The sequence below is a fragment of the Rheinheimera sp. 4Y26 genome (assembly GCF_025245835.1).
GTDB lineage: Bacteria > Pseudomonadota > Gammaproteobacteria > Enterobacterales > Alteromonadaceae > Pararheinheimera.
Map to the genome: position 1 here is coordinate 230,685 of NZ_JAOBWS010000002.1, position 57,671 is coordinate 288,355.

46 protein-coding genes and 1 riboswitch (1 of these 47 only partly in view) are annotated in these 57,671 nt (G+C 49.7%); of the genes, 26 read left to right on the plus strand and 20 right to left on the minus strand.

The genetic code is table 11. From position 1 onward, the window contains the following. A protein-coding gene (locus N3Z11_RS04905) for an ATP-binding protein (RefSeq protein WP_260656040.1) crosses the window boundary here: on the minus strand, positions 1-1,104 show its 5' portion. 642 nt of this gene lie to the left of the window's left edge; 1,104 of the gene's 1,746 nt are visible here — the first part of the coding sequence; it begins with the start codon at positions 1,102-1,104; its stop codon lies off the left edge, out of view. Between the two features lie 328 nt (positions 1,105-1,432). On the opposite strand from N3Z11_RS04905, the gene N3Z11_RS04910 reads away from it, so the two are divergent. The 7 genes from N3Z11_RS04910 (at position 1,433) to ung (ending at position 9,014) form a co-directional block, all read left to right on the plus strand. Then, positions 1,433-1,798 (plus strand): response regulator, encoded by a 366-nt coding sequence (locus tag N3Z11_RS04910; protein WP_260656041.1) that lies wholly within the window; start codon positions 1,433-1,435, stop codon positions 1,796-1,798. Beyond that, complete coding sequence (locus tag N3Z11_RS04915) at positions 1,795-2,409, plus strand: chemotaxis protein (RefSeq protein ID WP_260656042.1); 615 nt, start codon at positions 1,795-1,797, stop codon at positions 2,407-2,409. The genes N3Z11_RS04910 and N3Z11_RS04915 overlap by 4 nt, the downstream gene beginning before the upstream one ends. Beyond that, positions 2,409-3,380, plus strand: coding sequence for a sensor domain-containing diguanylate cyclase (locus tag N3Z11_RS04920; RefSeq protein ID WP_260656043.1), 972 nt, complete (start codon positions 2,409-2,411; stop codon positions 3,378-3,380). The genes N3Z11_RS04915 and N3Z11_RS04920 overlap by 1 nt, the downstream gene beginning before the upstream one ends. Before the next feature lie 233 nt (positions 3,381-3,613). Further along, positions 3,614-6,073, plus strand: a complete 2,460-nt coding sequence (thrA, locus tag N3Z11_RS04925) for a bifunctional aspartate kinase/homoserine dehydrogenase I (RefSeq protein WP_260656044.1) — start codon at positions 3,614-3,616, stop codon at positions 6,071-6,073. 3 nt (positions 6,074-6,076) lie between these two features. Next, a complete protein-coding gene (gene thrB / locus N3Z11_RS04930) occupies positions 6,077-7,030 on the plus strand; it encodes a homoserine kinase (RefSeq protein ID WP_260656045.1) in 954 nt (317 codons plus the stop codon). A gap of 4 nt (positions 7,031-7,034) precedes the next feature. Further along, complete coding sequence (gene thrC, locus N3Z11_RS04935; protein ID WP_260656046.1) at positions 7,035-8,324, plus strand: threonine synthase; 1,290 nt, start codon at positions 7,035-7,037, stop codon at positions 8,322-8,324. 24 nt (positions 8,325-8,348) lie between these two features. Next, entirely contained in the window at positions 8,349-9,014 is a 666-nt protein-coding gene (gene ung, locus N3Z11_RS04940; RefSeq protein WP_260656047.1) for a uracil-DNA glycosylase, read from the plus strand. 135 nt (positions 9,015-9,149) lie between these two features. Here the strand turns inward: ung and N3Z11_RS04945 are convergent, their stop codons facing one another. The 4 genes from N3Z11_RS04945 to N3Z11_RS04960 all read right to left on the minus strand — a co-directional run bounded on the left by N3Z11_RS04945 (position 9,150) and on the right by N3Z11_RS04960 (position 12,744). After that, positions 9,150-9,326 carry a DUF3545 family protein gene (locus tag N3Z11_RS04945; RefSeq protein ID WP_260656048.1) on the minus strand — a complete coding sequence of 59 codons (177 nt, stop codon included), beginning with the start codon at positions 9,324-9,326 and terminating at the stop codon, positions 9,150-9,152. A 210-nt stretch (positions 9,327-9,536) separates the two neighbouring features. Continuing rightward, positions 9,537-11,150 carry a glucose-6-phosphate isomerase gene (gene pgi, locus N3Z11_RS04950; protein ID WP_260656049.1) on the minus strand — a complete coding sequence of 538 codons (1,614 nt, stop codon included), beginning with the start codon at positions 11,148-11,150 and terminating at the stop codon, positions 9,537-9,539. A 42-nt stretch (positions 11,151-11,192) separates the two neighbouring features. Next, positions 11,193-12,146: a transaldolase gene (gene tal / locus N3Z11_RS04955; protein ID WP_260656050.1), complete on the minus strand. Its 954-nt coding sequence runs from the start codon at positions 12,144-12,146 to the stop codon at positions 11,193-11,195. 337 nt (positions 12,147-12,483) lie between these two features. Further along, positions 12,484-12,744, minus strand: a complete 261-nt coding sequence (locus N3Z11_RS04960) for a hypothetical protein (RefSeq protein WP_260656051.1) — start codon at positions 12,742-12,744, stop codon at positions 12,484-12,486. A gap of 24 nt (positions 12,745-12,768) precedes the next feature. Between N3Z11_RS04960 and yaaA the strand changes: the two genes are divergently transcribed. From yaaA to N3Z11_RS04975, 3 genes are all read left to right on the plus strand, one after another. Next, a complete protein-coding gene (gene yaaA, locus N3Z11_RS04965) occupies positions 12,769-13,548 on the plus strand; it encodes a peroxide stress protein YaaA (RefSeq protein WP_260656052.1) in 780 nt (259 codons plus the stop codon). Between the two features lie 252 nt (positions 13,549-13,800). Further along, a complete protein-coding gene (locus N3Z11_RS04970; protein ID WP_260656053.1) occupies positions 13,801-15,099 on the plus strand; it encodes an inosine/guanosine kinase in 1,299 nt (432 codons plus the stop codon). Between the two features lie 160 nt (positions 15,100-15,259). Beyond that, positions 15,260-17,527 (plus strand): carbohydrate binding family 9 domain-containing protein, encoded by a 2,268-nt coding sequence (locus N3Z11_RS04975; protein WP_260656054.1) that lies wholly within the window; start codon positions 15,260-15,262, stop codon positions 17,525-17,527. 15 nt (positions 17,528-17,542) lie between these two features. Here the strand turns inward: N3Z11_RS04975 and N3Z11_RS04980 are convergent, their stop codons facing one another. The 9 genes from N3Z11_RS04980 to N3Z11_RS05020 all read right to left on the minus strand — a co-directional run bounded on the left by N3Z11_RS04980 (position 17,543) and on the right by N3Z11_RS05020 (position 28,412). Beyond that, complete coding sequence (locus N3Z11_RS04980; protein ID WP_260656055.1) at positions 17,543-18,793, minus strand: sensor histidine kinase; 1,251 nt, start codon at positions 18,791-18,793, stop codon at positions 17,543-17,545. Continuing rightward, a complete protein-coding gene (locus N3Z11_RS04985) occupies positions 18,771-19,472 on the minus strand; it encodes a response regulator transcription factor (RefSeq protein ID WP_260656056.1) in 702 nt (233 codons plus the stop codon). The genes N3Z11_RS04980 and N3Z11_RS04985 overlap by 23 nt, the downstream gene beginning before the upstream one ends. Continuing rightward, on the minus strand, positions 19,472-19,891 hold the full coding sequence (locus N3Z11_RS04990; RefSeq protein WP_260656124.1) for a DUF3019 domain-containing protein: 420 nt from the start codon (positions 19,889-19,891) through the stop codon (positions 19,472-19,474). The genes N3Z11_RS04985 and N3Z11_RS04990 overlap by 1 nt, the downstream gene beginning before the upstream one ends. Then, entirely contained in the window at positions 19,885-20,763 is an 879-nt protein-coding gene (locus tag N3Z11_RS04995; RefSeq protein WP_260656057.1) for a MipA/OmpV family protein, read from the minus strand. Before N3Z11_RS04995 ends, N3Z11_RS04990 begins: the two co-directional genes overlap by 7 nt. Before the next feature lie 116 nt (positions 20,764-20,879). After that, the gene (locus N3Z11_RS05000) at positions 20,880-21,020 is read right to left on the minus strand and encodes a hypothetical protein (protein ID WP_260656058.1); all 141 of its coding nucleotides are present in this window, start codon (positions 21,018-21,020) and stop codon (positions 20,880-20,882) included. Beyond that, entirely contained in the window at positions 21,010-22,632 is a 1,623-nt protein-coding gene (locus N3Z11_RS05005; RefSeq protein ID WP_260656059.1) for a sensor domain-containing diguanylate cyclase, read from the minus strand. Before N3Z11_RS05005 ends, N3Z11_RS05000 begins: the two co-directional genes overlap by 11 nt. A 188-nt stretch (positions 22,633-22,820) precedes the next feature. Next, the gene (locus N3Z11_RS05010) at positions 22,821-24,482 is read right to left on the minus strand and encodes a methyl-accepting chemotaxis protein (protein ID WP_260656060.1); all 1,662 of its coding nucleotides are present in this window, start codon (positions 24,480-24,482) and stop codon (positions 22,821-22,823) included. A 93-nt stretch (positions 24,483-24,575) separates the two neighbouring features. Beyond that, the gene (locus N3Z11_RS05015; RefSeq protein ID WP_260656061.1) at positions 24,576-25,358 is read right to left on the minus strand and encodes a substrate-binding periplasmic protein; all 783 of its coding nucleotides are present in this window, start codon (positions 25,356-25,358) and stop codon (positions 24,576-24,578) included. 129 nt (positions 25,359-25,487) lie between these two features. Then, positions 25,488-28,412, minus strand: coding sequence for an EAL domain-containing protein (locus N3Z11_RS05020; RefSeq protein WP_260656062.1), 2,925 nt, complete (start codon positions 28,410-28,412; stop codon positions 25,488-25,490). Between N3Z11_RS05020 and N3Z11_RS05025 the strand changes: the two genes are divergently transcribed. Then, positions 28,374-28,661, plus strand: a complete 288-nt coding sequence (locus tag N3Z11_RS05025) for a hypothetical protein (protein WP_260656063.1) — start codon at positions 28,374-28,376, stop codon at positions 28,659-28,661. The genes N3Z11_RS05020 and N3Z11_RS05025 overlap by 39 nt on opposite strands. Before the next feature lie 552 nt (positions 28,662-29,213). On the opposite strand, the gene srmB is transcribed toward N3Z11_RS05025, so the two are convergent. Then, on the minus strand, positions 29,214-30,473 hold the full coding sequence (srmB, locus tag N3Z11_RS05030) for an ATP-dependent RNA helicase SrmB (RefSeq protein WP_260656064.1): 1,260 nt from the start codon (positions 30,471-30,473) through the stop codon (positions 29,214-29,216). Positions 30,474-30,637: 164 nt separating this feature from the next. Between srmB and N3Z11_RS05035 the strand changes: the two genes are divergently transcribed. Both N3Z11_RS05035 and N3Z11_RS05040 read left to right on the plus strand, forming a co-directional pair. Further along, the gene (locus tag N3Z11_RS05035; RefSeq protein ID WP_260656065.1) at positions 30,638-31,381 is read left to right on the plus strand and encodes a tRNA1(Val) (adenine(37)-N6)-methyltransferase; all 744 of its coding nucleotides are present in this window, start codon (positions 30,638-30,640) and stop codon (positions 31,379-31,381) included. 35 nt (positions 31,382-31,416) lie between these two features. After that, positions 31,417-32,619, plus strand: a complete 1,203-nt coding sequence (locus N3Z11_RS05040) for a winged helix-turn-helix domain-containing protein (protein ID WP_260656066.1) — start codon at positions 31,417-31,419, stop codon at positions 32,617-32,619. 51 nt (positions 32,620-32,670) lie between these two features. Here N3Z11_RS05040 and N3Z11_RS05045 read toward each other — a convergent pair whose 3' ends face one another. Then, positions 32,671-33,039: a DUF3718 domain-containing protein gene (locus N3Z11_RS05045; protein ID WP_260656067.1), complete on the minus strand. Its 369-nt coding sequence runs from the start codon at positions 33,037-33,039 to the stop codon at positions 32,671-32,673. 119 nt (positions 33,040-33,158) lie between these two features. Continuing rightward, positions 33,159-33,253, minus strand: a riboswitch (cyclic di-GMP riboswitch). Between the two features lie 98 nt (positions 33,254-33,351). Then, the gene (fldB, locus tag N3Z11_RS05050) at positions 33,352-33,906 is read right to left on the minus strand and encodes a flavodoxin FldB (RefSeq protein ID WP_260656068.1); all 555 of its coding nucleotides are present in this window, start codon (positions 33,904-33,906) and stop codon (positions 33,352-33,354) included. A 136-nt stretch (positions 33,907-34,042) separates the two neighbouring features. Here fldB and xerD point away from each other — a divergent pair, with 136 nt between their 5' ends. From xerD to N3Z11_RS05070, 4 genes are all read left to right on the plus strand, one after another. Continuing rightward, the gene (xerD, locus tag N3Z11_RS05055) at positions 34,043-34,936 is read left to right on the plus strand and encodes a site-specific tyrosine recombinase XerD (protein ID WP_409566852.1); all 894 of its coding nucleotides are present in this window, start codon (positions 34,043-34,045) and stop codon (positions 34,934-34,936) included. Positions 34,937-34,966: 30 nt separating this feature from the next. Next, the gene (gene dsbC, locus N3Z11_RS05060) at positions 34,967-35,683 is read left to right on the plus strand and encodes a bifunctional protein-disulfide isomerase/oxidoreductase DsbC (RefSeq protein WP_260656070.1); all 717 of its coding nucleotides are present in this window, start codon (positions 34,967-34,969) and stop codon (positions 35,681-35,683) included. Between the two features lie 9 nt (positions 35,684-35,692). Further along, a complete protein-coding gene (recJ, locus tag N3Z11_RS05065) occupies positions 35,693-37,420 on the plus strand; it encodes a single-stranded-DNA-specific exonuclease RecJ (protein WP_260656071.1) in 1,728 nt (575 codons plus the stop codon). A gap of 123 nt (positions 37,421-37,543) precedes the next feature. Continuing rightward, positions 37,544-39,535: a PAS domain-containing protein gene (locus N3Z11_RS05070; protein ID WP_260656072.1), complete on the plus strand. Its 1,992-nt coding sequence runs from the start codon at positions 37,544-37,546 to the stop codon at positions 39,533-39,535. A gap of 65 nt (positions 39,536-39,600) precedes the next feature. Here the strand turns inward: N3Z11_RS05070 and N3Z11_RS05075 are convergent, their stop codons facing one another. Further along, positions 39,601-40,971, minus strand: a complete 1,371-nt coding sequence (locus tag N3Z11_RS05075) for a S8 family peptidase (protein ID WP_313771332.1) — start codon at positions 40,969-40,971, stop codon at positions 39,601-39,603. A 394-nt stretch (positions 40,972-41,365) separates the two neighbouring features. Here N3Z11_RS05075 and prfB point away from each other — a divergent pair. The 9 genes from prfB (at position 41,366) to N3Z11_RS05120 (ending at position 55,963) form a co-directional block, all read left to right on the plus strand. Beyond that, positions 41,366-42,464, plus strand: a protein-coding gene (prfB, locus tag N3Z11_RS05080) for a peptide chain release factor 2 (protein ID WP_260656073.1) whose coding sequence is annotated in 2 segments (ribosomal slippage) — positions 41,366-41,440 and positions 41,442-42,464 — 1,098 coding nt in all. Because the reading frame shifts where the segments join, the coding sequence is not laid out codon by codon here. A gap of 25 nt (positions 42,465-42,489) precedes the next feature. Continuing rightward, the gene (lysS, locus tag N3Z11_RS05085) at positions 42,490-44,016 is read left to right on the plus strand and encodes a lysine--tRNA ligase (RefSeq protein WP_260656074.1); all 1,527 of its coding nucleotides are present in this window, start codon (positions 42,490-42,492) and stop codon (positions 44,014-44,016) included. 342 nt (positions 44,017-44,358) lie between these two features. Next, positions 44,359-45,048, plus strand: a complete 690-nt coding sequence (locus N3Z11_RS05090; RefSeq protein WP_260656075.1) for a TorF family putative porin — start codon at positions 44,359-44,361, stop codon at positions 45,046-45,048. A 38-nt stretch (positions 45,049-45,086) separates the two neighbouring features. After that, positions 45,087-47,201 (plus strand): methyl-accepting chemotaxis protein, encoded by a 2,115-nt coding sequence (locus N3Z11_RS05095; RefSeq protein ID WP_260656076.1) that lies wholly within the window; start codon positions 45,087-45,089, stop codon positions 47,199-47,201. 10 nt (positions 47,202-47,211) lie between these two features. Continuing rightward, positions 47,212-47,955 (plus strand): substrate-binding periplasmic protein, encoded by a 744-nt coding sequence (locus N3Z11_RS05100; RefSeq protein WP_260656077.1) that lies wholly within the window; start codon positions 47,212-47,214, stop codon positions 47,953-47,955. 177 nt (positions 47,956-48,132) lie between these two features. Then, positions 48,133-50,439 carry a catecholate siderophore receptor Fiu gene (locus tag N3Z11_RS05105; RefSeq protein WP_260656078.1) on the plus strand — a complete coding sequence of 769 codons (2,307 nt, stop codon included), beginning with the start codon at positions 48,133-48,135 and terminating at the stop codon, positions 50,437-50,439. Between the two features lie 157 nt (positions 50,440-50,596). Then, positions 50,597-51,277, plus strand: coding sequence for a Fe2+-dependent dioxygenase (locus tag N3Z11_RS05110; RefSeq protein WP_260656079.1), 681 nt, complete (start codon positions 50,597-50,599; stop codon positions 51,275-51,277). 239 nt (positions 51,278-51,516) lie between these two features. After that, positions 51,517-52,395 carry an ABC transporter ATP-binding protein gene (locus N3Z11_RS05115; RefSeq protein ID WP_260656080.1) on the plus strand — a complete coding sequence of 293 codons (879 nt, stop codon included), beginning with the start codon at positions 51,517-51,519 and terminating at the stop codon, positions 52,393-52,395. Between the two features lie 10 nt (positions 52,396-52,405). Beyond that, entirely contained in the window at positions 52,406-55,963 is a 3,558-nt protein-coding gene (locus tag N3Z11_RS05120) for an ABC transporter permease/M1 family aminopeptidase (protein ID WP_260656081.1), read from the plus strand. 107 nt (positions 55,964-56,070) lie between these two features. On the opposite strand, the gene N3Z11_RS05125 is transcribed toward N3Z11_RS05120, so the two are convergent. Both N3Z11_RS05125 and N3Z11_RS05130 read right to left on the minus strand, forming a co-directional pair. Then, positions 56,071-56,562 (minus strand): CreA family protein, encoded by a 492-nt coding sequence (locus tag N3Z11_RS05125; RefSeq protein WP_260656082.1) that lies wholly within the window; start codon positions 56,560-56,562, stop codon positions 56,071-56,073. 47 nt (positions 56,563-56,609) lie between these two features. Next, positions 56,610-57,638 carry a DUF2804 domain-containing protein gene (locus tag N3Z11_RS05130; RefSeq protein WP_260656083.1) on the minus strand — a complete coding sequence of 343 codons (1,029 nt, stop codon included), beginning with the start codon at positions 57,636-57,638 and terminating at the stop codon, positions 56,610-56,612. Positions 57,639-57,671: the final 33 nt, after the last annotated feature.

The following is a 57,671-nucleotide window of genomic DNA, read 5'->3' on the forward strand; positions in this document are numbered from 1 at the left end:
TTCCGCCAGAAAGCTGGTTGCTGTGACGCCAATGCCGACAGGTGTATTGACTTCGTGGGTAATACCAGCCACCAGGCCGCCCAGCGCCGCCATTTTTTCCGATTGCACTAAGCGGTCCTGCGCCTGGCGTAAATCGTTGACCAGTTTTTCCAGTTCAGTTTGTTTACTGCGCAGTGCTTCTTCGGTGTGGCGACGGCGTTCAATTTCTTCACGTAAAGCCTGCTGCTTTACTTCAAGCTCTTGTTTTTGTTGCTGTAAGTCCATCATAGCCTGACTCAGGCCCGAGGTCTTGCGCGCCACCTCCTGTTCCAGAATAAGATTGTGCTGGTCGAGTTTTTCGTTGGACTGCAGCAGTTGTTTTTGCGTGTTTTCCAGCTGGCCTTTGTAATCCTGCACCCTGTCGATCAGGCGGTTAAAGGCATCAGCCATCACACTCAATTCATTGGTATCACCATGCTGAATTTCGACTTTGGCACCATCCAGGTTATCCAGCTCCAGCTCTTCAATCTGTTGTGTGAGTTCGGCCAGGGGCAAGGTCAGTTGTTTTCTGAAGGCAATTAAAAACAGAATAATCAAAAAGGTGGTTTTGAGCAGCGCATTCCCAATCAGGAAATAGATACCCACTTTGATGCGGTCCAGCACTATGGTACGGCTGGAAAACAAGGTTACGTCACCCACCTGGGTGGCGCGGCCGGAAAATTCAAAAATCAGCGGGAAGGTATAACCAAAGAGGCCGGATTGTTGTTCAGTCAGCCGCACCCCTTCTTTCACCAGCTGATTACTGTACCTTTCGCTGATATCAACATATTGGCCGAGCTGCGTGATCACAGCGCCGCTGTCGTCGCGCACTATGATGCCTTCAATCGACGGAATAGCAAGTAAACCGTCGGCAATAATCAGCGCTTGTGTGGTGTTTAACTCCCAGATAGCCCGGGTTAAGCTGCCGGAAATAGTTTGTTGTAAGGTAGACAGCTCGCCGTTGATATGGTTTTTGGTATTAAAGTACTCTGCAACAATCTGACCGACAGTGACGACAAAAGTTAAAATAAAATAAACCGACAAAACTTTGGTCAGCAGTTTTCTGGATAAACTTTTTTGCTGCATCTGACTACCTGTGCGTTCAGCGGGGGTGTATGCCACCTGATGCTGTAAAATTAGCTAAAAAAAACAACAATTAAAATAGCAAAATCAGATTAAGTTCCGCCATTTGCCACTTTATGTCAATTCTGTATTTTTTTGCGTGGTTTGCTGAATTTTTTCCCCGAACTATAGCTGAGATTTCGCTTTGGCGAAAATCAATACACTTATGTTAAAAATGGCGGCAAAGCTGTAGCGAAATGCGGGCAATCTGTTGCATTAGGCGGGTCAACTGGTTATATTTTGCCCGTAACTTCGCATAAATATTAGAATTATAATAATGGAGCTGTAGCGAATGGCGTTGCCGGTACTAATTTGTGATGACTCTATACTGGCGCGAAAGCAAGTACGTAAGAGCCTGCCAGAATCTTTTGATGCCGAATTTCAAACTGCTGCCAATGGTCTGGAAGCGCTGGCTATTTTGCGCAGCCAGGAAATTGGTTTGGTTTTTCTTGATTTAACCATGCCGGAACTGGATGGTATTGGCGTGCTTGAGGCCATCAAAGCGGAAAATATCGATTGTTTTGTCATTGTGATTTCTGCCGATATTCAGCCTGAGATGCAAAAACGAGTGATGGAACTTGGTGCCCTGGCTTTTATTCATAAACCTGTCAATGAAGAAAAGCTGAGCGGCATCTTAAAACAATACGGATTGATATGAATAACCTCGGCTTTAGCGAAGAACAACGCGACTGTTTGCAGGAAATTATCAACGTCGCTATGGGCCTTGCCAGCGATAAACTTGCACGTTTTCTTAATACATTTGTCCATCTGCAAGTGCCTTCGATTGCACTGGTTGGCGCCAGTATGATCCCGGCTGAATTTGAAAGCCGTTACCGTGACACCGAAGCGGCGCTGGTGAGTCAGGGATTTTTTGGCAATGAAGGGGTGCGTGGTGAAGCCATAGTGCTTTACCAGATGGCCAATGCCCATAAAATTTCGGCTTTGCTCGGTTATGACGTGGGTGACGTATCTGAGATAGAGATGCTGACCGATATCAGCTCGATTTTAACCACGACTTTTTTAAATGGTATGGCACAACAACTGGAAAACAGTTTGTCGTACAGTGCGCCACGGGTATTGTCGTCTAATAACGGTGACTTATCCGGTATCTTAAAAAGCACCTCGTTTCATTGGGAACATGCCTTAAAAGTCGATATCAGTTATCAACTGGTCGATCATTCTTTTAACTGCGACATGATTTTATTGATCCCTGCCGAAGCCGTCAGCAATATCAAGACGATCCTCGACCGTATTCTGGAAGATTATTGATGTCTTATGCCTGGTTAAGCAGTCCAATCCTGGCACAATTAAATAGTGGTGTACTTGTCATCGACGATGAATATCAGATCCACTACGCAAATAGTTTTATTGAACGTCATGCCGGCCTGCAACTGGTTGATATCCAAGGAAAGTCTTTATTTTCTGTGTTTGCCGACTTGCCGGAAGCCTGGCTCAAACGCAAGCTGATGAGTGTGCTGGATTTAAAAACGCCGGCTTTTAGCAGCTGGGAACAGCGCCAGTATATTTTTAAGTTTGCCCATCTAAGACCCATGACCAGCAGTAGCCAGTATATGGCGCAAAATTGCACTATGTTGCCGCTGGATACCCCAGAGCTGGAACAGCCGCTGATTTGTATTCTGATTGAAGATGCCACCGATGCTTTTGTTTATCAGCAACATCTGAGTAAAACCCTGACTGAACTGGAAAAAGCCAACCGGCAGGATGGCCTGACCAAGGTGCTGAACCGGCGCTTTTGGGAAGAGCAATTGAAACAGGAAATTCACCGGGCGCAGCGTTATCATCATCCGTTGTCCCTGTTGTTGTTTGATTTAGACAAGTTTAAGGATTTAAACGACAAATACGGCCATTTAGGTGGTGATTTTGTGTTGGTTGAACTGGCTTCTTTTATTGGCAGCCTGTTGCGTGACTCTGATTTATTAGGCCGTTATGGTGGTGAAGAATTTGGCATTATTCTGCCAGACACCCCCTTGTCCGGTGCTGTCGAAGTGGCAGAGCGTATTTGCAATGCGGTCGCTGATCATCTGATGTTATTTAATCAGCAAACCATCAGAGCCAGTTTAAGTATTGGTGTGGCCGAGTTTTCGCCCAAACAACATTTATTGCACGACGATTTGATCCGCAGTGCCGACATTGCGCTTTATAACGCCAAAAGAGCGGGCCGCAACCGGGTCTGTATTTTCCAGCCCGGTGTCAGTGACTATCAGAAAAAAGTGAACTAACGACTTTTGGCTTATTGCCTGAGCCCCGTCTTTGAAAAATTCTAAACATTTAGATTGACAGACGTCTAAAACTTTGAGCATATAGACAGTATGAAATATACACATCTCAATACCACCACCATTATTACAACCACCACCCTTACCGGGTAGGAGGTCGGCGGCGTATTGTCTTAAAAAGGCCCGTGACCTCACCAGTCACGGGCCTTTTGCGTTTCTTGCAAAGGAGAAATCTTATGAGGGTGCTGAAGTTTGGTGGTTCGTCATTAGCGTCGGTTGAACGTTTTTTAGAAGTTGCCGGCATTGTAAAACAACAACTAAGCGCTGAGCCTGTTGGCCTGGTGCTGTCTGCCCCCCAGGGTGTGACCAATTTGTTGGTGGAGCTGACCGACTTAGCATTTTTGGGCACCGACTATTTGCCGCTGCTACAACAATGGCAGCAACGGCTGGAGACTTTGCAGTCAGAGGCCAAAGATAAGCTGTTGGCAGCGGATAACGAAGCTTTGACTCTGGTGCGCGAGCAGCAGTTTGCTCAGTTATCGGCGCAGTTGCAGGGGGTTGCTTTATTACAATATTGTCCTGATCACATTAAAGCCCGCATCCTGGGTTTAGGTGAACAATTTAGTGTGGCTTTAATGACAGGCCTGCTTAAAAAGCTGCAGATAGATACTATTGCGCTCGACTCTGTGGCTTGTGTCAAAAGCCAGGGCGACTATTTAAACGCAGTTGCTGATATTCCGGCATCCGAGGCTGCCCTTGGTGCGGCAATTGCCAAACAACAGGCGCAGGTTTATGTGATGGCTGGTTTTGTCTCCAGCAACAGCAATGGCGAACTTTGCCTGTTAGGCCGTAATGGCTCTGATTATTCTGCCGCTATTGTGGCTGCCAGTATCCGCGCCAGTGTTTGTGAGATCTGGACTGATGTCGATGGTGTGTACAGTGCCGACCCGCGTCAGGTGAAACAGGCGCAGCTGATTGACCATCTGTCTTATGACGAAGCTATGGAGCTGTCGTATTTTGGCGCCAAAGTGCTGCATCCAAAAACCATAGGCCCGCTGGCCCGTTATCAGATCCCTTGTTATATCAAAAACACTTTAAACCCATCGGCACCAGGCACTTGCATCGATGCCAACAATAACGGTGATTCGCTGGTCAAAGGCATTTCCAGCCTGGAGCATCTGGCGCTTATTACCGTATCCGGCCCTGGCCTGAAAGGGGTAGTGGGCATGGCGTCGCGCGTTTTTGCCACTATGGCTCGCGAGCAGGTGTCGGTCAGTTTAATTACCCAGTCATCCAGCGAGTTCAGCATTAGTTTTTGTGTGGCGCAGCTTGATTTAAACGTCGCGAAAAAAGCGCTGGAAACTGAATTTGAACTGGAGCTACAAGGCAAGTTGTTAAGGCCTTTGGCCATTCAGTCGGATATGGCCATTGTTAGTTTAGTGGGTGATGGTATGCGTCAGCACCGCGGTGTGGCGGCCAAGTTTTTTGCCTCTTTATCCCAGGCGCGCGTTAATATTGTCGCCATAGCGCAGGACTCGTCTGAGCGTTCTATTTCAGCTGTGGTAGAGCAAAAATCCTGTCGCAACGCGGTGAAAGTCTGCCATGAAAACTTCTTTAGCCATGTGCCCAGTATTGATGTGTTCCTGGTGGGTTGTGGTGTTGTAGGCAGTGAATTGCTGGCGCAATTTGAACGCCAACAACAGTTTTTGCAGCAGCGTAATGTGCGCCTGACAGTGTACGGTATTGCCAATTCCAAAGCCTTGCTGCAGGATGCGCAGGGCATTAACCTGGCGAGCTGGCAACAACGGATGGACGGGCAAAAACAGCAGTTCAGTCTGGAAGCACTGAGTCAGTTTGTGCAGGACAACCATTTAACCAATCCGGTTCTGATTGATTGCACCAGCGCTGAAGCTGTGGCTATGCAATATGCCGATTTCCTGGCCGCTGGTTTTCATGTGGTGACGCCAAACAAAAAAGCCAATACCGCAAGCCTGGACTATTACCGGCAGCTGCGTTTGGTGGCACAACAGCACCGCCGGCGTTTTTTATATGAAACCACAGTGGGGGCAGGTTTACCGGTGATCGACTTTTTACAGGGCTTACTCAACGCCGGTGATGAGTTAATGGCCTTTGAAGGCATTTTATCCGGTTCTTTGTCTTATATGTTTGGTGAGCTGGAGCAGGGCGTGGCGCTGTCGGAAGTCACCGCCAAAGCCAAAGCTATGGGCTTTACTGAACCCGATCCGCGGGATGATTTATCCGGCATGGACGTGGCGCGTAAGCTTTTAATTTTGGCGCGTGAGTCGGGTTTGCAGCTGGATTTATCGGATGTGACGGTGGAATCAGTGTTACCCAATGATTTTGCGCCAGGTGCTTCTGTTGCCGATTTTATGGCGCAGCTGCCAGAGCTGAATAGCTGGTTCGCCGACAAAGTGGCAGCGGCTAAAAGTGAAGGCAAGGTATTACGTTATATCGGTGAAATTGCCAATGGGCAATGCAAGGTATCGGTCAAAGCACTGGATCTCAACCACCCGCTGGCTAAGGTTAAAGACGGCGAAAATGCGCTCGCTATTCATACCCGTTATTACCAGCCTATTCCTTTTGTATTAAGGGGTTATGGCGCCGGTGCTGCGGTGACAGCGGCCGGTGTGTTTGGTGATGTGATGCGTACCCTTGGCTGGCAGCAGGAGATGTAAATCATGAAGTCGTATTATGCACCAGCTTCAACCGGCAATTTTTCGGTTGGGTTTGACTTACTGGGTGCTGCTTTTGCGCCCGTGAACGGTGAGTTATTGGGGGATGAGCTGGTGATCGAGGGTGAGGCGGCAGAACTAACACTGCGCCTCAGCGGCCGTTATCTGCATCAGTTGCCTGGTGATGTAACGGACAATCTGGTGGTGAGCTGTTTTTACGCTTTTGAAAAAAAGCTGGGGAAAACCTTGCCACGCCTCAGTTTGCACTTAAAAAAGCATCTGCCGGTGGGCAGTGGTTTAGGCTCCAGCGCTTGTTCTATTGTGGTGGCCTGTTATGCCTTTAACGACTATTTTGGCAAACCACTTTCTGATTATGAGCTGCTGCAACTGACCGCCGAATGTGAAGGCGGTGTCAGTGGTGCTGTACATTATGACAACGTGGCGCCGTCTATGGTGGGCGGTTTGCTGCTAATGCTACCGGAAAGCCCATTGTTATACCGGCCTTTGCCCTGGTTTTCACACTGGAAAGTGGTGCTTTGTTATCCGGGCACTGTGTTGTCTACCAAAGCCGCGCGTGAAGTTTTACCCAAAGAGTTGAGCCTGAAACACAGCATTGTTTTTGCCGGTAATCTGGCGCGTTTTGTGTCAGCGCTTTATGCCAAAGACGAAACTGAAGCTTTTGCATCCCTGCATGATTTGGTGGCAGAACCGGCGCGTTTACCGCTTATTCCACAGCTTAGCGCCATTCGTTCAGCCTTAATGGCACAGGGCATTGGCCATGTTGGCATTTCCGGTGCCGGCCCAACCTTGTTTGCGGTTTGCCAAAATGACGAACAAGCGGAATTTGCAGCCGCATATTTTCAGCAACACTATGAAAAAAATCAGGATGCCATGACTCATATCTGCACTTTAGAGCAGCAGGGCGCGCGGGTGTTATCAAATCAGTCAGTACAGGATTAAGCAGATGATGTTACGTAATATCAAAGTTCCGGCACAACAAGTGAGTTTTTTAGAAGCGGTACGTATTGGGTTAGGTGAACAGCAGGGGCTGTTTTTTCCGGACAGCTGGCCAAAGCTCGATGTAGATACTTTGTTGGATATGCCTTTTGCTGAGCGCAGCGCTGTTATTTTACAGGCGCTGATTGGTGATGAATTACCCCAAGCTGAGCTGTCAGCCTTGGTAGCCGAAGCTTTTGCGTTCCCGGCGCCGCTGGCAGCTGTGACAGAGGATGTGGCTTGTTTAGAGTTATTCCACGGGCCAACTTTAGCTTTTAAAGACTTTGGCGGCCGTTTTATGGCGCGCGCTTTAATGGCGTCACAACAGCGCTGCGGCGTGAAAAAAACCACTATTGTTACTGCCACTTCAGGCGACACAGGCGCAGCCGTTGCCCATGCGTTTTATCAGCAACCAGGGGTGGATGTGGTGATCTTGTTCCCTAAAGGCAAAATCAGTGTGTTGCAGGAAAAACTTTTTACCACTTTGGGCAAAAACATTCACACCCTGGCGGTGGACGGTGATTTTGACCAGTGTCAGGCGCTGGTGAAAGAAGTATTTAACGACCGTGCTTTAGTGGAAAAACTCAATATCAACTCGGCAAACTCTATTAATATCAGCCGCTTATTTGCGCAGATTTGTTATTATTTTGAAGCTGTAGCCCAGGTGCCGGCAGCAAAACGCCAGAATATTGTGGTGTCAGTGCCCAGTGGTAACTTTGGTAATTTAACCGCAGGCTTAATTGCCAAGGTATTGGGTTTGCCGATTAAACGTATGATTGCCGCCACCAACGCCAATGACACAGTGCCAAGGTACTGGCAGAACGGCGTCTGGCAGGTCAAACCAACAGTGGCCACCTTGTCCAATGCCATGGATGTGAGCGCACCGAATAACTGGCCAAGAGTGGAAGATTTGCTGGCACAAGGTGTCATTTGCCGAACTGACTTAAGCACAGCCATGGTGGATGAAGAAGACACCCAGTTAGCCATGCGTCAGTTATCGCAGTTGGGTTATTTATCTGAGCCCCATGCCGCAGTGGCTTACCGGGCGTTAAAACGCGAGTTGCAGCCGGGTGAATTTGGTATTTTCCTGGGCACCGCCCATCCGGCTAAATTTAAAGAGCAGGTGGAAAACATCCTCGGTAATCCAATCGCATTACCACCCGAATTAGCGGCAGTTGCCGGCGAACCAAGTTTAGCTGTCGACATGGCGGCAGATTTTGTAGAATTGCGCACAAAGTTACTTGCTCTGGGCTCATAACCCCGGATTTTCAGGGATACAACTGTGCATTTAAGCTGGCATAACGTGATAGGGGCTGAAAAAACGCAGCCCTATTTTCAACAAACCATCGACACGGTAAAACAGGCACGTTTGGCGGGTGAGGTGATTTATCCGCCGGAAGCTGATGTGTTTACTGCTTTTAAGCTGACAGATTTTGCCAATTTAAAAGTGGTGATCATAGGGCAGGACCCTTATCACGGCCCTAATCAGGCGCATGGTTTGTCGTTTTCAGTGCGCCAGGGCGTGGCCATTCCGCCTTCACTTCGTAATATGTATAAAGAGTTGGCGCTGGAATACCCCGACTTTCAGATGCCGAAACATGGTTGTTTAGAAAGTTGGGCTACTCAAGGCGTGTTGCTGTTAAACACAGTGCTGACCGTGGTAGCAAATCAGCCCAATTCGCACCGTGAGCTGGGGTGGGAGCAATTTACCGACAATGTGATTCGGGCGATTAGCGACAAAGCTGAGCCTGTGGTGTTTATGCTCTGGGGTTCACACGCCATTAAAAAACAGCGTTTGATCAACGCGGCAAAACATCAGATTTTAACAGCACCCCATCCGTCGCCTTTGTCGGCGCACCGGGGCTTTTTGGGCTGTGGTCACTTTGCCAAAGCCAATGCAATTTTAACTACCTGGGGCAAACAGCCAATCGACTGGCAGATCCGTTAACAGCTTTGCTTGAAGATATGTTGACGAAATAACATCAAAAACAGCATCAGCGTCAAACTGATGCTGTTTTTGTTTTAAGAAAGACCGGAAGCTAAAAAGCAAAAAGCCCAACTGCGGGAGGTTGGGCTTTGGTTGCTAAATCAGCTGTTCCAGTAATTCGTCGTCGAGGGTTAAATCTATGTCTTCCAGTTCCTTGCGCAGTCGCTGCCGCTCTTTGACCGCTTCAATTTCGCGCCATTTGCGTTTTACCGCTCTGCCGCTTTTTGCCGCTGGCCGCTCCAACATGTTCAGTAAGTCCTCAAAGCTTTCCATACTGCACCTCGCTGAGTTGTTGTTATTTTCGCCAAAATTGATAACACACTTTAATGCAAAATAAAATAGCCAGATGACAGAAAAATGAAGGCAAAATGAACAATGATGGTAGCAATAACAAAGCGAATCACAGCGGGCGGAAATGGCAGGCAGGCAGCTATAAAAAAGGGCAGTGAAATAACTGCCCTTATTGTTTTGATAATCAGTGGTTTATCGTTGGAAGAGTTTGATTAATCTTTGGGTTGAAGCATCAAACTGGTGCTGCTGCTGACCGGATAAAACCTGATAAATAGGTGTAGACAATTGTTTACCCAGCTCCACGCCCCATTGATCAAAAGAGTTAATGTCCCAAAGCACACCCTGCACAAACACTTTGTGCTCATAAAGCGCTATTAAAGCACCCAGGTAATAAGGTGATAACTCAGGCAACAACAAAGTGTTGCTTGGTTTATTGCCTGGTGATGCTTTATGGGGCGCCAGCCTCGCCGCATCTTCGGCACTGCCACCTGCGGCCAGCACTTCGGCATGGGCCTCGGCTATGGTTTTGCCTTGCATCAGCGCCTGAGTCTGGGCAAAACAATGGGCAGCAAGTCGCTTGTGATGATCAGTTAAATCATGGGCGGGCTGAATGGGCAGAATAAAATCGGCCGGCACTGCCAATGCACTTTGGTGAAGCAGTTGATGGTAAGCATGCTGCCCATTGGTACCGGCATCACCCCAAATCACTGGCGCTGTCGCAAGCGACAGGCTATTGCCGTTTGAATCCACGCCTTTGCCGTTACTTTCCATATCCAGCTGCTGCACATAAGAAGGCAACAAGCGTAAATAATGGCTATAAGGCAACAATGCATGGCTTTGACAACCGTGAGCGTTAATGTACCAAACGCCTAACAGCGCCAGAATCACCGGCATATTTTCAGCAAGTGGCGCCTCAACAAAATGTTGGTCCATGGCATAAGCGCCGGCCAGCAATTGCTGGAACTGAGTGACACCCAACATTAAACAGAGCGGAAAACCAATGGCTGACCACAATGAATAACGGCCGCCCACCCAGTCCCACATCGGCAGAATATGTTCAGGCACAATGCCAAATTCAGCAGCAGCTTTGATATTGGATGAGGTGGCCCAGAAGTGTCTGGCAATAGCGTTTTTATCGGCGCCGTTGTCGAGGAACCACTGACGGATTGCCAGCGCATTTTGTTTGGTTTCTTCGGTGCCAAAAGATTTGGAAGCAACAAACACCAGAGTGGTGGCCGGATCCAGACCTTTGACCACATCTGTCACCACAGCACCGTCAATATTACCGGCAAAGTGAATTTGTACCGGGCTGACGTTGTACGGTGTTAAAGCTTCTACCGCCATCTGTGGGCCCAGCAATGAGCCACCAATGCCAATCCAGACAAGGTCGGTGATAGGCTCGCCGCTATAACCTAGATATTGTGCGTTATTCAGTTGCGTGACCAGCTGATGCATTTGGGCATGACAATCAGCAATTTCGCTGCTGATATCGGCGCCATCCAGCTGCAAGTCGACAGTTAAAGGTGCACGTAAGGCGGTATGCCAGACACTGCGCTGTTCGGTATTGTTAATTTTGTCGCCGGCAAACATCTGCGCTTTTTTCTGCGCCAATGGGCTTTGTTCGGCCAGGGTTAACAGCCGCTGCCAAATCCCATCTGTGATCAGGTTTTTGGAATAATCCAGGTTGATACCACAGGCTTCTAAAGCAAAACGTTCAGCCCGTGCTGGATCTTTGGCAAATTCTGCACGCAAATCCAGCGGTTGCTTTGCAAGAGCGCGCAGTTCGCTCCAGACAGCAGACGACATAAAAACTCCTGTTAATGAAGATGGCCTATGGCCGCGCTGCTGTTATTGCAGTGCGGCGCTAATCACTTGTTCCAGTTTGCGCTGGTCGATGGCAAATTTACGAATACCTTCGGCCAGTTTTTCGGTGGCCATGGCATCTTCGTTCAGTGCCCAGCGGAATTCGCTTTCAGTTAAAGCAGCAGGCGCTTTGTGAGTTGCACCTGTGTCACGTAAATGCACCGTCAGCTCGCCTGTTTGTTTGCTCAGTTCATCCAACAGCGCAGGGGCAATGGTTAAACGGTCACAACCGGCCAGCGCCAGCACTTCACCTGTGTTGCGGAAGCTCGCTCCCATCACAATGGTTTGATGGCCATGCTGTTTAAAATAACGGTAAATTTCCCGCACTGAAATCACGCCCGGATCTGTTTCAGCATCGTAGCTTTGGCCGGTATTGGCTTTGTACCAGTCCAGAATACGGCCAACAAAAGGAGAAATCAGGAACACACCGGCTTCGGCACAGGCGCGGGCCTGACACATATGGAATAACAGCGTCAGGTTACATTGAATACCTTGCTGCTCCAGCACTCGGGCGGCCTGAATCCCTTCCCAGGTGGAAGCAATTTTGATCAGGATTTTGTCGGTAGCCACACCGTTTTCCTGATAAAGCGCAACCAGTTGTTTGGCTTTGGCAATAGTGGCCTGGGTATCAAAACTTAACCGGGCATCCACTTCGGTAGAAATGCGGCCCGGCACCAGTTTGCTGATGGCAGTACCCACATCCACGGCAAATTTATCAGACGCCAGGCTTAACTGCGCTGCGCCGTCGCTGGTTTTGCTTTTGGCATAAGCGGCAGCAGCGGCCAATAATGGCTTGGCAAAATCCAGCTGACTGGCGTTTAACAATAACGATGGGTTGGTGGTGGCATCCACAGGGCGGAATTGTTCGATGGCTGTAATGTCACCGCTGTCGACCACGACAGTAGTCACAGCTTTTAATTGCTCTAATAAAGTGCTCATATTGTTTTATTACCGTTATTTGGTCAGCTTTTTGCTGAAATTAAAACTGATTCTAAATATTTGTAGGAAAATTACAACATAATTACCCGTTGTTCCGGGTCATACTTTGGTATGAACTGCCTGGTTAGTACAAGGCGGCTTGCCGCATAAGTGGCGGCACTGCCGTCATTATAGCTGTCTGGTTTTGTGGCAAAGGGCAAAGTTGCCGGTCTTGCCAGACATCAGCTGATGCTGTGCCAACCCTCAATAGCTTCTTTGCTGCCCATTCAGTTTGATGCAGCAGCTTTAGAAAAATTGATTTTAAATTATCTTGTTATTGTGTCGCGCAGATGAAAATTTAAGCTTTCAGCTGACGCTTGATACGGGATGCAACAGTCCAACAGCAAAAATAATGCTGATTGTGCTGATAGGGTGGACAGGGCAACACGACTGCTGATTTTGCCAGTTCAGCGCCATGGCGCAAAGTGGCAATAGGCGGAATTTCGCCTGAAATCAGCGCTTTTATTTTGCGCCTGATGTTTTTGCCGGTTTTTTCGCCAGGACCGCAGGTTTTTGTAACTTTGCCACTGTGCAGGCTTTTGTTATAGTCGCGCCCCATTGTAGTTTTGTTGAGACAAACCCGATGTTAATGGTTGTATCTCCTGCCAAAGATTTAGATTACCAGACACCGGCGCCGGATTTTGCCTGCAGCCAGCCGGAATTATTAAACCACAGCGCGGAGCTGATAGAGATTTGCCGCACCCTGACACCGCTGCAGCTGTCTGAGCTGATGCATATCAGTGACAAACTGGCCGGTTTAAATGCCGCCCGTTTTAGCCAGTGGCAATTGCCTTTTACCGCCGACAACGCCAAAGCAGCGTTGTTTGCCTTTAACGGTGATGTGTATCAGGGGCTGGATGCCGGCAGTTTAACCGCCGGTGATGTGCAGTATGCGCAGCAGCATTTACGCATTTTAAGCGGGCTTTATGGTGTATTAAAACCGCTGGATCTGATGCAGCCGTACCGGCTGGAAATGGGCACTTCCCTGGCCAATGGCCGTGGTGCCAATTTGTATCAGTTCTGGGGCAATGTCGTTACAGAGCAGCTGAATCAGCAGCTGGAAACTTTAAATTCACCAGTGCTTTTGGATTTAGCGTCGCAGGAATATTTTAAAGTAGTCAAACCCAAACTGTTGGCGCGCCCTGTGCTTAGTGTGCAGTTTAAAGATTTTAAAAACGGTGATTATAAAATTATCAGTTTTTTTGCGAAAAAAGCGCGCGGTTTAATGGCACGTTATGTCATTCAACAGCGGGTGCAGGAGGTGGAGGCGCTCAAAGACTTTAACCTGGGTGGTTATCAGTTTAGCAGTGCCGACTCCAGTCCCACGCAACTGGTGTTTTTGCGAAAAGACGCAGCGGCTTAACACTCAGCCGCTCAACCCCAGGCCGCTCAACCCTGATGTTAAAAAGCTGAACAGCAGTGTGTTAGAACGGCTGTTCAGTTTGTGCTGTTGTGCCTGTGCAGAACAGTGTCAGCCCTGAGTACGCTGATGGCAGCCGCCCTTCACAGTTCACATTGAATATTTGCCCCTATTGCCATGTCGCCAAAAATAGCGGCTGCGTTTTATCACGCAGTTTTGCTAAAATACTGGCCTGACCTTTATTTGGATTGAACGATGAAATTTCCCGGCCGCCGTAAACTGAAGCATTATTTCCCGGTCTCCCAGCCAAAATTACAATTACCAAGTTTTGAAGTGCGGCCTGAGCTGGACACTTATGTGGTGGGTTTAGATCAAACCATCGTGGACGTGATTGCCAATGTGTCAGACGAATTCTTAGAAAAATATAATATTGGCAAGGGTTTATCTAACCTGGTTGAACATGGTAAAGCCGATCTGATTTATCAGGAATTGGTACAGAATGGCGCTATTTCCGACCATTTTGCCGGTGGCACCATTGGCAATACCATTCACAACTACTCAGTGCTGGCGGACGATAAATCTGTGCTCCTGGGCGTGATGTCGGCCAATATTCAGCTGGGTAGCCCTGCTTATCATTATTTATGTCATACCAGCTCCAAAGTAGACATGAACCATTTGCAGGGCGTTCATGGCGACATTGGCCGCGGTATCACCATGATCACCCCGGATGGCGAACGTACCTTTGTGATTGACCCGGGTGAAATGGACGCTTTAACCCCGGCTTATATTCCAAAAGACATTATTGCCGGTGCCGCTGCTGTGGTCGTCAGTGCTTATCCGCTGCGTGCTTCAGGTCAACCGATTCAGCAAGCGATGTTACGTTTATTACAGGATGCCAAAGAGCACAATGTGCCTGTGGTGATGAGCCTGGGTACCAAACATTTAGTGGAAGAACACCGTGAGCTTATTCTGGCGACAGTGCGGGATTATGTTGATGTGCTGGCGATGAACGAGCTGGAAGCCGAAGCCTTAACCGGTTTTGCCGACCCATTACAGGCGGCAGAAGCGGCGCTGGAGCTGACCGATATGGTGCTGATCACCGCCGGCCCTGAAGGTTTGTATTTGTGTGGTTACACCGACGAAGCCGGCAAACGCGAAACCACCAATCCGATTAAATCCGGCACCATTGCCGACTATAACCAGTTTGAATTTAGTCGTCCGGTGCAAAAACAGCACTGCAAACAGCCGGTCAAAGTCTATTCGCATATCGACCCCTATTTAGGCGGGCCTGAGCGGATTAAAAACACCAATGGTGCCGGGGATGGTGCTTTAGCTGCTATTTTGCATGATATTGCTGCCAATCATTACCACCGCCACGCGCTGCCGCTGTCGAGCAAACACGAACTGCCTTATCTGGCGTATTCGTCTTTTGCCCAGATCTGTAAATATGCCAACAGGGTGAGTTACGCCATTCTGGTACAAAACGCACCGCGGTTATCCCGTGGTTTACCGGAAAAAGAAGACAGTCTGGAAGAAGCCTACTGGGAACGTTGATTTTAATAAAAATCAATATCTTATATAGCAAATCAAAAAGCCGCCTCCAGGCGGCTTTTTGTTTAAACGTCAGATTTTGCTGCTTTGGCGCATTCGTTTGTCAAGCTTGGGTCAGCTCTTTATAGTGAGCGGCAATTTTTGCGCTCGAACTGGATTTGTGATGAGGCTTTTTGGATTAAAAACATTAGGGTTGTTGCTTTGTGCCGGCAGTCTGCAGCTGCAGGCGGCTGAAATTGCCATACCCAGAGTGAACAGCGCTGTTGTGGTGGATGGTGAACTCAACGAAGCGGTTTGGCAACAAGCCAGAGCGGTTGAGCTGAAGTACAATACCTGGCCGGCCGAAAACACGCCTGCGCCGGTCAGTACTACAGCTTATGTGATGGAAGACGGCGAATTTTTTTATGTCAGTTTTGTGGCACAGGACCCGGATCCAAGCAAGATCCGCGCTTTTTACCGTGACCGTGACAAAATCTGGGATGACGACAACGTCGGTATCAAAATAGACACCTATAACGATAGCAAACTGGCGTATCAGTTTTTTATCAACCCTTTTGGTGTACAAGCCGACGCCATAGAAAATGAAATTATCAAAATGGAAAGTGATGCCTGGGACGGCATCTGGCAAAGTGCCGGCAAAATCACTCAAAGCGGTTATCAGGTGGAAGTGGCTATTCCGCTTCGGATGTTAAATTTTAACGACCGGCTGGCGCAGCAACAGTGGAAACTTGAGCTGCTGCGCTTTTATCCACGGGATGTGCGTAACCGCATCTCCAGTAATAAAATTGAGCGCAATAACCCTTGCTGGATTTGCCAGATGTCGGATGCCACTGGTTTTGCCGGCGCCAAACAAGGCCACCATTTTACCCTGGTGCCGGCTTTGGTGATGGGCTCCAGCCAGCAGCGTGAAGTGACAGCTGCCGGCAATACCGACTGGCAAAGTGATACCAATGTGGAGCCGAGCCTGGATGTAAAATGGGGCATTACCCCGGATATCAGCTTCAACGCCACCTTAAACCCGGACTTTTCCCAGGTAGAAGCAGACGAAGCCCAGGTGTCGGTGAATGATACTTTTGCGCTGTTTTTTGCCGAAAAACGCGCATTTTTCCTCGATAATGCCGACTATTTTTCCTCGCCGATGGATCTGGTGTACACCCGCAATGTGTCATCACCTGATGCCGGCGTAAAACTGACCGGCCGCCACGACCAGCAATCTTTTGCCTTTTTTGCCGCCAACGATAAAAGCACCACTTTTATTGTGCCTGGCAACATCAGCTCGGACATTGCCAGTCTGGATGAAAAAAGCGAAAACGCCGTGCTGCGTTACCGCTTTGATTTGAATCCAAAGCTGTCGCTTGGCTGGATCAGCACCTTGCGCCAGAGTGAGGATTATCACAACTTTGTGCATGGTCTGGACGTCAAATACCAGTTCAGCGCGCAGGACAAAGTGATAGCGCAGCTGCTGCGCAGCAACAGCGAATATCCATCTGAGCTGGCGGCTTTACTCAGTGACGAAGCCGCGCTTCGGGTAAAAGATCAGGCCTTTAGTGACATGGCCAAATATCTGGCTTACGAACATGAAAACCGCAACTGGAGCTGGTACAGCCGTTATCAGGGGTTGGATGCCGATTTTCGCGCCGACATGGGTTATATGCCACAAACCGACAGCCACAAAATGGTGCATGGTGGCACATATCAGTGGTTCTCTGACTCGCCCTGGTGGAACAGATTTCAGATCTGGGGTGATTGGGATATCACCCACAATGATGATGGCGACTTGCTGGAAAAAGAAACCGAAATTGAATTTCAGCTGTGGGGCGCGCAGCAGGCTTATGGTTTTATTGGCCTGACCGGTCGTGACAGAGTCGGCAGCCGGCTTGATGGCAGCACCTTAAAGGTGGATGCCAACAGTGAACTTTTTGCCGAGCGTTTGTTTTCAGCTGGCGCTGAAGTGCAGCCCTGGTCCGGGGTATTTTTAGCGCTGGAAGCCGAAACCGGCGATAAGCTGGATTTTCGCAATAACAGGTTAGGTGATGGTCTGGAGCTGGCGCCCGAACTACGCTGGAACGTAGACGCGCATATGCAGGTACAGGCACGCCATACCTACCGCACTCTGGATGCGATGGGCGCGGAAGTTTTTACTGCCAATCTGACCGATTTGCGCCTGAGTTATCAGTTTTCAGTGCGCAGTTTTGTCCGGCTGGCGCTGATTTATTCGGATATCAGCAGAAACCCGGCCAATAATACCGGCCTGGTACAGGCCAGAGAAAAAACACTGGGTTCGCAGCTGCTGTATTCCTATAAGTTAAATCCACAAACGCTGTTTTTTGCCGGTTACAGCGACAATGCCTTTAGTGATGATGAGGTGGAAAGTTTAACCCGCGATCAGCGTTCGGTATTTTTAAAATTCAGCTACGCCTGGATGTTATAAATCAGGCGCTTGCAGCTACAGCGGCAGATACAAGGCCGCTGTAGCACCCTGGCCGGCCTGCTGAGTCAGCTCAAAACGACCCCGGTGTTTTTCTGCCACCCTTTGTACTATCGACAAACCCAAACCATGGTGTTCTATCAGATCGGGTTGCTGTTCCTGCAGTGCTGTCAGCGCCGCAGGCTGATGTTGAGCGCCCTTACCGTCATCGGTGACTTGCAGCAGCAGTTGCCGCCCTGTGTTGTTGTTGATGATTTCTGCACTGACCCAGACCCGGCTTTGGGCAAAACGCAGTGCATTGGCAACTAAATTATTCAGCGCTCTGCTCAGTAACTGTTGATCTGCGCTGATGGACAGCCCGGCATCGGCTTTAAGCTCAATGCAGAGGCTGCTGTGCTCCTGGTAAGGCTGCAGTAGCTGCTGCAGATAAGGTTGTACACTGAACTGACTTAACGACAATTCGTTGTCGTGATAACCACTTTGTGCCAGTCGCAGATATTCATAAACGTTTGATTCTATCTCTTTGACATTGTTATTAATTTGCTCGCGAAACTGCTCAATTTTGTCGGCCTGTAATAAGTGGCTGATAAATTTCAGCCGCGCCAGCGGGGTTTTAATATCATGACAGACGGTTTCAGCCATTTCGGCCTGAAACTTATTCAGCTGTTCAATTCTGTTGGTCATATTACGCAGCGATTGTGCCAGGGGCGCCAGGTAGGAGCTTCTGGACAACACAAAATCCGGAAATTTCCCAAAACGGATATCGGCCAGTGCACTTTGATGCAGCACTTCAACATCACGGAATAAGTTGCGGCTGATGCGAAACAGCAGCAATAACAACAAAAAATAAAACAGATAAGCGGCATCCAACCCGGCTGGTGTTGCCACAGGCCAGTTCAGCTGATTCAGACACAACAGCTCGCCGCTTTCTCCTACACTGCACAACATCTGGGCACCACTGCTGTCGGTCAGCGGAATAATGCTGCCGGTGCCCGGGCTCACCACTCCTTGCCAGAAGCCTGGCGGATACACCAGAAACAGCGAATCGTCGCAGCTTTGTGCTTCGTCCACTGAACAGCTCAGTGCTTTGTCGTGCTGATGGAGTTTTTGCACTGCATCCAGTACCAACCCGGCATCTACCGAGGGGGCCTGTTGCTGTTGTTGCAACTGATACAGCTGATTCAGACTAAAAGCCAGCAATAACACTGTGCTGGCCAGCACCAGATAAAAACGCAGTAGCGGTGAGCTAAACAGCAGGGGAATTTTCATAAGACAGGTAATACCCTTCGCCCCAGGCTGTGACGATGTTCCAATTCGGATCAACAGCCTGCAGTTTTTTGCGTAAGCGCGACACGCGGCCGTCCATGGTTCTGTCCATACCGTCATATTCCCGGCCCAGTTGTTCGCGGAACAGCCAGTTGCGGCTGACAATTTTGCCAAACTGCAGCAACAGGGTTTGCAACAACATAAACTCGGCATGGGTCAGCGGCAGCGGCTGACCGGCCAGGGTGACACTGCGACACTGGCTATTCAGCAGCAAATTAAACTGCCGGCATTCGGTGCTGGTATCGCTCTGAGCTTTGGCCGTTTCTTTGGGGAGAAACACCTGAATTTTTGCCAGCAACAAGCGTGGATCCAGCGGTTTTAGCAGATAATCCTGCGCTCCTAAGCCCAGGCCGGTCAGCTGGTGTTGCAGCTGGGTCTGGGCTGTCATAAACAAAATAGGGCCGGGGTAACTCTGACGGATTTGTGCGACAAATTCAAAACCACTTTGCCCGGGCAACATCACATCACAAAGCAACAAATCAATCTGCTGTTGTTTTAACAAAAGCTGAGCTTTCTGACTGTGGCTGGCCAGGCTCACCACATAACCCTGTTGTTGTAAAAAATCTTTGGTCAGCCGCGCCAGCGCTACATCGTCTTCCAGCAGCAAAATATGAAAACTCATTAAAAGATACTCCAGCGCAGGCGCCGTTCAGGGAGGGCGGAATATTCGGTTTGTTGCAGATACTTAATGGTTTTGCTGCTGACGAGCTGATGTTGGCTGTCGCGAAGCTCCAACACCAGATTGCTGTCGATAGTCACATTCAGGCTGTAATGATTGATGTCACTGCCACACACCAGCGCCCGGCCGGGTTGTTGTTGTTTGTTTAAACAAAGCGGACTGTTGCTGTGCCAGCTGATCAGTAAGTCGACGCTGCAGCTTTGTGCTCCCTTGGCAATACAAGCCTGGGGTTGCACGTTAAAACCTGTAACCAGCGGTTGGGATGATGGTACCGGTTGTGCTGTCAATGTTGTTGTCTGCAGCTGTTGCGCCTGCGCTGATAAGGCAAGCAGGCTCACTGCCAGAAGCGTCATTTTTACCATGACCACAACACTCCGGCAAACCAGATATCATGCTGGCGTTTGGCAAAATACAGACTGTGCTGATAAGCAGTTGGCAGCCACTCCCGCCGCCAGTTCAGCAGCAGTCTGGTATCGTCTTTGAGCTGATAACTAGTCTCTAAACGCATGGCCGGCAGCCATTGTGCGCCGGGCAGATATTGATATAACCGAAGTTGTGGTTGTCTGGCGGAGATGGCGACAGTGTCTTTGTCGGTGACGCCAAAATAATAGTTACTGTAGTTTGATGATAAATAACGATATTCAGCAGTTATTGCCAGTGACAGTGGCCCTTGTTGCCACAGGTAACGGGCTTTTTGTTGCCATTCCAGGCCATGATGCACACCGCTGATATCCTGTTGCAGTGCGCTGCTCAGTTGCCAGTTATGCAGGTTGTAAAACAGGCTGATGCCGGAGAGATAACTGAAATGGCGCCGCTCGGGCGTCAACATTTGATCCAGTCTGCTGTTGGTTGGCATGATAAAAACTTTTTTTGATTTAATCAGACCACGCAGCAGGGCGTCCTGCAGTGGATCTTGTCGCAGCAACAGCGCATCAAAACTTTGTTTGCTGGTCAGATCCAGCGAAAACCCCTGCTGTTGCCACAGGTTAAAACCCAGATCAAGATTTTCCAGATAAAAACGCTGCCGGTAATAACTGACCCGCGGCAGCAAATAGAGTGGGGTCGCTTCCCCCTGATGCAGCAGATTGCCATACTGACCATAACCAACCGCCAGCGAAAAAGAGCTCTGTGCAACTGTCGGAGCTGCATCTGCGTTGGGCACTGGCAAATAAATCCAGGTAGCAAACATGGCAATCAGGCGAAGAGAGTTGAGAAATAGGGTTTTCATAAACATAAAGGCGGTTCTTCTTTTGCTAAGAATAACCAGATTACCGGAAAGCTGTATAGTAGATTTTTAAGCCTGGTCTTTTTGTGTTGTCCCTGTAAAACATAATAAAAACAATAATTTGTTTAGATATTGTTGCGCATCTGGTGCAGTGGCTGGGCAGATATATTACAGGCCGGCATCAGTGCAGCGGGGGCTACAGGAATAAAACGGCGTTGCGGTTTGGTGTACAACAACGCCACAAGCTTCACCAGGTTAAGCCACATTAGTTTTTTCAGGCGCACTATATAAAACCCAGCCATCCCTGCCTTGTTGTTTGGCCTGATATAACGCATCGTCCGCACATTTGTACGCCTGCTCTGTATCCCATTGTTGTGCCGCATCCAGCCAAACACCACCAACGGATACTGACAAACTGCCTTTTAGGCTGGCGACATGGGGCAGTTGTAAGGCCCTGATGGCCTGACACAACATTTCCATTGCACTGCAAAGCTGCTCAGGACTTTTGGCCAGTAACAAAAGGCAGAATTCTTCACCACCCACCCGGAATACGGCGTCACTCTGGCGCCTGAACGTATGGCGCAGGCAATCGGCGACTTTGATTAACACCTGGTCGCCGGCCTGATGACCATAGTGGTCGTTGTATTTTTTAAAAAAATCGATGTCGAGCATGATTAACCCAAAATGCACGCCGGTGCGGCTTTGTAGTTTCAGCTCCCGGCCAAACACAAAAGAAAAATGCCGGCGGTTATAGAGTTGGGTCAGACCGTCGGTCACCGACATTTTTTTGATTTTGTGAAGGCTGGCTAACAATTTCCACAGTAGCACCACAGAGCAAATCAACAGCAGCAACGCAATCATCGAAAATGCCATTCTTTGCAGTGTCTGCAGGTGGATTTGATGCCGATCTGTTTTTAACAACACCCGCCAGCCGTTGTTAAGCTGGAGCAGCGGTTGATATAAAAAGCCGTCGTGCACAAAACTATCGGTCTTGTTTAACCGCGGATCCTGGCTGAACGTAACTTGTTGCCGCTGAAACACATCTGTCCCTTCAGGGGTTAACATCAGCATTTCGGTTGCGTTTAGTTCATGAAACTGCAATTTGGTTAATAACTGCGACAGACTGATATCAATACTGAGCACGCCGATAAACTGTTGCTGAAAAAATACCGGCTGGCTTGCCGTGATCATGTCACCCTGGCCGGCCAAGTCCTGATAAACAGGTGTCCAAATCAGTTTTCGCTCAGGATTGTGCGCCGGTGTGGCCAGCGTAAAAAATGGATCTTTGAGGATGGCCTGATAAAACAACACTCCTTTGTCCGTGACAGGGTGATCAATGTCGAGCTGACTATAAGGATAGGCATACATAAAACCGCTGTCGGAAGTGTAATACAGCCAGGTATTTTGCATATCGTGTTGTTTTATTTGCTCAAATAGTGGCGTTAATACCAACGCAGCTTCCATTTCCCGCCATTGCACTGAGCCTTCAGCCGGCAGCTCACCTTCACCGGTTAAATCTCCCAGTGTCTGTCCCTGCAATTGTCTTGGGCCGGTCAGCTGATATTTTTGCCCTTGTTGTGCGCTACGAAAGGTGAGTGGCGCTGCAAATTCCGCCTGACTATGAACTGTCAGCTGAAATTGGGTTGCCAACATGGCCAGCGACAGCGAGGTTTCGGTCAGCGATTCATTCAGCGTGTTGGCCATCTTGCTGGCGTGATGCTCAATATCATCCAGGATCTGCTGTTCGACCAGACTAAAGCGATAGGCCAAACCCACGGCACTTATCAGCACCATCAGACAAAAAGTCAAAAATAACAAATGGTGTTTTTTGCGCTTACGGTCTGTTCCGGCCACTTCTATCCAGTCTGTTCTTTGCATGCTTAGTCTGTCTCCGGCGCACAGCTGTGATTCGTTGCTGCTGATGTAGATAAAATAATCGTCAGATGATGTTCAAAAATGTGTATTAACCAACCAGGGCACAGCATGCGGGCTGGTGCACAGATAGCGAAGGGCAACTTGAACCGGGCCCTGCTTTTTCAATGGATAAAAGCAGGGCCTGTTGCACTTCAGGTGCGGTAACTGCCCACCAGCGCGTCCAGTTCGGCGGCCAGTTTGGTGAGCTGCCGGGTAATGCCGGCGGCCTGTTCAGTGCCAGTGGCTGTTTCCTGCGCTATCAGTACTATCTGGTGCACATTCTGGTTAATGGTTTCCGACACTGTGGTTTGTTCTTCTGCGGCGCTGGCAATCTGGTTATTCATATCGTTAATGGTGGCAACCGATTGCTGAATTTCATCCAGTGCCTGCTCCACTTTGCCGGCTTCCTGCACTGTGTGCTGGCTTTGATCCTTGATTTGACTGATGGCCTGCACAGCTTCGCGCGCGCCTTGTTGTAACCTGCCAATCATTTGATTAATTTCATCTGTGCTGCTGGCGGTGCGGGCAGCCAGAGTGCGCACTTCGTCGGCCACCACAGCAAAACCGCGGCCCTGCTCACCGGCGCGGGCGGCTTCGATAGCGGCATTCAGCGCTAACAGATTGGTTTGATCGGCAATACCGCGAATCACTTCAAGTACGCCACCAATGTTCTGGGATTCAGTGCCGACTGCAGCGATAACCTGCACACCTTTTTCGACCTGTTGTTCCAGACCATTGATCACCACAATAGCCCCATCCAGTATGCGGGCTGAACGCTCCACCTGCTGGTTGGCGGCATGGGCGGCCTGAGCTGCGCCACTGGCGCTGTTGGCGACATCCTGCGCTGTAGTGGCCATTTCGTGCATGGCGGTGGCCACCTGATCACTTTCGGCATGCTGGGTTTGTACACCTTGTTCTGTGTTGTGCATCAGTTTTGCCAGCTCGTCACCTGAGCTACGCAATAAAGTGACCGAATCACGCACATTAGTAACCAGAGTGGTGACTTTACCGGCAAAGGCGTTAAAGGCATCGGCCAGCGCACCCAATTCATGGCCCTGGCTATTATCGAGGCGGCGGCTTAAGTCGCCATCACCACTGGCAATATCCTGCATGGCCGCCACTGCACCGCTTAATGGTTTGGTGATGCTGCCGGCAAAAAACACGCCAAAAGCGGCCATAATGGCAACCAGCACTATGGCCAGTAACACCGACTGCACCAGACCAGCCTGCACTTCGGCCGCAGTTTTTTGCTGCAGGTTCTGAATATTTTGTTCCAAATCGTCAATATAAAAGCCGGTCGCCAGCACCCAGTCGGTGCCGGCTAATAACACGGCTTTGGCCAGTTTGGGTGCCGGTATGGTGCTGCCGGGCCTGGGCCAGTTGTACTGCACATAATCGCCGCCTTTGGTCGCTGCGGCTATGTACTCCTGCACTAAAAACCGGCCTTCCGGGCTTTTTGATTGCAGGAAGTTTTTACCTTCGCGCTCAGGATTGTCGGCGCTTACTACCTGGACACCAGCTTTGTCGTAGACAAAAAAGTAGTTTTTGCCATTGTCATAACGCAGGCTGCGCAAGATAGCTTTTTTCTGCTCCGGATCTGCGGCCGTCGCAGTGGCCGTGGCTGCCAACTCTAAAAATGCGTCCAGCTGGGCGCGCCGCTCCTGATACAGGGACTCTTTCAGCTGAGCTGCGCCCTGAGCCGCCACACTGTTGTTGTGATTGATAGACAGCAAGGTCAGCACCAGCGCCACCAGCAGCACAGGTAATATGGCAAGCCACAAAATACGCTGACGTATTGACAGATTTTTGAGCATATAAATTTCCTTCTGATCCTGTGGTTGATGCCACTGTGTTGCTGCTGTTATCTATAGGCTGCTGGCGCGGGCAATGGCAGTGGTGCTCTGGCTTCAGCCCTGATGGCTGCGCAGCAGTTGTTCAATCTGTGGAGCCGATTTGCGGGCCTGATCCCGCAGCTCGTCCAACTGACCCGACGCTTGCCATTGCATAAGCAGGCGCTCTGCCTGTTGCCGCAATTGTGGCTGATAAAATCCCAGCCGGTACTCTACCTTAGGCAAAATAGCAAAACTGACGATGGGGGTTTGGCTCTGCTGCAGTTCAGCTAAACGCCGGTAAAAAGTATTTTTATCCATGACCAGCAGGTCGCAGCGTTTTTTCAACAGCATCTGAATGGCCTGAGTATGATCCAGCAATTCCTGATAAGACTTCGCCTGTTGACTGACGCTGGCAAATTCCGGCCCCAGCACCTGACTGGCGTTCTGAAAAGCGACAATATTGTAGGTTTTTAGCGCGCTGATGTTGCTTAACTGAGCCTGGCTGCTCTGCAGTGCAAACACCTGATTATCAAAACTGGTATAGGGGCTGCTGTAAAACAAGCCTTCTGTTGCCAAACCCGACTGACGGGTCGCAATATGCAATTTCTGCTGTTGTAATAACTCTGTCAGGCGGGCATAAGGGGCAGTGACAAACTGTACCTCGTAACCTAATTCAGTCAGCAGGCGGTAGGTAAATAACACTTCAAAAGTATAAGAGCTGCCCTTGTTGCTTCGATGCAGCTGGTCGCTGTAACCAATTCCCACCTGCAATATGGGTTTAGCGGCAACGGCTGTATGCTGCAGCGTACACAGCAGCATCACAAGCGAAATTACAAAGGATAACGGCTTGATAATCATCAGTTTGTACAGATATTGCCCTGGTCAGCATTCAGATTAGCAGAAGTAGTGGGGCAATAATGTACAAATCTGTGCAGCATCAGTGCTGTACTGAAATGCACAGCACACGAATATGATGCAGCTTGCCGTTTATCTGTTTTGCTGAGGCTCTCTGTTGGCTTCTGCGCTGAGTCTGAAGTTGTCTGACAGTGCCGCTGCCGGCAGCGGTTTACTGAACAAATAGCCCTGAAATGCCTGGCAACCTGCCTGCAGCAAACAGGCGCGTTGAGCTTCAGTTTCTACCCCTTCGGCCACCACACTGAGTTCAAGGTTGGCGGCCAGTGCCAGAATGGTGCGCACTATAGCGGCAGCATTGCTGTTGTGCTCAACATCGGTGACAAAAGATCGGTCAATTTTCAGTACATCCAGTGGCAGTTTTTTTAAGTAACTTAATGATGAATAGCCGGTGCCAAAATCATCCAGCGAAAACCGCACGCCCATCTGCTGTAAGCTCTGCATTTTTTGTACTGTTAAATCTAAGTCCTGATGCAACATGCTTTCAGTCAGTTCCAGCCGCAAAAGTTGTGGGTTAGCGCCATGTTGCGCCAATGCTTGCTGCACCTGAGCGACAAAATGCACATCATGAAATTGCCGGGCGCTGACATTTACTGCTATCGTCCAGAACGACTTTTGTGGTTGTGTTGCCCAGAGTTTCAGCTGTAAACAGGCGCTATCCAACACCCACTGACCCAATGCCAGAATTAGATTACTTTGTTCGGCCAGTTCAATAAAAGCGCCCGGCATGACCAGACCTCTGTGCGGGTGTTGCCAGCGGATCAGCGCTTCAACGCCGGTGATTTGATTAAACTTATCTACAATCGGTTGATAATAAAGGCAAAATTGTTGCTGCTCTAAGGCGTCGCGTAGCTCTTTTAATAATTGCGCCCGTTCTGTCACTTCGGCCTGCAAGGAGGGATCAAAAAAGTGCACTCTGTTGCGGCCTGCTTCCTTGGCTTTATATAACGCCATATCGGCTTGTTTTAACAGCTCGTTTGGATCTTCAGTGCTGTGGTACAACACCACACCCAGGCTGCAAGAGGTGGTGATTTTTTGTCCTTCCAGCTGATAAGGTTGTGCCACTGTGCCTCTGATGCGTTCTGCTTGTTCGCTGGCATAAAACAGCGCAACCTCAGCATCTGTTGATAGTTCCTGTAACAACACAACAAATTCGTCGCCGCCAATCCGCGCTACAGTGTCCTGCTGGCGTACAGCAGCCAATAAGCGTGCCGACACCTGGCGCAGCAGCTCATCACCCTGGGCATGACCACGGGTGTCATTAATTTCTTTAAAGTTATCCAAATCCAGCAGCAATACAGCGGCATACTGCTGATGCCGCTGGCAGGCTTTGGCACTTTGTTGTAGCCGGTCGCGCATTAACCGCCTGTTTGGCAACTCGGTCAATTCATCATAAAAGGCCAGCCGCTGAGCTTCCTGCTCAGCTTTTTTCCGTTCGGTAATGTCAGCCCGGATGGCGATATATTGTTGCGGTTTTCCTGTAGTGTCGATAAAGGGCACTATGGTGGTGGACACCCAATACAAAGAACCATCTTTAGCTTTATTACAAATTTCACCGCTCCAGACCTTGCCGCTGCTGATAGTGCGCCATAAATCGGCAAAAAAGCCGGGCGGATGGTAGCCTGAGTTAATCAGCCGGTGGTTTTGGCCGAGCAGCTCTTCTCTGCTGTATTTGGAGATAGCACAAAACTTGTCATTTACTCTGGTGATCACACCCTTAACGTCTGTGACCGCGACTATAGCGTGTGCATCCAGCGCCGCTTTCAGCTCGGACACTTCCTGAAGGGACATCAGTAACTGGCGCTGTGCTTTTTCAAAGGCGGTGGTGTCACTGATCAGCATGATCAGGCCCTGCACCTGTTGTGTTGCATTAAACTCAGGCACAAAACTGGCGCGAAAATATTGCAAAGCACCGCTGGCATTGTTCAGCTGATAACTGATTTCAACACTTTTACCGCACAGAGCCTGTTGCAGCTCTGGTTGTAGCAGCGCCAGCATATTGTTATCCAGCGCTACTGCCAACGGCTGTCCGAGCAGAGATGCCGCTTTCACCTGAAATAGTTGTTCAAACACCGGATTGACATAACGGTACTGCAGCTCCGGCGTGAGCTGCACCACAGCAACAGGCAGATTATTTAACAGCGCCTGCAGCTGGAGTTCGCTGGCCTGCAGTTTTTGCTCCGACGCATGCAGCAGCTGATAGGGTTCAAGTACACTGGTTAAAAAAGTGGCCCGGTACACCATGGCATAACTGACAATTTTAAACAGATGGCCCAGGATGTTAATAAAGTCGCTGGTGCTGCTGTAGGAGCTCAGGGCAATTTCACTGAGCGCCATGGCGTAACTGGCCTGTGCCAGATACAGCAGTGTCAGTTGGCCTTTTTGCCGGTAAAGGCGGAAAAACCAATACGCCAGCGCCAGATTACCGGCGGCCAGGCTCAGTTCAATCGCCGATTTTAGCGGTGTTACCCCGTCACCAACCCGGAAAAACACCGGCAGCAGCGCAAGCTGTGTCTGACTGAACCAATAGAGCGCAAAAACGGCCAGCGCGCCCAGTAACAACCAAAGATAACGTGAACCGCGCAACGTCATACCGGCAGCAATAGCTGTCATCGTCAGCAGTTCAGCGCTACGGCCGCTAAACCAGAAAAATATGGCTTTTTGCACCGGATTTTCCTGCTGCATCAGCGGCATACCATGAAAGCTCAGGGCGTGGAAAACATCGGCGGCTGTCACCAGCATAAAACCAAAAATTAAGGAGTTGCTGAGCTGACGATAACTCTGGCTAACGCCATGAAATGCCATCAGCACCACCATGCAGGACACCAGCACAGCAAAAAGCTCAAAACCCAGATGTAAAAATGCCGTTTGGTGTAAATCACCATGAAAAACCGCAAAGTTGGGTAATAACAAAAACACCAGTAAAATGAGGCTGAGCAGGGCGCTAAAGGCGCCAAAACCATGAAGAATGTTGTTATTGTTGTGGTGCAGTGGTGCCATCTTCAGTGCTCGTTGGCAAAATCAATTACATCAGGACAGCCGGTAACTCTGCCGCGGACAAAACGCCTGTTGAATCAGTGTTTAAAGCGCACCACAGTTTTATGTAAATCAGTGGCAACGCCTTTTAACAGATTAATACCTTCTGATACTTCTGCCGACTTTTCCAGCCTGATTGCTGCTTTTTTTAAATATGAACAAGTTGCAGCTGCATTTTTTCAGCCACACCTTGTCGCATTGGCACGTTTTTAAGCGTTGTGGCGTGCCTTGTGCTGTTGCGCTATGTCCGGTATTGGCGGCTCTGGTGCCTGGGATCGGCCGTGTTGTATTGTATAAAACGGCGCCGTCGCAGACTGTGCAAAAATGTGCAGAACCGCACTTCAGCACACCTGAAATAAGCACTTTCCGGCAATGGCGCTAAGAATGCTGCAGGAAAGAGGCGGTGGGGACAATCATGAAAATCAGTAATTGACAGTCTGGATAGGGGCTTTGTACGTTTTTGTACAGTTTTTAGCTGTTGCTTTTGGTACAACTGCAGCGTCAAGTGCATTGACGGTTTGTGTTGTATGGAACCGCAGGTAACGCTTTATAGCATTATCTTTAAGCCGCCTTTCATAAAGGCGGCTTTTTTTTGCTGCATCTCCTCAATACAACAGCGATGCAAAAGCATCAGGTTTTTACAGCTGCCAATAAGATAGAAGGGCCGCCAATAACTTAAGGTCACTAACGCCTGGTCAATAAAAAAGCGGCAGGAGCCATGCTCAGTGCCGCTTTGTTGGGGGGCCTTCTGGCTTTGGCCGCTGTTTAGCCTCTGGCTTTGGCGGCCTTTTTCAGTGCTTTTTTCTTGGCAGCTGATTTGGGCTTTTTGGTTTTGCCCGGTGCTTTGGCTTCTTTGTGTTTTGGCCTCAGCTCTTCAATCACCCGGCGTTTTAACGCTTGCTGGGTGTAACGCTCCACCTTACCCACAACCCCAATGTCATGGGCTTCCACCAGAGAGATGGCAATACCTTTTTTGCCGGCACGGCCGGTTCGGCCAATACGGTGCACGTAAATGTCGGCGGTACGTGGCATGTCGTAGTTGATCACATGGCTGATATCGTCAATATCCAGACCACGGGCTGCCACATCTGTGGCTAATAAAATCCGCACCAGACCCTGGCTAAAACGCGACACCGCCTGCATGCGTTTGTCCTGCGGCATTTCCCCCTGTAACCAGCAGCATTTTAAACCGGCCGCTTCAAGCTGGCCGCTTAAGGTGGCAAGGCGCTCGCGCGTTTTAACAAACACTATCACTTTGGTAAATTCTGGCTGTGCTAATAAATGTTTTAACAGCGCCAGTTTATGCTCGGCATCGTCGGCTAAATGGATCCACTGGGTAATTTTGCCCAGTTCCCGGCGTGGTGGCGCAGCTTCAAGCAGCAAAGGTTCTTTCAGCGCACGTTTGGCAAAACGGCTGATGGCAACCCCTTCCAGCGTGGCGGAAATCAGCATGGTCTGGCGGCGGCGTTTGGCTTCTAAAATAATGCGATCCATCTCACCGACAAAACCCATGTCGAGCATACGGTCGGCTTCGTCAAGAATCAGCACTTCCACTTCATCGGCATGGAAGCTTTCTTCATTCATATATTCAATCAGCCGGCCCGGGGTGGCCACCAGAATATCGTTGTTTTTTTCCAATGTTTCTTTGTGGCTGCCGTAGTTAATACCACCGGTAATGACACCGGCGTTTAACGAGGTAAACTGGGTCAGCAGTTTAATTTGTTCAAAGATCTGAAAGGCCAGCTCGCGGGTGGGCGTCATGATCAGCACACGGGCAAAACCCGGATCGCGGCGCGGGAAGTCAATCAGATACTGAATAGCCGGCAACAAAAAAGCCAGGGTTTTGCCTGTGCCCGTTGGTGCGCTGGCCAGAATATCGCGGCCTTCCATAGCAGGGCCAATGGCCAGCTGCTGAATACTGGTTGGTTTGGAAAATCCGCCAAAGGTCAGCGCTTTATTGATGTCATCATCAAACTGAAAATCGGCAAATGAGGTGATTTCTACTTGGCTGATATCGTCAGTCACAGTCGCAGTACCTTTTTAAACAAATCATTGAGTTAACTTTAGTCGGGCAAGCGTTCTGTGACATCATGCGGGCTGACAACCTGATGGTGGATGCCGTACACTGCTTGCGGTTTGAGGTGGCATTCAAGCAACCTCACTAAATTTAGTTGATCCCCGGGTGTGTTATGAGCGCTGGTTTTCGCTGTAAACAATTTTATGTCGCGCATGACGCCTGTGCGATGAAAGTCAGCACTGACGCTTTATTATTAGGCGCCTGGACTCAGGTGCCAACTGACGGTTACCTGCTGGATATCGGCTGCGGCAGCGGTATTTTATCGCTGATGCTGGCCCAACGTACTGCAGCTTCCGTCTTGCTGGATGCGGTAGAGCTGGACAGCGCTGCTGCCACTCAGGCGGCTGACAATGTCAGACAAAGCCCATGGCCAGACCGGATCCGGGTGATCAAGCGCGACATTCTAACCTATCCGGATAGTTGTGACCATCCACATCAGCGGCGCTATCGGCTGATTATCAGTAATCCGCCTTATTTTGCCGACGCACTGAAATCCAAAGATGAACAACGTGCCAAAGCCAGACACACAGATTCACTGTCTTTTGCTGATTTATTGGCAACAGCAACAAGCTTGCTTTGTGAAGACGGGCTGTTCAGCCTGATTTTGCCTACTGATGCGGCAGTGCAGTTCTGGATGCTTGCTCAACAGAGTGGCTGGTGGTTACAGAGGGCAACAGCTGTTGCCAGCAGTGCTGAAAAACCGGTCAGCCGGCTATTGATGACGTTATGCCGCCAGCAAGGCTCAGCTTTTATTGCATCATTAGCAGAAGCAGAGCTTTTATTGATCCATCAGGCGGACGGTGCTTATAGTGCTGATTACCGGCGTTTATTACGCGACTTTTACCTGAAATTCTAACCCTCTCAGATGCCTGTACAACAAGGACCAGTGCCATGACCCAGCTGCCGCTTAGCCCTGATGAATTCCGTTTGTTGAATTTGCAGCAGCAGGGCTTGTTGCAAAAAGCCAAAGGCAAAGCCGGTACTCTGAAGATGATCAACCAGCTGGGTTATGTGCAGATTGATTCTATTCATGTAGTGCAGCGTGCTCATCATCATGTGCTGGCAAGCAGGGTCAAAGATTATCGGCCGCTCTGGCTGGATGAGCTGCTGAGTAAAAAACAGATTTTTGAGTACTGGTCACATGCGGCCGCTTATCTGCCGATGGCCGATTATCGTTTTAGCCTGTATCGCAAGCAGCAGCTGCAACAGGGCAAAAAACACTGGTTTGACCCTAATCATCAGCAAATGCAAGAAGTGCTGGCGCGGATCAGAGCCGAAGGGCCACAAAAAGCCAGCGACTTTACGGCCACTCAAACTAAAAACGGCCCCTGGTGGGACTGGCAACCAGCAAAACAGGCGCTGGAGCAGCTCTTTATGCAAGGTGAACTGATGGTGGTGCGCCGTGACAAGTTTCAGAAAGTATTTGATTTAACAGAACGGGTTTTACCGTCTGGTTTGGATTGCCGGGTACCGGACGAGCAGGAGTTTGCCGCTTATCTGGTGCAGAAATATCTGCAAAGTCATGGGTTTGGTTCTGTGGCACAAATCAGTTATTTGCGCCCCGGTATCAAAGCGTCAGTAGAGCAGCAGTTGTTGCAGCAAACCGAAGCTGGCAAGTTGGTGAGCTTTTCGCACCAGCAGCAGCGTTATTTCTGGCAACAGGATTTATTACCACCAGCGCGTTGCCGGCGCCAAATCAGCTTGCTGAACCCATTTGATAATCTGGTGATCCAGCGCCAGCGCCTACAACACTGGTTTAATTTTGAGTATCAGATAGAAGTTTATGTACCTGAAGTAAAAAGGAAAGTTGGTTACTACAGCTTGCCAGTGCTTTATGGCAGCAGCTTTATTGGTCAACTGGACGTGAAGGCCGAGCGTAAAAACGGTGTGTTGTTATTACAACATCTGCTGTTATTGCCCAAGGTAAAACTCACTGCACAACTGGCACAGGCGCTGGCACAAGCACTGGCGGATTATTGTCGTTTTAACCAATGCCATAGTTGGCAGCTGGTGAAAGCTGATGCTGAAGTGAGCCGCTGGTGGCAGCAGCAAGGGCTTGGCGGCACTTTGCAACAAGAGATGCTGGCCGGTTAAACAAAGAAAAAAGGCGCCAAAAAAAGGCGCCTTTTTTACAACTTAAAGCACTTAGCTTGAGCTACGGGCTTTTAAAGTTTCAATAATTGGTGACTGAGCAAAACCGTTGCTGGCGGCCCATTCAGCGTCTGCCATTTTAACGATCTGGCTGCCTGGTAACTGCTTGATAATAAATTCAGCTGTGTCAGCAGCATTGTGCTTGATGGCAAAACGGATCATCGGTAAACCGTCACAGGCAACACCGTCGTATACGTTTTTCAGACGCAGGCGGCTGTCAGATAAAGTTTTACGCAGGTTGTTTTTGTCATCAGCCTGAATATAAGAACACAGAGACTGTGCAACCTGATCATTGGCAGCTGCAGTGGTAGTAACAAATGGGGTGACTAATACAGCAATCAGAGGTAAAAACTTTAATTTCATGACCAGCTCCGGTTCCGGGTTGTTTGCAATCTTGGCAAAATTGGATTTCAGAAGCGGCAGTCAGTGCGGTGCACGCGGGACAACAAGGAATTTGTTGCGCCCTGACATCGTCTATCGACGACGGTAACCCAGCTATCATGAGTAACTCATTGAATTACTTTTAGATCTGTGGCTTTGCGTGTTCAGCCTTTCGACTGACTTGCCCTTCAGTGGCGCGCATTCTATGGAAAGCTTTGTACCTATGCAAGCGGTTTTTTAACATTTCTGCTTTTTTTCTGCACAGTTCAGACCAGCAGCGGCTTCGCAGCAGTTTTAAGGTAATTCTGCCAGTTCGGCCATTTCATCCAGCAGCTGATTTAACCAGCGCATCACTCTTTCATCTGTCTGGTCATATTGGTTTTCTTCGTCCAGCGCCAGGCCATAAAACCATTCGCCGTCTTCTGTCACCGCTTTGGACTTGATAAAGTCATAACCCTCTGTCGACCAGACGCCAATGCGCTGGCACTGTTGTTCGCTGATGGCATGATGCAGCATGCCCAGCGCATCTAAAAACCATTCGGCATAACCCAGCTGGTCACCCATACCGTACATAGCGACAATTTTGCCGCTTAAGTCAACACTGCTAATGTCATCCCACTGCGCTTCCCAGTCTTCCTGTAATTCACCAAAATCCCAGGTGGAAATGCCGAGGATCAGCACGTCAAAATCGGCCATCCGGCTCAGAGGCTGCGTTTTTAAATTATGAAGTGTTACACTGCAATCCTTTGGCAGCGCCGGATCTGCAGTTAATAACGCCTGAATTTTCTCCGCCACCATTTCGGTGTAGCAGGTGGTTGAACCGTAAAACACAGCAATTTTTAATGACATAACAAACCTGCGTCAGGTTATTTTAAAGAAGCAGCGCCGGAGTTTAACAGAAGCACGAGCCTGCTCAAAGCAAGGTGCAGTGTCTGTAAGAGGTAGTATGAGTACAAAAGCTGTCACGCCAGAGCTGAAACCTGTGTTGCCAGAGGCTACTTCGACGCTGATCCAGCGCTTTTTGGATCAGCTGTGGCTGGAAAAAGGCGTCAGCGCCCATACGCTGACCGCTTATGGCACTGATTTACGTAAATTTGCCGCTTTTGCTGCAACCCAGCACTACCAGTTGCCGCAGGTTACGGCTGACGTGTTGAACCATTATCTGGCTTACCGCCATGACCAGGGGTTGCAGGCCCGTAGCACAGCGAGGGCGCTCAGTAGTTTGCGGCGTTTTTATCAGTGGTTACATCAACTGCAGTTGTGTGTGGAAAACCCGGTTGCTTTAATGCTGAACCCCAAAATTGGCGTCAGTTTGCCCAAATCTTTATCTGAAGCCGATGTGGATGCCTTATTGACAGCACCTGATGTCAGTGATGTGATCCAGTTTCGTGACAAAGTGATGCTGGAAGTGTTGTATGCTGCCGGGCTCAGGGTCAGTGAACTCTGCGGTTTAACCATGCAGCAGCTGAATTTACGCCAGGGTGTGATTCGGGTGCTGGGTAAAGGCAGTAAAGAGCGACTGGTGCCTATAGGGGAAGTGGCTGCAGAATGGCTGCAGCGTTATCTGCAGCAGGGGCGCGCTTTATTGTTGCAGCAGCAGTCTGATGTGTTGTTTCCAAGCAACAGAGGCAGCCAAATGACCAGGCAGACCTTCTGGCACCGGATAAAATTTTATGCGCAGGTGGCTGGTATTAGCGCGCCTTTGTCTCCACATACACTCAGACACGCCTTTGCCACCCACTTGTTGAACCATGGGGCAGATTTGCGGGTCGTACAGATGTTGTTAGGACACAGTGACTTATCCACCACACAAATTTATACCCATGTAGCGCAAACACGTTTGCAGAAAATCCACCAACAACATCATCCGCGGGGTTGATGTACGTATGAATAAAACGGGAATTACAGCATGAAAATGATGGTCGCGGGCCTGATGATGGCAATGGTAACGGCGCAGGCTGTTGCAGTACCGGCAAAACTGCCACAGGGTTCAGAATTACAGACCGCACTGGCGGCTTTGGGGCTGAAGGTGAATTCGGTGGCCGATTCTGTGGTGCCGGGTGTACAGCAGGTACTGACCGACAGAGGTTTGTTTTTTGCTGCGAACAATGGTCAGTTTTTAATTGAAGGCAATATTTACGATTTAAAAAACAAGCAGTTAGTTAACGATTCTATACTGCAGGGCGTTCGTAAAGCAGGCGTCAGCAAGTTAAAAGATTCCAGCATTGAATTTAAAGCCAAAAACGAAAAATATGTGGTGACTGTGTTTACCGACACCAGTTGTGGTTATTGCCGCAAGTTGCACAACGAAATGCAAAGCTATCTGGATAAAGGCATTACAGTGCGTTACCTGGCCTTCCCTCGCGGTGGTGTGCAAAGCGAAACCTACAGCGAACTGCAGTCTATTTGGTGTGCTGATGACAAACAGCAAGCGATGAATCAGGCCAAAGCCGGCCGTAAAATTGCCCCTGCCCAGTGCAGCAACAATGTAGCTGAACAATATGAAACAGGTCAGAGTTTTGGCATCAGTGGTACGCCGGCCATTGTATTACCGGACGGCACTCTGGTGCCGGGTTATCAGCCGGCAGAAGCGCTGGTGGCCACTCTTGCTAATCTGGCGAAATAAGTTTATTGCATGACTTATAGCCCGAAAAAACTTCAGGTCCGCCCGGTGCAAACCGAGGCGGCCTTTTTATTGCCTGTGCATCCGGTATTGCAACGTGTTTATGCTCACCGGGGTATTGCGTTGCCGGAGCAATTGCAGCGCTCCGCCGCCCATTTATTGCCGTATCAGCAGCTTAAAGGCATAAAGGAGGCTGCTGCTTTATTGGTGGACGCGCTAAAGCAGCAGCAAAAAATTGTGATTGTTGGTGACTTTGACGCCGACGGTGCCACCAGCACAGCAGTGTTGCTGGCCGGTTTAAAAGCCTTTGGTTTTTTAAATCTGCAGTCGCTGGTGCCGAACAGATTTGCTTTTGGTTATGGTTTGTCCCCCCAAATGGCAGAGCTGGCCGTGGCTGAAGGCGCAGAGCTCATCATCACTGTTGATAATGGTATTTCAGCCATTGAAGGTGTGGCTGTTGCCAAGCAAGCCGGGGTTAAAGTGCTGGTCACCGACCACCATCTGGCGGGCAGCGAACTGCCCCCCGCCGATGCCATTGTCAACCCCAATCAACCCGGTTGTAACTTTGCCAGTAAAGCGCTGGCCGGTGTGGGTGTAGCTTTTTATCTGCTGCTGGCCCTGCGTGCCGCACTGCGTGATGAGGGGTATTTTACCCGCATGCCGGAGCCAAACCTGGCCGAACTTCTGGATTTAGTGGCGCTTGGCACTGTGGCCGATGTGGTGCCGCTTGATAGCAACAACCGGATTCTGGTGCATCAGGGCTTGCAGCGTATCAGGGCCGGCAAAGTGCGCCCCGGTATTCAGGCGTTGATTGATGTTGCTAACCGTAAAGCCAGCAAACTGACAGCGCAGGATTTTGGGTTTGCGCTGGCGCCGAGGTTAAACGCCGCCGGCCGGCTGGATGATATGTCGCTCGGCATTGCCTGTTTATTGTCACCCGACATCAACAACGCCAGGCGCCTGGCTGCTGAGCTGGACAGCCTGAATTTGTCACGCCGTGAAATAGAACAGGGCATGCAGGCCGAGGCTTTGGCGTTTTTGCAACGTTTGTCGTTTAAAGACAACGAGTTGCCGGATTGTTTGTGTTTATATCAGAGCGACTGGCATCAGGGGGTCATTGGTATTTTGGCCGGAAGGGTCAAAGAGCTGTACCACAGGCCGGTGCTGGCTTTTGCCAAAGGTGATGACGGTGAATTAAAAGGCTCAGCCCGTTCTATTCATGGTGTGCATATCCGTGATTTGCTTGAAGAAATCTCTACTTTGCATCCGGGGCTCATCAAAAAGTTTGGTGGTCATGCCATGGCTGCCGGCTTAACCATTGCCGAAGCGATGTTTGAGACTTTTGTGCAGGCACTGAATCAGGTGGCAAAAAAATACCTGACACCAGAGCTATTAACCGCTGTGATTTATACCGACGGCGAGCTTGCGCCAGAACATTTAACCACCGACATTGCTGATTTGCTGCAACAAGCCGGGCCCTGGGGGCAGGCCTTTCCGGAGCCGGTATTTGAAGGTCGGTTTAAACTGGTGCAGCAGCGTTTATTGTCGGATAAACACTTAAAAATGGTGTTACAGGCCAGCGACGGTAAGCTGCTGGATGCCATCTGGTTTAATGCCGACAACAAAAGCTGGCCCAATGCCAGCGTGCAACAGGTGCAACTGGCTTATCAGCTGGATATCAACGACTTTCGCGATCAGCAAAATCTGCAGTTGCTGGTGAGGCAGATGGTGGCGCTGTAAGCACATCACTAAAGCCGATTTGCTGCCCGTAGCCTGACGCGGCAAGGCGCTTATCCTTGCCGCAGGAAAGTAAGACTGCTAAAACTTATAAACAAGTTCAGCAGCCTGGGGGGCAATGTAGCCATGACACAGATGCCGCCCTCAAACGTTCCAGGCAATGCTCCGCGCCAGGGACCACAATTATTAGCCTTGCAGGCACAAATTCTGGCGTCGCCGCTGCTGTTTGCTAACGACACTCACAAGGCATGGCAGTTTCTGACGGAACAAATCAGCCGGGCTTTGTATGCCGACAGAGTCAGTGTCTGGTTATTTACTGAAACTGACATACTGCAATGTATAGATTTGTTTCAGTATCAAACAAAATCCCATCAGCAAGGCGCCAACCTGAAACGCAGTAATTATCCGGCTTATTTTGCCGCTTTAACTCAGGATGTGTTAATTACCGCTTCAGATGCCGCCACTCATCCCGCTACAGCAGAGTTTAAAGATGGTTATCTGCAGTCGGCCGGCATTTGTTCAATGCTGGACGCGGTGATCCAGTCAGATCAAGGCTTGTGTGGCGTGATTTGTATTGAACAGCAGCAGGCCAGGCAATGGACTGTGGATGAACAACATTTTGTCACCGCCATGGCATCAGTGGCCAGTACTGTGCATACCTTTAGTCAGCATCTGCGGTTGCAGCAGGATTATCAGTTGTCGCTGGCGCGGCAAGAGATGGCCAGCCGTCATGCCTGTATTGGTTTTTGGGAAGCCAATATGGGATCGGGCGAGTTGTGGTGGTCGCCTATGGTGTATGAAATTTTTGGTGTGGATCCACAGCAGGCCAAGCCTGACCGGACCTTGTTTTACTCTTGTGTCCACCCGGAAGATATGGCTCTGGTGCTGGACAGTGAAGCCAAAGCCGCCAAAGGGGGAGAACATGATGTGATCCACCGCATTGTATTGCCCAATGGCACAGTACGCTGGGTTCATGAAATGGCCAAATGGACAGCACCCGATGCTGTGCAGGGCGCGCGGCTGATAGGTTCGGTGCAGGATATTACCGCTCAGCAACAGATCCGCGCTGAACTGCAGCAGTTTTTTGCCTTGTCGCGTGATGTGCTTTGTATCGCCAATGACCACAATTATTTTGAACGGGTCAACGCGGCTTTTTGCCGGATTTTGGGTTACAGCGAAGCTGAGCTGCTGAGTAAACCCTTTACCGATTTTATTCACCCAGACGATTTAAACCTAACCGAAAGTGAAGTGACTGACCTGCAACAAGGTGGCGTTACATCAGGTTTTTGCAACAGATACCGGCACAAAGACGGTCATTATGTCACTTTTCAGTGGTCTTCGATCCGCGATCCGGCTACATGCAAAATGTACGCTTCGGCGCAGGATATTACCGAGCGTCAACACCTGGAGCAGTTAAAACATGAGTTTGTTTCAACGGTCAGCCATGAACTGCGCACACCATTAACATCCATTCATGGCGCTTTGGCGCTGGTGTTGTCAGGTTGTCTGGGCCCTTTGTCTGAACAAATGTTGCCGATGTTGCAGGTGGCCAACAATAACTGTCAGCGACTCACCAACCTGATTAATGACTTACTGGATATTGAAAAACTATCTGCCGGTATGATGCAGCTTGAGATGCAGCCTTATGCCGTAGTTGCGCTGGTGCAACAAAGTGTGGACGACAATGCGCAATATGGTCAGGCGCGCTCAGTGCGGCTGGTGTTTCAACAGGCGGCGGATACGGCGAAGCTTTATATCAGGGTGGATAAATATCGTTTTGCCCAGATCATGGCCAATCTGATTTCCAATGCGGTGAAATATTCACCGGCAGGGGCTGATGTAAAAATAACGGTGGCGCTGGAACAGCAGCAGGTAAAAATCAGTGTGACAGATTGTGGTTGTGGTATTCCGGAAGATTTTAAACATCTGATATTCCAACGTTTCTCTCAGGCGGATGTCAGCGATGCCCGGCAAAAAGGCGGCACTGGGCTTGGTTTGGCATTAGCAAAACAACTGACGGAGTCGATGCAGGGCGAGATAGGTTTTGACTCAGCTGCCGGCCATGGCAGTTGTTTTTATTTGTTGTTTCCAACAGTGCAGATTTCAGCAAGCCGTTAAACAACAAGACCAGCAATGCTGGTCTTGTTTTATCACAACACCAGCTGAGCTGGCGGCGTTGTCAGTTAATAGCCACTCACATCAAGCCGGCCGTTACTGCTGACTTTGCCGTTACAGGACGTGGTTGGTGCGGCCTGACCCAAAATGCCGTTTTTCACCTGGGTATGGCTGGCGGCCGGATTCAGTGCTTTGTATAAAGCCGCTGCGCCCGACACATGGGGGGTGGCCATCGAAGTGCCGCTGTAACTGGCATAAGCTGAGATCACTTTGCCTTTGGAGGATTTAGGCACTGTCGACATCACCGCCGAGCCAGGTGCACAAATATCTACAGTGGTTTTGCCGTAGCTGGAGAACGAACTCATAGCCCCAGTGCTGGTAATAGAAGCCACCGCAATCAGGTTGTTGTTCGGGTATTCCGCCGGATAACAGTTTGAGCCGCTGTCACAGTTGTAGGCATCATTGCCCGCTGCAGCAATAAACAACATACCGGCATTATCGGACCGGCCTATAGCGTCCTGCAGTGCCTGAGAAAAACCACCGCCGCCCCAGCTGTTACTGGTGGCTATCATATTGAGGTTATGGCGGGTTTTCATATCTGTCATATAGTCCACGGCTTTAACCGCATTGGCCGTGGTGCCACCCCGGTTGCCAAGGAATTTGGCATTAAAGAGTTTCACACTCCAGCATACGCCGGCCACACCTTTGCCGTTGCCACCGACACCGCCGATAGTACCGGCAACATGGGTGCCATGGTCATCACCGGCGCCATCAAACACTGAGTTGTCGTTACCGGCAAAGTCCCAGCCATAGACGTCGTCTACATAACCATTGCCGTCGTTGTCGATGCCGTCACCGGCAACTTCACCCGGGTTTTTGCCGGCATTGGCGGCTAAGTCTTCGTGGTTATACATATAACCTTCGTCAATAATGCCAACCCAAACATCACCACAGGCAGTATTGCCGCCGGCCCATTGTTCAGCAGCCTGTGAACCAAACTGATTGGCCGGACTGCTGCCGTCGCCATACATACCCCATAAACCGCCATTGGTGTAGTAGGTGTCATTGCTGCTGGCAGCATGGTTGTAAATCCAGTTTGGCTCGACAAAAGCAACGGCTTCATCGGCGCTCAGCGCTGCAATAGCCTGTTGCAGTGACTTGCCTTGTGGCAGCCGCACCAGTTCTAAATCCCCTTGTTTATCCCGGCGCTGATGCGCAGCCACTAATACTTCGGCTGGTGTTGCCGCAATTTTGCCAAGCGCCCGCTGTTTGGCATTGGTGCCGGCGCCTGCTTTATATTGGATCAGTAGCTCCTGGGCCACATGGGCTTTGCCGGCCTGTAATGCCGCCAGCACTTTTTCTGAGTGTTCTGAGCTGAAAGCGGCAGGTGCGGCGCAGGCAAAAATAACTGCAAGACTAAGTTTGTGATAACGGGGCATAACAGAGATCCTCTGGTTGGTAAGTTAAAGCGTTGATTACGCGATAAAGACGCTGCCATCACCGGACGAACCCTGGTTGTTACTACCGCCGCTGGATGTAAGTCGTCAGAATATTGTATAAATTTGTAACTAATCTTATTTAAATTAGTAAAGCAGTGTTGTCTATGCAAGTTTGCTAGCGCCTTGATCACACTGGTAAAACCAGCGTGTGAATACAGCCATCTTGCAATTTATAAGGCCAGAATGCTAAACCCACAGAAATGACGACGCTTTGCAAAGAAGGCTGATGACAGAGTGCTGACGCTTTTGCAGTTGGCGCAACAGGAAATGGCTGCACCCGCTGCTGAAATTTTGCTACAATTGCCGCCTTATTTTTGAGGCGTATTTAAAAATCATGTTTGAAGTCAATCCAGTTTATAACAGTATCAAAGACTTAACTGAACGCACTAATGTGCTTCGGGGGTATCTTTGACTACGATGCCAAAAAAGAAAAATTAGAAGAAGTATCCCGCGAGCTGGAAGATTCAGCGGTGTGGAACAATCCGGAAAAAGCCCAGGCGCTGGGTAAAGAACGTTCAGCGCTGGAACAAATTGTTGGCACTATCGATAAACTCGACCGGGGTTTAGAAGATGTGGCTGGTTTAGTTGAGCTGGCGGTTGAAGCCGAAGACGAAGACACCTTTGTTGAAGCTCAGGCGGAACTGGCTGATTTGGCAGCACAACTGGCTAAACTGGAATTTCGCCGGATGTTCTCCGGCAAACATGACGCCAGCGATTGTTATCTGGATATTCAGTCTGGCTCCGGCGGCACAGAAGCGCAGGATTGGGCCAGCATGCTGATGCGGATGTATTTACGCTGGGGTGAAGCCAAAGGTTTTAGTCCGGAAATTTATGAAGTGACAGATGGCGACGTGGCCGGTATTAAAGGCTGTACCATCAAGTTCAGCGGCGAATACGCTTATGGCTGGTTACGCACTGAAACCGGTGTACACCGTTTAGTGCGCAAAAGCCCGTTTGACTCAGGCAACCGCCGCCACACTTCTTTTGCCTCGGTCTTTGTGTCGCCGGAAATTGACGACGATATCGAAATTGAAATTAACCCGGCTGATTTACGTATTGATACCTACCGCGCTTCCGGTGCCGGTGGTCAGCACGTCAACAGAACCGACTCTGCGGTACGTATTACTCACTTACCCACCAATATAGTGGTGCAGTGTCAGAACGACAGGTCACAGCATAAAAACCGCGACAATGCTTATAAACAACTGCGCGCCAAGTTGTATGAGTTTGAGTTGCAAAAACAAAATGCCGAAAAGCAAGCGCTGGAAGATACCAAATCGGATATCGGCTGGGGCAGTCAGATCCGCTCTTATGTGCTGGACGACTCGCGGATCAAAGACTTACGTACCGGCGTCGAGACCCGCAATACCCAGTCGGTATTAGACGGTGATCTCGACAAATTTATTGAAGCCAGCCTTAAAGCCGGTTTGTAATTTTCGCTTAAATCAGGAACTTATCATGTCAGAACAAAATACGCCTATTGAAGAACATCATGACGTCAACAAACTGATTGCCGAGCGAAAACATAAGCTGGCGGCGCTGCGTGAACAGGGCAACCCTTTCCCGAATGATTTCCGTCGTGATGCCACTTCTGATCAGATCATGGCGCAGTACGAACATCTGAGCAAAGAAGAGCTGGAAGAGAAAAAAATCCGCGTGACAGTGGCTGGCCGTATGATGCTGCGCCGGGTGATGGGTAAAGCCAGTTTTGCCACTATTCAGGATGTCGGCGGTAAGGTGCAGCTGTATGTTGCCCGCGATAGTTTGCCGGAAAATGTCTACAACGAAGGTTTTAAAAAGTGGGACTTAGGCGACATTATCGGTGGTAGTGGTGTGTTGTTTAAAACCCAGACCGGCGAGCTCACGGTATGGCTGGATGAAATCCGCTTGTTAACCAAAGCACTGCGCCCGCTGCCGGACAAATTCCACGGTTTAACTGACCAGGAAGCCTGTTACCGTCAGCGTTATTTAGATTTGATTGTGAACGAGCAGTCGCGCAAAACCTTTTTAATTCGTTCAAAAACAGTGGCTTATATCCGCCAGTTTTTTAACAGCAAAGGCTTTTTAGAAGTGGAAACCCCAATGCTGCAAGGCATTCCGGGTGGTGCTTCGGCCCGTCCTTTCGAAACACACCACAATGCGCTGGATATGCAGATGTTCCTGCGGATTGCCCCTGAGCTGTATTTAAAGCGTCTGGTTGTTGGTGGTTTTGAAAAAGTATTTGAGCTGAACCGTAATTTCCGTAACGAAGGTGTTTCCACCCGCCACAACCCTGAATTCACCATGCTGGAGTTCTACTGGGCTTATGCCGATTACAACGACTTAATGGACATCACTGAAGAGTTGTTCCGTGGTCTGGCGCAGTCTGTGCTTGGCACTACTGAAGTACAGTACCAGGGCAATGTGTTTGATTTTGGTAAACCTTTTGCCCGGATGTCAGTGACTGAATCTATTCTGCATTACAACCCGGACGTAAAACTTGAGCAGTTAACCACCCGTGAAGCTGTGGCTGAACTTGCCAAATCTTTAGGCATTGAAGTAAAAGCCAACTATGGTCATGGCCGTATTCTGATGGAAGTGTTTGATGAGCTGGTCGAAACCAAGCTGCAACAACCAACTTTTATCACTGAGTACCCGGCGGAAATTTCACCACTGGCGCGTCGTAACGACCACAACCCTGAAATCACTGACCGTTTTGAATTTTTTATCGGCGGCCGTGAATTAGGCAATGGTTTTAGCGAATTAAATGACGCTGAAGATCAGGCTGAGCGTTTCCACGAGCAGGTACGGCAAAAAGCGGCGGGTGATGATGAAGCCATGTTCTATGACGAAGACTTTGTCACAGCGCTGGAACACGGTTTACCACCAACTGCAGGTCAGGGTATTGGTATTGACCGGCTGGTGATGTTGCTGGCTGATGCACCAAGCATCCGCGACGTTATTCTGTTCCCGCATATGCGTCACACCGACAAACACGGCAGCTAATGTTGAGCCGCAGCGGCAGTGGTGTAGCCTTGCCGCGCTTGCATTAACATTCCGTCACAAAAACCGGCTTCAGGCCGGTTTTTTTATCTGCAAACATCCCATGCGCGCACTGCTTTGCCGGCCTTTATTGCCGCTCAAGCTGCACTTTGAACGAACTATTGTTCGAATCTGTATTTAATTCAGAAACTTACCAGATGTTTTTTTCCGGTTTAAATCACTGAATCAAAGGCAGGATCTGCCGCCGCCTGCTATACCTCATGCAGGATCTTTATGTTTCTGTGGTGTCGCTTTGAGTTTGGCAAAAGGACAAGCCAACGCAGCGGTTCTTGCCTGAGGTTGATCATGCAAAAAATTGTGCTGAGCTCTGCACTTTGTGCCTTGCTGTCGTTGCCTTGTTATGCAGATATCAGTTCCACTGTTTCTGTGACCAGTAACTACTTGTTTAATGGTATTACTCTGACCAATCATGACCCAGCCTTGCAGCCGAGTCTGGACTGGAGTAGTGGGGATGGCTGGTATGCCGGGCTTTGGGCGTCCAATGTCAAGTTTTCACCCGGCACTGAGCTGGAGTTTGATGCCACCATCGGTTACTGGACTGAACTCAGCCCCGATTGGGTGCTGGATCTTGGGGTGGCACAATACACTTATCACGGCAGTGAAAGCGCCAATAGCGAAGCCTTTAACTTTCCTGAGGCTTATATGAAGCTGTCTTATAAAAGCACCAAATTAGGTTATTGGTATGCGTCGGATTATTTTGGCGCCGGCGGTGGTCATTATATTGTGGCTTTGTTTCATACCATTCCACTGCACGAAAACGGCAGTTTGTTATTAACCGCCGACCGCTCCACCTCCACCCAGACCGATAAATTTATGCGTGACAATGATGGCACTTATCACCACTGGCGTATTGCGTATCTTGCCAGCTGGCAGGGCCTGAACTGGACCCTGGCCTTTGATGACACTGATTATTCCTTGCCCTTTTATGGTGATGCCAAAGTGTCGTTGGCAGTGGCAAAAACGTTTTCCTGGTAAATATTTGAAAAATAAAGTTGTTTGCAGCAGGAGTTGTTATGCAAGTTGATTCGTTACGCTTTAAGTTAACATCCGGAGTGGCACTTTTTATTGCCATCAGTATTGGCGTGATGACGGCCGTCGGCTGGTATTCGATGAGCCGCAATAATGCCTCGGCAGTTGCTTTGCTCAGCAGTTCAATGCAAAAACAGGCCGAACAAACCCTGACAGACGCGGCATCCGGCATTGCTTTTGAAACCGCAGCATTAATTAACCGTAATTTTGATCTGGCCAAATATTATGCATCGATTTTAAGTGCCACTGCGCATGGCGGTAGTCAGGCGCCTTATCAGCGTGAGCAGGTACAGGCGATGGCCGGACAATTATTAACAGCCAACACCGGCGTCAGCGCTTTATATGGCCAGTTTGAGCCCAATGGGTATGACAATGCCGACAGCAATTTTGGTCTGGAGCAGTCGCATAGCTCGGCCAAAGGCACACTGGAGGTGTATTGGGTGCGCGAGCAGGATGGCGTCAAGTTTGTGCAGGTGCCTGATCCTGCTGTGAAATATGTCGAGACCAAAAACAAACATGGCATCCGCGAAGCCGAGTGGTATCTGTGTAGCCGCGATCAGAAAAAACCTTGCCTGATGGAACCTTATTTGTGGGAAATCACCCCGGGCAATTCAGTGTTGTTAACCTCCCTGGTGTATCCGGTTTTAACCGCCGGCGAATTTCGGGGTGTGGCCGGGGTGGATATGAATTTACCTGTGCTGCAGACCTTGCTGCAGCAACAGGCGGCTCAGTTGTATGGTGGCAAAGCCAAACTCTATCTGGTCAGCAAATTTGGTTTATTGCTGGCCAGTAACAGTTATCCCGACAAACTGGGGCAGCCGCTTGCTGAACTGGATGCTGGTTTAAGTCAGCATCTGGCGGCAAACAGCGGCAAATTATCGGAATATCAGCAGGATTTTGTCATTAGCCGCAAGTTGCAGGTGGCTGCTGCTGAAGCTGACTGGCATGTAGTTATTGCGGTGCCGAAAGAAGTGGCGTTAAGTGTGGCCAATCAGCTGGCAGAGCAACTGGCAACAGATTCTGCCGCCACCACCAGCCGGATGATGCTGCTTGGCGTGCTGTTGCTGGTTGGGTTTGTGCTGTTAACTTCTGTTTGGCTGAAATCAGCAACTCAGCCTATCGTCAATATGAGTCAGCTGATGAAAGAGCTGGCGGGTTCGGAAGGGGACTTAACCCGGCAGCTGGCGGTCAGTAAAGATGTGGAGCTGCGTGATATGGCGCAGGGATTTAACGCTTTTACTGCCAAACTCAGGGATATGATCCTGGCGTTAAAACAATCTTCGGTTGCATTGCAGCAACAATGTCAGCAGCTGGTTGGCTTGTCCAGTCAGACCAATCAGGCCACCAAGGTGCAGGCTTCTGAAGTGCAGAATGTGGCGTCGGCCATGCATCAGATGACAGCCACAGCCCATGAAGTGGCCAGTTTAGCCGGGCGCACCGCTGAAGGTGCTCAAAGTTCACTGGCGGCTTTAACTCAGGCCAACCAGTTGTTTCAAAACACGGTTGGCGCCTTTAAAACTGTGGCTGGCGAGTTTGAACAAACCCGGCAGGCGGTGGAAACTGTGTCACACAGCAGTCAGCAAATTAACGGCATTATTGAAGTCATTCAGGCTATTGCCGAACAAACCAATTTATTGGCGCTGAATGCCGCTATTGAGGCGGCACGCGCCGGTGAACAGGGTCGTGGTTTTGCCGTGGTTGCCGACGAGGTGCGCTCGCTGGCAGCCCGTACTCATAGCTCCACCGATGAAATTAAAAAGCTGATTTATGGCCTGCAACAGCAGGTCGCCACAACTGTCAGTCAGATCACCGCCAATACCGGAAAAGTGAGCGCCACTTTAATTGAAGCTGAAAGCTCCTACGAGCAGCTATCCAGTGCTACATCGGGGATTTCAGCCATTGCCGACAATGCGTTTCAGGTGGCGGCAGCGGCTGAGCAGCAAAATCAGGTCAGTGAAGAAATTAACCGAAATATCACCGCTATTGATGATGCAACCCGGGCGCTCAGCGCTTTGTCCGGTGATAACCTTGCGATCAGTCAGGCGATCGATCAGATCACTGCGGCTATTGATCAGCAACTTGCCAAGTTGCGCAGTTGAGGTGTTGCAGATGAAATGGCTGTGGTGTTGTTTGTTGCCGTTGTTTCTGCAGGCTGCTCCAGGCGAGCCTGCACCTGCAGCAACGCCGGTGATCAAACTCACCAGCCTGGACTGGCCACCTTATACCGGGGCTGATTTACCACAGCAGGGGGAGGTGACGCAGTTTTTGCGCACTTTATTCGGCGAGCTGGGTTATCAGCTGCAGGTTGATTTTTTACCCTGGCCTTTGGCGGTAGCCAGGGTGCACAGTGGCAAAGAAGGGCACCTGGGGTACTTTCCGGAATATCCACTGGCAAGTCCGGATTATCTGCAAACCATAGCTATTGGATACAGTGAGCTTGGCCTGGTGGAGCGGCGCGATCATCCCTTGTTACTGACGGATGCCCGCCAGTTGGCCGGGCTGCGTTTTGGCGTGGTGCAGGATTATCTGAATATGGTAAAGCTGGATCTGTTGATTGCCGCCGGTGAGTTAAAACCTCAGATCAGTCAGAGTGACAGAGCCAATGTATTAAAAGTGCTGAAAGGTGAGCTGGATGCTGCAGTGATTGACAACAGAGTGCTGCAATATTTGTTGGTGCATGACAAAGAGATCCAGCCGGGCGCCGCCAAACTGCAATTCAGTCAAAGCCTGAAAGAACATAAAAGTTTGCATCTGGTATTAAAAAACACAGCACAGAACGTTGAATTAATTAAAAAAATTAATCAAAAAATCGGTCAATACAAAACCCGCTTTTTAACGCCCAGCTTGAAATAACAGCAAAAAACCATCAGTCAAAAGCTGCAGTGCCTCACTGTTGCTTTGGTTTTTTCGTTGTCTGAAATTACATAAATGAAAATCATTTGCAAATGCGAATGATTATCGATAGTATGCCGGCAGTTTTTGCAGCCACAACAAGCTGCCTCACTACATCTGTTGATTAAGGGAAAATCCATGGCATACATTCAGGCAAAAAAACATCCGACCGGCGCCCGTTCAGCTATTGCGTCAGCCTTATTACTGGCGTTACCTGCTGTTGCGCTGGCAGACAACAACACAGCTCAGGCATCAGCGCAGCAAAGCGGCAAGTTACAACAAGTGACAGTAACAGCCGATGCCATTGAAGCAGAATTTATTGCAGAAAAAGCCAGTTCGCCAAAACAAACGCAGAAGTTAGTTGATACACCACAAACCATAGTGGTGGTGAAAAAAGAGCTGTTTAAACAACAGGCTGCCACCACTTTAAGCGACACTTTACGCAATACACCCGGCATCACCATGCTGATGGGCGAAAACGGCAATACCGCCACCGGCGACTCAATTTTTATGCGCGGTTTTGACACTCAGGGCAATATTTATGTGGATGGCATCCGCGATTTAGGCACTATCAGCCGTGATGTGTTTAATACCGATCAGGTAGAAATTGCCAAAGGCCCGGCCGGTGTGGATAACGGCCGCAGCACTTCGTCCGGTTATGTCAATATGGGCTCAAAAGTAGCAGGGCTGGAAGATTTTATCAGCGCCAGTGCTGTAGTGGGATCAGGCTCGCACAAAAGGGTGACGGCCGATATCAATCAAAGTCTGAATATTGAAAATGCCGCCATCCGCGTGAACCTGCTGCGTCAGGATAGTGGTGTGCCCAATCGTGATCTGGTGGAAAACAACAGCACAGGGATCGCCACTTCGCTGGCCTTTGGTTTAAATACCGCAACCCGCACCACGCTGAATCTTTTGCATATGCAACAAGACAATATTCAGGACGGTGGTTTGCCAACTGCGGGTTTAGCGGGTTATTACAGCAGTAGTTATGTGGCGGCTTTCCCACAAAATAACGGCCCTGTTATAGTGCCTGTGGATCGCAGTAACTTCTATGGCAGTAAAAGTGACTTTGACCATGTATTGGCCAATATGCTGACGCTGCGGGTAGAGCATGATTTTGCCGACAATGTCACGCTCACCAATACCTCGCGTTATGGTGTTTCCACCCAGGATTATGAGCTGACCGGTGTGAACGTGCTGGCTTTCCCGGCGGCGACGAAAAACGACCCTTCAACCTGGACAGTGTCCCGCTCGCGTCAGGGCAAAGATCAGAAAAACCAGATTTTAATTAACCAGTCGAATCTGACGGCAAAATTTGTTGTCGCTGGCTTGCAGCATACGCTGGCGTCCGGTGTGGAATTTAGCTACGAAAGCCAGCTCAATTACAGCAAAGCCATGCCAACAGGTACCACTCAGGTGCCGGCTAACCTGTATCACCCATCCACTGCTGATGTGTTCGCACCACTGGTATTCACTGGCGCCAAAGCCGAAGGCTCAAGCGACACTGCTGCCATTTATGCGCTCGACACTATTGATTTGGCGCCAGAGTGGCAATTGAGTGCGGGCGTGCGGGCTGAACACTACAACACCACCACAGATAACATCAGCATTCAGGGCACTGCCACACCTCAAACTATCCCGGTGGGCACTAAAGTGGGTAGCCATGAACGGGCTTCTGATAATCTGCTCAGTTACAAACTGGGCGTGAACTACAAACCCACGGCCGATGGTTCTGTCTATTTAAGTTATGCCACATCGCAGTTGCCACCGGGTGGCACCAGCTTCCAGCTCAGTAGTTCGGCAACCAACCAGAATAACCCGGCGCTGCAACCGCAAAAAGGCACCAACCTGGAATTGGGTACCAAATGGAACCTGCTGAACCAGAAGTTATTTGCCACTGCTGCTGTGTTTGAAAGCGTGAATAAAAACGAGCTGGTGCGCGATGACGTGAACACTTATGTACCTGTTGGGGAAAAAACTGTCAAAGGTGCCGAATTTGGGTTAGTGGGCATGCCGCTGGATAATCTGGAGCTAAGCGCTGGTTTAGCGCTGCTGGACCCGAAAATTACCCGCGGTTCGTTGTACGGCACATCACCCACTCAGGGCGCAACTATCCAGTGGACACCAAAAACCACTTTCACTTTGTGGGCCAATTACAAGCTGGAAAAATTAAGTTTAGGCGGTGGCGCCCGTTATATGGACTCGGTTGCCCGCTCTAATAACGCCGCTATCAACCCGGCAACAGCGTCAGTGGTCACAGTGCCGGATTATTGGGTGATGGATGCCATGGCATCTTATGAAGTGAACCCGACTGTGACGGTGCAGCTCAACCTGTACAACCTGTTGGATGAAGAATATATCGGCAGTCTGAATAACGGCGGTTCCCGTTACCATCAGGGCACACCACGTTCGGCCAAGCTGGGGGTTAACGTCGCGTTTTAAGCCTGCTTTGGCGCTGCGTGACTTGATTCAAATGAGAATAAGTCTCAATATTGTGCCAGATCAGGTTTTTTGCCACAGGCCTTAGTTAAACTAAGGCCTTTGTTATTCAGGCGCTCTGCACCTGCGGTGCCGGGAAGCTAAAACAGGAGTTCGGGTGATGATGTTCCATATTGAAGGCTTGCTGGATAAAAACGAAGTTGCCCGGATGCGACAGCTCCTGGCTGAGGCCATCTGGGCGGATGGTCGTGCTACTGTGGGTCCGCAGGGCGCCAAAGTAAAACAAAACCGCCAACTGCCGGTTGATAGTCCGCTGGCACTGCAACTGGGTGAGTTTATTCTGCAAAAGCTGTATCAGCATCCGCAATTTTTGGCGGCAGCTTTACCTTACCGCACTGTGCCGCCGTTGTTTAACAGTTATGCCGGTGGCGAACATTATGGTTTGCATGTGGACGGCGCCATCCGCCAGCTGCCTGGCAGTTCGTTAAGTTTAAGAACGGATCTGTCCAGTACCTTGTTTTTATCTGAGCCTGACGAGTATGACGGTGGTGAACTGCAGGTGATGGACACTTATGGTGCCCATGAAGTGAAATTGCCAGCCGGTGATTTAATTTTGTATCCGTCAACAAGTTTGCATCAGGTGTTACCGGTAAAGCGCGGTGAGCGCATCTGCAGTTTTTTCTGGACCCAAAGCCTGGTGAAAAATGATATGCAGCGTTCAATGTTATTTGAATTGGATGGGCATATTCAGGCGCTGCGCGCACAATTAGGGGACAGCGCTGAAGTGCTGGGTTTAACCGGGCACTATCATAATCTACTGCGCCAATGGAGTGAGTTGTAAGCAAAAGATGTTGATCAGGCTGCAGGTTTTGCTGAGGCTATTACCTCAGTGCTGTGAGGACGAAGCTGTGAAAGCAGTCACTGAAATCCGTGTTTTGCAGTCAAATCTGGCATCAGGGCGCTGGCAGCTGCCGTTGTAACCTTATTAAAAATTGACACAATTTGTAAACAATTTCGCTTGGCAGCTTTGCGGCTGCTCTGGCATGCTCTGGGCTATTTATCAAACAGCCAGGAAGAAGCATGTTAAACATCAATCAGTTATCCAAAACCTACGACAATGGCGTCAAAGCCTTGTCCGACGTCACTTTAAGTATTCCCAAAGGTATGTATGGTTTGTTAGGCCCCAATGGTGCCGGCAAATCCAGTCTGATGCGCACCATCGCCACTTTGCAATCTGCCGATACTGGCAGTATCGAGTTTGATGGTATTAACGTGCTCAAAGATCCCAAGGCGCTGCGCCGCACTCTGGGTTATCTGCCACAGGATTTTCAGGTGTATCCGCGCATCAGCGCTTTAGATTTACTCGATCATCTGGCGGTACTCAAAGGGCTGAATGATAAAAAATCCCGCCTTGAAACCGTGCATGCGTTATTGGCCCATGTGAATTTGTATCAGCATAAAGACAAAGCGGTCAGCAGTTTTTCCGGGGGTATGCGCCAGCGTTTTGGCATTGCCCAGGCCTTATTGGGTGATCCGAAACTGCTGATTGTGGACGAACCCACCGCAGGGTTGGACCCGGAAGAGCGCAACAGATTTCATAACCTGCTGGTGAGCCTGGGTGAAGAAAAAGTCATAATTTTATCTACCCACATAGTGGACGATGTGGCCGAGCTGTGCCCGCAAATGGCGGTATTGGCCGGTGGCAAAATTTTATTGCAGGGCGAACCACTAAAACTGGTGGATGCACTGCAAGGCCAAATCTGGAGCAAAACAGTGTCGCAGGCAGAAGCTTCTGAGCTTGAACAACAACTGCCGGTCATTTCCAAAAGGTTGTTTGCCGGCCGTACCGTGCTGAACGTCTTTGCCAGCGACGCGCCTCAGGGCTTTACCGCCACAGCAGCCGGACTTGAGGATGTGTATTTCTCCACCTTGTTCCGCTCCCGTCAGCAACAAGCCTGAGGAATATAATATGCTCTGGCAAATGATCCGTTTTGAATGGCGTTATTATCTGCGCCAACCGTCTTTTTATGTCACTTCTTTATTGTTCTTTCTGATGACCTTTTTTGCCGCCTCCTCTGAGTCGGTTCAAATTGGTGGCGGGGGAGAAGTCTGGGGCAATGGCCCTTTTGCGATAGCGCAAACCATGCTGGTGATGTCGCTTTTTGCCATGTTTGTGGTGGTGAATTTTATCGGTAACAGCGCGACCCGTAATCACAGTTGTCAGATGGAAGAGCTGATTTATTCCAAGCCGTTGACGCCATGGCAATATCAGCTCGGGCGTTTTATCGGCGCTTATGCTGTGGTGCTTTTGGTATTTGCCTTTGTGCCGCTCGGTACTTTGGTAGGTTCATTAATGCCCTGGGTGGATCAGGAGCGTTTTGGTCCGACTGTATTGAGTTATTACATCAGTACCTTCCTGATGTTTTCCATGCCAACACTTTTTGTGTTGTCAGCGCTGTTTTTTGCCATCGCCAATAAATACCGCTCTATGATGGCTTTGTATCTGGTGGTGGTCGCGGTGTTTATGTTGTACCTCATCTCCGGCAATTTTACCCGCGAGCCGGAGTACCGCACCCTGTCGGCGTTGCTGGATCCTTTTGGTCTGCGAACTTTTGCTGATGTGGCCAGATACTGGACCATCGACGAAAAAAATAATCAGATGCTGACGTTCTCCGGTGTGGTGCTTTACAACAGGCTGATTTGGCTGAGTGTGGGTGTGCTGGTGCTGCTGGCCTTTGGCGGTTTGTTCCGTGAGTTAAAACTCAGTGGTAAAGGCAAAGAGAAAAAGGCCAAACACAACACGGCCGTGCCTGAATATCCACTGTCGGCACTGCAAACCAAAGCGCAAGTGCCTTCGGTCTGGCAACAGTTCTGGTTACGCACCCGTTTTGAGATGCGCCAGGTGTTGTTTAGTGCTCCTTTTATCATTCTGGGGTTGCTCTGCATTTTTAACCTGGTGGTGCCAATGGTGGAGTCCGAAGGTTTGTACGGCACCCCCGACTGGCCGCTGACCCAGGCCATGGTGGCGATGATCGTCGACGCCACTGGCCTGCTGTTTATTATCATCGCGACTTATTATTGCGCTGAAGTGGTGTGGCGTGAGCGCAGCGCCGGTATTGGTGATATTACCGACAGTTTGCCGGTGGCCAATATGGTGTATTTCAGCTCCAAATTGCTGGCGGTCTGGTTGTTAATGGCGGTGCTGTTTGTGTCTTTTGCGCTGACCACTGTGACTTATCAGTTACTCAGTGGTATGACAGAGCTGGATCCGGTGCAATATCTGGTGCGGCTCGGTTATTTTAATCTGCTGCCCTTTATGATGCTGGTGGTGCTGGCTTTTATGATCCAGACGCTCAGCCCAAACAAATACGTCGGCATGCTGGTGTTTGTGGTCTATTTTATCTCCACCCTGGTGATGGATGCCTGGGGTTTCAGCCACAAAATGTTCCAGTTTGGTCAATCGCCAAATGCGCCATTTTCTGATTTAAACCGCTTCGGTTGGACGCTGGAAAGCCACAGCTGGTACATGTTGTACTGGGGCGCATTGGTGCTGGTGTTTTTTGTGTTGGGTTATGGTTTTTACCAGCGTGGCCCGGCGCAAAGTCTGAAACATCGTGCTGCCTTGTTCAGTTATCAGGTGGGGCCGCAGGGCCTTGCCCTGATGGTGGTGGCACTGCTGTTATTTGCCGGTAGCGGCAGCTGGATTTATTACAACACCCGGGTGCTCAATACCTTTATGACGGCCGAACAGCGTATGGACATTCAGGCTGATTATGAAAAAGCATTTAAGCAGTATGCTGACGACCCTATTCTGGTGGCCACTGCCGTCAAAGCTGAAGTCGATATTTACCCGGGCGAGCGGCAAATCAAAGCCCGTGTTACCCAGCAAATGCGCAATAAATTTGACCGGCCACTTGCCAAAATGCTGGTGCATGTGCCGGAAAATACCCGCGAGCTGCGCCTGACGGTTGCAGGCGGCAGCCTCAGTGAGATTGACCGCAAATATAATATTGCCTGGCTGACTTTTGATAAGCCGCTGCCTCCCGGTGCGCAAACCGAGGTGCAGATTGAACTGGTACGCACTAATCCGGGTTTTAAAGACAGTGACGTGGATGTGCTGCTGGTTGAAAACGGCACCTTTATTAACAACAGTGAACTGTTGCCGCAGTTTGGTTACCAGCGTGGTTACGAGCTGCAGGAGCGGCATGAACGTGCCAAACGGGATTTAGCACCGGCAGAGCGTGCGCATAAACTGGAAGATCAAAGCAGATACAGTGAAAGTGGTTTTGGCCGTGCTGAAGATTTTATTCAGTTTGAAACCACAGTCTCAACCTCAGCCGATCAAATTGCGATAGCTCCGGGTTATCTGCAAAAAGAATGGCAGGAGGGAGACCGGCGCTATTTCCATTATCAGATGGATAAGCCGATGTTTAACTTTTATTCTTTCCTGTCGGCACGGCTGGAGGTAAAAAAAGAGTTGTATCAGGGCGTTGCGCTGGAAGTGTATTACCACAAAGCGCACCACTGGAATGTGGATCGCATGATGGAATCGATGCGCGACTCGCTGGATTATTTTAATCAGGCCTTTGGTCCATACCAGCACAAGCAGATGCGCATTATTGAGTTTCCGGGATACCGGCGTTTTGCCCAGTCTTTTGCCAATACGGTGCCTTATTCTGAAGAAATTGGTTTTATTGCCGATTTACGTGATAAAGACGAGCTGGATATGCCGTATTACGTCACGGCCCATGAGATGGCGCATCAGTGGTGGGGCCATCAGGTAGGTACCGCCAATGTGCAGGGCAGTGCGGTGATCCCTGAAACCCTGGCGCAATACAGTGCACTTAGGGTGATGGAAACTAAATATGGTTCGGTCAAACTGCGTAAATTCTTAAAATACGAACTGGATCGTTATCTGCGCGACCGCGGCTCAGAGCGTATTGAAGAAATGCCGCTGCTGCGTGCGGAAAATCAGGGTTATATTCATTACCGCAAAGGTTCGCTGGTGATGATGGCACTGAAAAACCGCTTAGGTGCACCAGTGCTGGATGCCAAGCTGCGGGCCTTTTTACAACAATACCAGTATCAGCAAAATCCGTACCCGACCACTTTGGACCTGGTGCGTTATTTAAAAGCTGATTTACCGGCGTCTGAGCAGGCTTTTATTGATGATTTGTTTGTGAATATCACACTTTATGATCTGCGGTTAAAGGACATCCAGCAGCAAACTTTGCCGGATGGACAGTTAAAAGTGACACTGACCATTGATGCCGGCAAGCTCACTGCCGATGGCAAAGGCAAAGAAAGTCCGCAGCCGCTTTTGGAGATGGTTGATATTGGTTTTTACACTGAAAATCCGGATGATTTTAGTAAAGAACCGGTAGCGCTGTATTTTGAGGCGCATCAGCTTAAATCCGGCAGCAATCAGCTTGAGCTGACAGTGCCTAAAGGTGCTGTCTATGTGGCGGTTGATCCGTTGCTGAAGCTGATTGACCGGGATGCGGCGGATAATATCCGCAAGTTGTAAGGCATTTATGTTGAGTCAATAAAGAGAAAACCCGCCAACTGGCGGGTTTTTGTTTTTGCTCATAATAAAATTTCAGCTTGGTTTTGCGGTAACTATAATTTTGGCGGCTATTTTGGCGTTGCCGTAGTGGCAGCTTCCAGCTCCTGCCAGGCTTTGCTCCCCCAGAGTGGCACTGTGGTTAACGAATGTTTGTCACTGCCGGCGGTTTCTTTGGTGGAATACGACAAATACACCAGGGTTCTGTTGTCGTTATCAAAAATACGACGGATCTTCAGGTGCTTAAACAAAATACTTTTAGAGGCGCTAAAAATCACTTCACCTGATTTGGAAGTATCTATGCTATCCAGCATCGCTTTGGTGATTTCACCGGTCTGGCGGCAGGCAATCGACATATCCGATGGGTCGGCTAAATCCAGATTGGCTTCGACATGGCTGATATGGCAGGTCACGCCCGGAATGTCTGGGTCGTTAAAGGTTTGAATTTTAATATCTTTTGTCGTGAATAAGCCCAGGCTGACATCGCCGACTTCTTTCGGTGAGCAGGCCAATAACAAGCCTGTTGCCAGCACCAGTGTGGTAGTGGCCAATACCTTTTTCATAAAAACTCCTTGTGATCAACATAAAAAAGTTTGGGCTAAGGTGCAGCTTACCATTTGGCATAATGGTCTTCCGCCAGACCAAGGCACTGCTTTAATTGCAGTTTGCTGCCGTCGGCCAGCATGATGTTCCCCTGATAATAACCTACATATTGTCTGAAATTACTGGTAAGTAGTGCGGCCTGCACCTTTTCCTGCCGGCAATACAGGGGCTGAAATTCAAGTTCTACTTCCCCGCATAAAGTCTGCAGTTGCCAGTTTTGGTTTGGCTGCTGCCGGTTTATCTGAAACTGCACCGGGCTTAAATGCTGGATTTTACCCTGGTACCAGAGTGCATTTTCACAAAGGCCGGTTTCGTTGACACCATTAGCCAGATTCAGGCCAAAAGGCACATTTTGCAACAAGGTATTGATAGAGGCCCAGCGCCAGTTGGTGCGGCGGCGCATAAAACCGGCGGAAAAATCGTAACCGCCCCGGGCTGAACTCAGGTCAAATGGTCGCTCACCCAATTTCAGCTCACCAGTCACCGCCAGGGCGTTGTTTTTTTCGGTGTAAGTGAGGCCCTGATAACCGGTCGGCGCACAAAGTGCCAGTGGTTGTTGCTGCTGACGTGCCAGTTGAAGGCTTGCCTGCAGCTCGCCACACTGCAGTTCCAGCCGCCAGCAGTGGTTATCCAGGTCAAAGTGCCAGCGGGTTTTGCCCAGATGTAACTGCGCCCGGCCTGAGGTCGGGGATTGGCTCATTTGACAGCCCAGCTGCAGTGGCAGCAACAGGCCTTTTTCTACTGTTGTTGCTTCCTGCTGATATAAATAAGCAAAACCAGAGCTGGCATAACGGATATCGGCAATAGCCACTGCCAAAAGCCAGTTAGGGCCAGTTACAGAGATAAACTGAAACTGTTTAAACTGGAAAAAACGAGCCAGTGCGCTGGCTTTATTATCCAGCACAGTGCGGTAGTTAAAATCAGCAAAATTAAGCCTTGGCACTGAGCCATCAAATAAACCATAAACCGCATCACCATCTTGCTGAATCAGCTGCGAAGGGGCAGGGGTAAGATTGGGTTGATAACGGCTTGGCATGGCTGGCTCTTACTGATAAAAATAGTTGTTTTT

What these genes read in the sequence shown, in the direction of transcription:
- N3Z11_RS05120 (WP_260656081.1), top strand. Translation starts at nt 52,406, where the DNA reads ATGCTCTGGCAAATGATCCGTTTTGAATGGCGTTATTATCTGCGCCAA.
- N3Z11_RS04980 (WP_260656055.1), bottom strand. Translation starts at nt 18,793, where the DNA reads ATGAAAATTCCCCTGCTGTTTAGCTCACCGCTACTGCGTTTTTATCTG.
- tal (WP_260656050.1), bottom strand. Translation starts at nt 12,146, where the DNA reads ATGAGCACTTTATTAGAGCAATTAAAAGCTGTGACTACTGTCGTGGTC.
- N3Z11_RS04985 (WP_260656056.1), bottom strand. Translation starts at nt 19,472, where the DNA reads ATGAGTTTTCATATTTTGCTGCTGGAAGACGATGTAGCGCTGGCGCGG.
- N3Z11_RS04920 (WP_260656043.1), top strand. Translation starts at nt 2,409, where the DNA reads ATGTCTTATGCCTGGTTAAGCAGTCCAATCCTGGCACAATTAAATAGT.
- N3Z11_RS04995 (WP_260656057.1), bottom strand. Translation starts at nt 20,763, where the DNA reads ATGTTTATGAAAACCCTATTTCTCAACTCTCTTCGCCTGATTGCCATG.
- N3Z11_RS04970 (WP_260656053.1), top strand. Translation starts at nt 13,801, where the DNA reads ATGAAATTTCCCGGCCGCCGTAAACTGAAGCATTATTTCCCGGTCTCC.
- N3Z11_RS04960 (WP_260656051.1), bottom strand. Translation starts at nt 12,744, where the DNA reads ATGGGGCGCGACTATAACAAAAGCCTGCACAGTGGCAAAGTTACAAAA.
- N3Z11_RS05095 (WP_260656076.1), top strand. Translation starts at nt 45,087, where the DNA reads ATGCAAGTTGATTCGTTACGCTTTAAGTTAACATCCGGAGTGGCACTT.
- N3Z11_RS04915 (WP_260656042.1), top strand. Translation starts at nt 1,795, where the DNA reads ATGAATAACCTCGGCTTTAGCGAAGAACAACGCGACTGTTTGCAGGAA.
- N3Z11_RS05090 (WP_260656075.1), top strand. Translation starts at nt 44,359, where the DNA reads ATGCAAAAAATTGTGCTGAGCTCTGCACTTTGTGCCTTGCTGTCGTTG.
- N3Z11_RS04990 (WP_260656124.1), bottom strand. Translation starts at nt 19,891, where the DNA reads ATGGTAAAAATGACGCTTCTGGCAGTGAGCCTGCTTGCCTTATCAGCG.
- pgi (WP_260656049.1), bottom strand. Translation starts at nt 11,150, where the DNA reads ATGTCGTCTGCTGTCTGGAGCGAACTGCGCGCTCTTGCAAAGCAACCG.
- N3Z11_RS05115 (WP_260656080.1), top strand. Translation starts at nt 51,517, where the DNA reads ATGTTAAACATCAATCAGTTATCCAAAACCTACGACAATGGCGTCAAA.
- dsbC (WP_260656070.1), top strand. Translation starts at nt 34,967, where the DNA reads ATGAAAATGATGGTCGCGGGCCTGATGATGGCAATGGTAACGGCGCAG.
- N3Z11_RS05010 (WP_260656060.1), bottom strand. Translation starts at nt 24,482, where the DNA reads ATGCTCAAAAATCTGTCAATACGTCAGCGTATTTTGTGGCTTGCCATA.
- recJ (WP_260656071.1), top strand. Translation starts at nt 35,693, where the DNA reads ATGACTTATAGCCCGAAAAAACTTCAGGTCCGCCCGGTGCAAACCGAG.
- N3Z11_RS05110 (WP_260656079.1), top strand. Translation starts at nt 50,597, where the DNA reads ATGATGTTCCATATTGAAGGCTTGCTGGATAAAAACGAAGTTGCCCGG.
- thrB (WP_260656045.1), top strand. Translation starts at nt 6,077, where the DNA reads ATGAAGTCGTATTATGCACCAGCTTCAACCGGCAATTTTTCGGTTGGG.
- N3Z11_RS05075 (WP_313771332.1), bottom strand. Translation starts at nt 40,971, where the DNA reads ATGCCCCGTTATCACAAACTTAGTCTTGCAGTTATTTTTGCCTGCGCC.
- N3Z11_RS05070 (WP_260656072.1), top strand. Translation starts at nt 37,544, where the DNA reads ATGACACAGATGCCGCCCTCAAACGTTCCAGGCAATGCTCCGCGCCAG.
- N3Z11_RS05125 (WP_260656082.1), bottom strand. Translation starts at nt 56,562, where the DNA reads ATGAAAAAGGTATTGGCCACTACCACACTGGTGCTGGCAACAGGCTTG.
- N3Z11_RS05130 (WP_260656083.1), bottom strand. Translation starts at nt 57,638, where the DNA reads ATGCCAAGCCGTTATCAACCCAATCTTACCCCTGCCCCTTCGCAGCTG.
- N3Z11_RS05045 (WP_260656067.1), bottom strand. Translation starts at nt 33,039, where the DNA reads ATGAAATTAAAGTTTTTACCTCTGATTGCTGTATTAGTCACCCCATTT.
- yaaA (WP_260656052.1), top strand. Translation starts at nt 12,769, where the DNA reads ATGTTAATGGTTGTATCTCCTGCCAAAGATTTAGATTACCAGACACCG.
- N3Z11_RS04945 (WP_260656048.1), bottom strand. Translation starts at nt 9,326, where the DNA reads ATGGAAAGCTTTGAGGACTTACTGAACATGTTGGAGCGGCCAGCGGCA.
- N3Z11_RS05005 (WP_260656059.1), bottom strand. Translation starts at nt 22,632, where the DNA reads ATGCAAAGAACAGACTGGATAGAAGTGGCCGGAACAGACCGTAAGCGC.
- N3Z11_RS05100 (WP_260656077.1), top strand. Translation starts at nt 47,212, where the DNA reads ATGAAATGGCTGTGGTGTTGTTTGTTGCCGTTGTTTCTGCAGGCTGCT.
- N3Z11_RS04910 (WP_260656041.1), top strand. Translation starts at nt 1,433, where the DNA reads ATGGCGTTGCCGGTACTAATTTGTGATGACTCTATACTGGCGCGAAAG.
- N3Z11_RS05020 (WP_260656062.1), bottom strand. Translation starts at nt 28,412, where the DNA reads ATGGCACCACTGCACCACAACAATAACAACATTCTTCATGGTTTTGGC.
- N3Z11_RS05000 (WP_260656058.1), bottom strand. Translation starts at nt 21,020, where the DNA reads ATGTGGCTTAACCTGGTGAAGCTTGTGGCGTTGTTGTACACCAAACCG.
- N3Z11_RS05035 (WP_260656065.1), top strand. Translation starts at nt 30,638, where the DNA reads ATGAGCGCTGGTTTTCGCTGTAAACAATTTTATGTCGCGCATGACGCC.
- N3Z11_RS05105 (WP_260656078.1), top strand. Translation starts at nt 48,133, where the DNA reads ATGGCATACATTCAGGCAAAAAAACATCCGACCGGCGCCCGTTCAGCT.
- N3Z11_RS04975 (WP_260656054.1), top strand. Translation starts at nt 15,260, where the DNA reads ATGAGGCTTTTTGGATTAAAAACATTAGGGTTGTTGCTTTGTGCCGGC.
- lysS (WP_260656074.1), top strand. Translation starts at nt 42,490, where the DNA reads ATGTCAGAACAAAATACGCCTATTGAAGAACATCATGACGTCAACAAA.
- thrA (WP_260656044.1), top strand. Translation starts at nt 3,614, where the DNA reads ATGAGGGTGCTGAAGTTTGGTGGTTCGTCATTAGCGTCGGTTGAACGT.
- N3Z11_RS05040 (WP_260656066.1), top strand. Translation starts at nt 31,417, where the DNA reads ATGACCCAGCTGCCGCTTAGCCCTGATGAATTCCGTTTGTTGAATTTG.
- N3Z11_RS05015 (WP_260656061.1), bottom strand. Translation starts at nt 25,358, where the DNA reads ATGATTATCAAGCCGTTATCCTTTGTAATTTCGCTTGTGATGCTGCTG.
- thrC (WP_260656046.1), top strand. Translation starts at nt 7,035, where the DNA reads ATGATGTTACGTAATATCAAAGTTCCGGCACAACAAGTGAGTTTTTTA.
- fldB (WP_260656068.1), bottom strand. Translation starts at nt 33,906, where the DNA reads ATGTCATTAAAAATTGCTGTGTTTTACGGTTCAACCACCTGCTACACC.
- N3Z11_RS05025 (WP_260656063.1), top strand. Translation starts at nt 28,374, where the DNA reads ATGAAGAATGTTGTTATTGTTGTGGTGCAGTGGTGCCATCTTCAGTGC.